The sequence below is a fragment of the Bradyrhizobium sp. A5 genome (assembly GCF_042076515.1).
Taxonomy (GTDB): domain Bacteria; phylum Pseudomonadota; class Alphaproteobacteria; order Rhizobiales; family Xanthobacteraceae; genus Bradyrhizobium; species Bradyrhizobium cosmicum.
This window is the reverse complement of record NZ_CP148990.1, coordinates 228127-285522: the sequence shown is the minus strand read 5'-3', so window position 1 is coordinate 285522 and position 57396 is coordinate 228127. Positions and strand designations below refer to the sequence as shown.

Below are 57396 nucleotides of genomic sequence, written 5' to 3'. Positions count from 1 at the left end.
CTTCCAAACGATTGACTGAGGCGGGCTCATAAAGGATTGTCCCGCCGAATTTTAGTTCTGGAGCCCTTCTTGATGACCGGCACGTCCCCGTCCGATTTCGCCAAACGTCTGGACAAGACCGCTGATGATACCGAGGCCCTGCTCGCGCGGCTCTTGTCGGACGACATCCTGCACGATGAGATCGCCCGGCCCAAGCGACTGATGGACGCAATGCGCTATTCCAGCCTGAATGGCGGCAAGCGTCTGCGGCCTTTCCTCGTGGTCGAGAGCGCAGCCGTGTTCGGTGTTCCCCGCGAGGCCGCACTGCTCGTTGGCGCCGCGCTGGAATGCATCCACTGCTACTCGCTGATCCATGACGACCTGCCGGCGATGGACAATTCGGACCTGCGCCGCGGCCGCCCCACCCTGCACAAGAAGACCGATGACGCGACCGCGATCCTCGCGGGCGACGGCCTGCTGACGCTCGCCTTCGACATCGTCACCCGCGATGAGATCCACCGCGACGCCAATGTGCGGCTCCTGCTGACGCGCGCGCTGGCGCGCTGTGCCGGCATTGGCGGCATGGTCGGCGGCCAGATCCTCGATCTCGCCGGCGAAGGCCGCTTTGGCGGCAACGAGCCGATCGATGTTGCCCGCATTCAGCAAATGAAGACCGGGGCGCTGCTGCGTTACGGCTGCATCGCCGGAGCGGTCCTCGGCCAGGCCTCGCAAAAGGAATACCAGGCGCTCGACGATTACGGTCGCGCCCTCGGCGAAGCCTTCCAGATCGCCGACGACCTGCTCGACGTCGAGGGCGACGCGGCCGCGCTCGGCAAGCCTGCCGGCGCCGATGCCGCACTCGGCAAGACCACATTCGTCACCCAGCTCGGCATCGAAGGCGCCAAGCAGCGCGTGCGCGACCTGCTCGCGCGTGCCGACAGCGCGGTGTCGATCTTCGGCGACCGTGCCGCCGTGTTGCAAGCCGCCGCGCGGTTTGTCGCCGAGCGGAAGAACTAATCGCGCGATGGCGGGCGACAAGAAAGAAGATCCCGCCCTCGCCCGCTTCCGCCAGATGTCGCGGCCGATGCGGCTGATTTATGCGCGGCCACGGACCTTCATCTCGCTCGGCGTCGGCATCCTCGTCTGTCTGCTTTTGCCGGGCTCGATCCGGCTGACGACGCGGCTCGTGATCGGCTGGGACGCGCTGATCGCGGTCTATCTGGTGCTGGTCTATGTGATGATGCTGTGCAATGACCACGAGCACATCCGCCGCGCCGCTGCGATGCAGGACGACGGCCGCTTCGTGATCCTGCTGGTGACGGCGATCGGCGCCTTTGCGAGCATCGCAGCGATCGTCGCCGAGCTCGGCGTCCACCGCGGCGCCGCGGCGCTGACGATCGCGATCACCACGATCGCGCTGTCCTGGGCTGCCGTGCACACGACTTTCGCGCTGCATTACGCTCATGACTATTATCTGCACCCGCCAGGCGGGTTGCAGTTCCCGAGCGGCGACAAGGAAGATCACGCCGACTATTGGGACTTCGTCTATTTTTCGTTCGTGATCGGCATGACCGCACAGGTCTCCGACGTCGGCATCACCGACAAGACCATCCGCCGCACAGCCACCGCGCACGGCATCGTCTCGTTCATCTACAACACGGCCTTGCTGGCGCTGACGGTGAACATCGCGGCAAGCGCGATCTCGAACTGACGTCGCCCAGGTCGTCCGTGGCGCCGTCAGCGAATGGTGCGAGACCTAGTTGCACACCTCGGTATTTGCGTCGTTGCCGGGGCCGCCGCCGCCGCGATATTCGAGATGGCAGCCGCGGCTGACCGGACGGCAACCGCCGCCATTGCAGTAGACCTGCCCGCCACCCGCGGCGCGGCCTGCGCCGGCTGCGACACCAGCCGCAGCGCCGATTCCGCCGATGCCGCCATAACCGCCCGCAGCGCCCACCTTCGGACCCTGCCGCGCGGGACGGTCTTCGCTGTCGTCACGCCGCGAGGTCGCGGGCTTGGAAGCCGACGGCTTGGCGGCGCGCTTCTTCTCGCATTCATTGTCGTCGTTCAGCGCAAAACCGTCGCCACAGACGATCTTCGTGCACTTGTCGCCGTCGGCCTTGAAGCCGTGCTCGCACACCAGCGGACAGACCCGCGACGGCTTTGACTTGACCGTGTCGAGCGCGTCCGTGCTCGCCACCTTCACGTCGAGCTTGGTGCCGGCATAGCGGTTGAACTGCGACAGCGACCGCCGCGCGGACGTGTTCCAGTTGCCGTCGGCCTGGCCGGAGAAGCAGCCGACGCGGCCGAGCTCGGTCTGCACCGACCGGTTGAGGTCGGCCGGCGCCGTCGCAGGCGTCAACGAGGCGACGTTGGTGCCGGCGGGGCTGGCCGTGGTGGCCGGGGCAGCGTTCGGCGCCGCGGCGGCCAGATTGACGCGCTGCTGCTCGGCGGCAGCGGCCTGCTGCTGTGCCTGCTCCTTGACCTTCTGCGCGGCAAGCTGCGCCTGCTCGGCGGCCTTCGCATCGGCCGCGGCCCTGGCCTGTGCATCCTTCTGCGCGCCAAGCGCGGCGAGACGGTCCCGCTCCGCCTCGGCCTGCTTCGCCTTCTCGGTGGCGGCCGCATGGGCCTGCTCGGCGCCGATCTTTTCAAGCTGAAGCTTGGCGAGGCTCGAATAGAAGCCATCGGGATGCTGGGCGAGGAACGCATCCCACGCCGGCCTGTTTCCGACCTGGAGCGCGAGCTCGTAATCGCGGCGGATATCGGCCTGCGGGTTCGCCACCGGCGCCGCCGGGGCTGCCACCACCTTGACGGGCACCAGCGGCACGTCTTCGCCGCCGAGCGAGCCGTACACGAACGGCTCCTGCTTGTTGCCGGTCGACTTGAGTACCTCGTCGCGCACGAAGCCGAAGGCGCGGCGGACATCGAGGCCCGGCGTCGTCAGATGCTTCGACAGCGCGACGGTAAACGGACTGTTGGCGCCGTCGCCGTCCTGCGCCGTGAAGCCGGCCTTGGCCGAATAGGCAATCAGCGTGTTCGGGCTGGTCGGCTCGACCTGGGCGAGGCCACGGCCAATGCCGCGCGAGGCGACCGTGCGCTTCATGGTCTTGCCGAACGGATTGTCGCGGCAGGCATCCAGGATCACCAGGCGAAGCTGCTTGGCCGGATCGACCGCGACCAGGACGCGGTCAAGGGAGAGCGCTTCGTCGTAGACGTCGGTGTCGCGCTCGAGCTTGGCATCAACCGGGATCAGATAGTTCGAGCCTTCGACCTCGATGCCGTGGCCGGCATAATAGACCACGGCGATGTCGGCATCGCGGGTTGCATCGGCGAATTCCCGCAGCACACGCCGCGTGTCCAACGCCGACAGATCGTGCCGGGAATCGACGATGTCGAAGCCGGCCTCTTTCAGGGTCCTCGCCATCACCGAACCGTCGTTGACGGGATTGGTGAGCGACGGCGCGTGCTGATAGGCCGAATTGGCTATTACCAGCGCGACACGCTTTCCGGCGAACGCGGGCCCGGCGCCGAACAGCAGCGCGACCGCGAGGAGGAGCGGGCAAAGTCTGAGCAAATTGCGCATGACACGACTTCCACGAGTTCAGGGCAGTTCAAGCCCCTTTGGCACCGCTTTAGCAAGATCCGCCGCTGGCGCTTGTGATGGAGGTCACGAACGCGGCGCCGGCGACCGGGCGAAAGACCCCTTTTGTTTGTCGCGCCAACCCGGTCGGGGTTCGCCGGGACATGGGGCGTGGGCCGGGTTCCCGTCAGGCATCCCCGATGTGCCCCTGATATTGCGGCAGATCGTCCGTGATCTCATGCCAGGGCGCTTTCGAGCCCACGAAAATATGGGCGCTCGGCCGGATCGAGGGGGCATCGACCAGGGTTCCCATGGCGACATGGACCCATTTCCCGTCGCGCACCCGGGAATAAAGCAGCGAGCCGCAGCGGGCACAGTGCGCGTCATGGGTGGTGGCGTCGCCGTAGATGAGGCGCTGGTCCTCACCCCGGACGAGACGGAGCTGGTCCTGCACAATTCCGGCGAATGGCTTGAAGGCGGAGCCCGTGGTGCGGCGGCAATTCGAACAGTGGCAGTTCATCGCGTAGGAAAACGCATCCGCCACCTCATAGCGCACGGCGCCGCAATAGCATTCGCCGGTGAGGATGCGAGCGTTCGAATTTTCTGATCCGGTCATGGCGACGCCTTGGCGCAAATGGCTGACACACCCATAGCGCATTCTGATGTCTACGACTAAGTTCGCCCCAAGCCATCAGCCAAAGGGATGACCCATGAGCCAGAACCGTTCCAGCGTCGAAGCCGTCGTGCAATCCTATTTCGACGGACTTTACGAAGGCGACGCCGAGAAGCTCGGCGCTATCTTCCATCCCTCGGCCGATCTGCGCTGGGTCGAAAAGGGCGAGCTGCAGGTGCTCACCGTGCCCGACTGGCTCGACCGCGTGCGCACGCGCGCCTCCGCCAAGGCCGAGGGCAAGCCGCGCGAGGATTTCATCGTCACCATCGATCGTTCCGACGACAAGACCGCCTTCATCAAGGTGCGCTGCCAGCTGCCGCCGCGTTTCTTCACCGACTATCTGGTGGCGATGAAGCTCGCGGACGGCTGGCAAATCGTGTCGAAGTCGTATCGGTATGACCTGAAGGAGTGAGCGGGCCTCTTCGCTCCGCCCGCGGTTTCGGACGCTCTGTCCATATCCTCCGTCATTGCGAGCGCAGCGCGCTACGTTCGCAATGACGGTGCCTGAAAGCTCCCCATGCCTCTCGACCGCCGCTCCCTGCTCGCCTCACTGTGCTGGATGGCCGCCTCTCCAGCATTCGCCGCGGATGCACTTCCAGAACTCGAATCCTACGAGCGCGAAACCGGCGGCCGGATCGGGGTCTACGCCGAGAACCTCGGGACCGGCGCCAAGCTCACCTGGCGGGCCGATGAACGCTTCGTCATGTGCTCGACCTTCAAGGCCTCGCTTGCGGCTTGCGTGCTGGCGCGGGTCGATCGCGGCGAGGAGCAGCTTGCAGCCATGATCCCTTATGGCAAGGCCGACCTGCTGGACTACGCGCCAGTCGCCAAGCAAAACCTCGCGACCGGCAGGATGTCGGTCGCCGAGATGTGCAAGGCGATCGTCGAACTCAGCGACAACACCTGCGCCAATTTGCTGCTGGCGCGGATCGGCGGGCCGGCCGCGCTCACGACGTTCTGGCGATCGCTCGGCGACACCACGTCGCGGCTCGACCACAATGAGCCCGAGCTCAACCGCTCGCCGCCCGGCAATCCCCATGACACCACAACGCCGGCAGCGATGGCTGGCAATCTGCGGCGGCTGGTGACGGGCGAGGCATTGTCGCCGTCATCGCGCGCGCAGCTCACCGAATGGATGGTGGGCTGCAAGACCGGCGCGAACCGGCTGCGCGGCGGACTGCCGGCAGGCTGGGCAATCGGCGACAGACCGGCAACAACGGCAAGGATGCATCGGGCGATATCGCGGTGGTCTGGCCCGACACCAGGCCGGATACGCCGATCCTGATCGCGGCCTATACCCAGGGCGGCGCCCCCAACGCCGCGCAGATCGAGGCAGTGTTCGCACGGATCGGACGCATGGTGGCCGAGCGGCTGGCGTGAGCCGGCCGCATTGACCTTGCGGGCGCTTCCGGGTCAAGACAGACCATCATGGAAGTGAAGTTTCAGATCTTTCTTATCCTGCTCGCCGTGCTGGCCGGCACGGCGCTCGCCGCACGCCGCTTCAACGTCGCGCCCGCCATCCTCCTGATGCTCGTGGGCGTCGGCCTCGCCTTCGTGCCGGGCATGCCGCCGGTTGAGCTGCCGCCGGCATTGGTGCTGCTGTTGGTGCTGCCGCCGCTGATCTACTCGGCAAGCGTCGCCATGAGCTGGCGCGAGTTCAGGAACAACCTTCGCCCGATCGTGCTGCTCGCGGTCGGCGCGGTGATCTTCACCGCGGCGATGGTGGCGGCCGCCACGCATTATCTGATCGGCCTGCCCTGGACCATCGGCTTCCTGCTCGGGGCCATCGTCGCACCGCCCGACGTGGTGGCGCCGCTCGCGATCGCGCGCCGGCTGAACATGCCGCGCCGGCTCCTGGTCATCCTCGAAGGCGAAGGGCTCGCCAACGACGCCACGGCGCTGATCCTCTACCGCTTTGCGCTCGCCGCCATCATGGTCGGACATTTCTCGCTGCCGCTCGCGGCCGGCGAGTTCGTGCTGATCGTCGCCGGCGAGATCGCCTTTGGCATCGGCGTCGGCTGGCTCTCCTTGCGTTTCCGCAAATGGGCGAGGGATCAGCAGGTCGAGCTGACGCTGTCGCTGATCACACCCTACGTCTCCTACTGGCTGCCCGAGCATGTCGGCGGCTCCGGCGTGATCGCCACGGTCGCCTGCGGTCTCTATGTGAGCTGGAACGGGCCGCTCCTGATCTCGTCCGCGACGCGCCTGCAAGGCATCTTCTTCTGGGACCTCGTGATCTACCTGATCGAAGGCCTGCTGTTCCTGCTCACCGGCTTCCAGATGCGCGCGCTCTACGAGAAATCGAAGGCGTTCCCGCTCGACGACATCATGATCGCGACCGCCTTGGTCATGACCATCATCGTCCTCGCGCGCTTCGCATGGCTCTATCCCGCGACCTATCTGCCGCGGATACTCAGCAAGTCGCTGCGCGCGCGAGATCCGTCACCGCCATGGCAATGGCCGTTCGTGCTCGCGTTCACCGGCGTGCGCGGCGCCGTGTCGCTGGCAGCAGCCCTGGCGCTGCCGTTCACCCTGCCGGACGGCGAGGCCTTTCCATATCGCGACCTGATCCTGTTCGTCGCCTTCGGCGTCATTTTCATCACGTTGATCGGCGTCGGCCTGACACTGCCGCCGGTGGTGCGCTGGCTCGGCATCGCCGAAGCCGGCCGCAACGAACATGTCGCCGAGCACGAAGCCGAGATCGCGGCGCGACGCCAGGCCCTCGACGCCGCGCTGAAGTCGCTCGACGCGCTCACCGCGAAAAAGGACATCTCCGACGAAGTGATGCGGCTCCTGCGCGCGCGCCACGAGATTCGCTTCAGCCAGCTTCCCGACTCGCTCGATCCCGCCCACCACGACGTCTCCGCCGCAGGCACCGCGCTGACCCGCGAGCTGATCGCCGCCGAACGCAAATTCATCCATGACCTCCTGCGCGACGGCCAGATCACCGACGAAACAAGGCGCCGGATCGAGAGGGATCTTGATCTGGAGGAGGCGAGCCTGGCGAACCGGGAGTATCGGGGAGCGCCGCTGTAGCCTCCCAGCCGCACAAATTACTGCCTCCCGCAAAACTCCCCCATCGCCGCGGCCACCGCCTCCGCAATCGCCTCATGCCGCTCCGATGAGTTCAACGCCATTTCCTCGTCGCGGTTGATGATGGAGCCGGCTTCGAGCAGCACTGCGGCGCTCCGCGTTTGCGACAGCACGACGAGGCCATCATAGCGGTAGACGCCGACATCCTTGTCGAGCAACTGGCGCCGGTAGGGGCCCATCACCGGCAAGGTGTACTGGCTGGCATAGCGCAGGCCCTGTTCTTTCAACTGCCGTCCGATGATCCGGGCCAGCTTCAGGCTGGTGGTGAAGTGTGGATTGCGCTCGGATACGAACAACGAATGGCCGGAGAAGCGATCGCTGAAATAACTCTTTGCGCCGTCGAATTCCCAGATATCGAGCAGCTTGTCCGGCACCGAGTCGTGATGGATCGACAGGAAGAGATCGGCCCGGCCGTCATTCGCGGCACTGACGCGCTTGAGCAAGCTCGCCTTGGCCTTGCCGTCCGTGACGAGCAGGCGGGTGGCTGCAAAGCCCTCGGACTTGAGCTTCGCCGCGACGAGCCTTGCAAGACGGAAGTTGAAGCCGAATTCCGGATCGTTGCGCGCGCTCAACGCGCCGTAGGATTCCGGAGTGTGCCCGACATCAAGGACGATCCGGAATTTCGGCGGCTCGCACCTGGCCTGTGTTTCCGGCGGCTTCGATCTCGCTCTTGCAGCCTTCCGCGTCCCGGCCGCCTGGCTATCGTCGACGGAGGAAAGCAAAAGCGGGACCAGCGAGACAGCGACAGCGGCGATGGTGCGCCACGGCTTCCTCACACCGGCCGCTCCCCCTTCACCGTCACGCGCGTCCCCGAGCGCGTGTGGGGCCAGTAGTCCCACATCGCGCGGTGCTGGGTGCAGCGGTTGTCCCAGAAGGCGATGGCGTTCTCGGTCCAGCGGAAGCGGCACTGGAACAGCGGGTTCTCGGCGTGCTGGTAGAGGTAGGCGAGCATCGCGTCGCTTTCGTCGCGCGGGATGCCGTTGATGTGGCGGGTGAACCCACGATTGACGTAGAGCGCCTTCCTGCCCGTGACCGGATGCGTGCGCACCACGGGATGCTCGGCGTTCGGATAGGAGGGACGGTCGGCGACGCCGTAATTGGCGTAGAGCCCGCGATAGATCGGCTCGCCGTCATGCAGCGCGGTCAGCCCGTCGAGATAGGCCTTCATGCGATCCGACAGCGCCTCATAGGCCGCATACATGTTGGCGAACAGCGTATCGCCGCCGCGCGGCGGGCACTGCTTGATGTAGAGGATGGAGCCCATCGGCGGCTCGAGATCGCAGGACACATCCGAATGCCAGCCCTCGCCATTGGCACGCGGCGAGTTCTTGTCGGCGTAGATCTTCATCAGCGCCGGGTCTTCGTCCTCATGCGGCGCGGCGGGATGAAAATGCAGCTCACCGAACTTGCGGCCGAAGGCGAGATGCTGCTGCGGCGTGATGTGCTGATCGCGGAAGAAGATCACGAGGTTTTCGGCGAGCGCGCGGTGGATTTCGTCCATCTGCCGGTTCGAGCGCGAATCGTCGGAGACGAGCTTGCCGAGGTCGACGCCGGTGATTTCCGCGCCGATGATAGGGGTGAGCTTCTCGACCGCGATTGTCTCGTAAGCCGCGCCGTCTTCCGCCGTGTGACGGTAGCGCGGGCCCTGCTTGCCGGCGAGTGAGCTCATGGCATGTCTCCCGATCGTTTTGATTGGGAGACATCGTAGCGCGCGGTGGTGGATGTGCAATCTGCACCGCAAAGACCGTCCGTCGTCCCGGGGCGCGCAAGGCGCGAGCCCGGGATCCAGAACCACAGGATCGGGTTTGACGAAGATTCGGAGCGACAGCTCACCATAGCCACAACAGCCTGTGGTTATAGACCCCCGCCTTCGCGGGGGCGACGAGCAGAGCGCGGGCTACAGCTGAGTAAAGCTACTCCGCCGCCGTCACCGGCACCTTGGCGCCCTGGCCGTAGCGCTGGTCGATGTAGTCGATCACCAGCGCCTTGAAGTCGGCGGAGATCGTGGGCCCGCGCAGCGTGCGGAACTTCTTGCCGTCGACGAAGACGGGCGCGGCCGGGGCTTCGCCGGTGCCGGGCAAGGAGATGCCGATATTGGCATGCTTGGACTCGCCGGGGCCGTTGACGATGCAGCCCATGACGGCAACGTTGAGCTCTTCGACGCCGGGATATTTCGTCTTCCAGCCCGGCATCTCGTCGCGGATGAATGCCTGGATCGAGCTGGCCAGTTCCTGGAACGTGGTGGACGTGGTGCGGCCGCAGCCGGGGCAGGCCGCAACCAGCGGCACGAAGGTGCGGAAGCCCATCGTCTGCAGCAGTTCCTGGCCGACCTGCACCTCACGGGTGCGATCGCCGCCGGGCTCCGGCGTCAGCGAGATGCGGATGGTGTCGCCGATGCCCTGCTGCAACAGGATGCCGAGCGCGGCCGAGGAGGCCACGATGCCCTTGGTGCCCATGCCGGCTTCGGTGAGACCGAGATGGATGGCATAGTCCGACCGCGACGCGAGATCCTGATACACCGCGATGAGATCCTGTACCGCCGAGACCTTGGCCGAGAGGATGATGCGATTCTTCGGCATGCCGAGCTCTTCGGCGCGCGCGGCCGAGAGCAGTGCTGACTGCACCATGGCCTCACGCGTCACCGCGCGGACGTCGCGCGGATTGGCGGATGCGGCGTTCTCGTCCATCAGCTTGGTCAGCAGCTCCTGGTCGAGGGAGCCCCAATTGGCGCCGATGCGCACCGGCTTGTTATTCTTGTTCGCGATCTCGATGATGTCGCCGAACTGGGTGTCGCGCTTGTCCTTGAAGCCGACATTGCCGGGATTGATGCGGTACTTGGCGAGCGCCTCGGCGCAGGCCGGATAGGCCGCAAGCAGCTTGTGGCCGATATAGTGGAAGTCGCCGATCAGCGGCGTGGTGATGCCGCGCTTGAGCAGGCCGTCACGGATGTGCGGGACCGCGGCAGCAGCCTCCTCGCGGTCCACGGTGATGCGGACCATTTCGGAGCCGGCGCGCGCGAGCGCTGCGACCTGGGCGATGGTGCCGTCGATATCGGCGGTGTCGGTGTTGGTCATCGACTGCACGACGATCGGCGCACCGCCGCCGACGGCGACGTCGCCGACCTTGACCTGGGTGGTCCGGTGCCGGGGCGCCGGGCCCGCGATATCGGAATCGATGGGGTTTTCGAGCTTGTTCATGGGGTCCAAATATCAGGTTTTGGTGACGTTCAGCAATGCATCGCGAGGCGCCGCAGCCGTTTGGCTCGGACGGTTAACCAGAAAAAGCCCAGCAATTACAAGGACAGCTGCTGCCCCGAAGGCCAGGCTCAGGTGATCGTGCATGATGAAATAGCTACCCACCACGCCAAACAAAGGGGTGATAAAGGTAAAAGCCGACAATTTGCTGGCCGAATAGGCCTTCACCAGCGCGAACCAAAGCGTGAACGTGGTTCCAACCACCCAGATCGCCTGGAACGCCATCAGGCCGATCGACAGCGGCGACGGGGTATGGGTCATGGTCTCGCCGAACAGATACGCCGCGGCGCCTAAGATCGGGATCGAGGTCGCAACCTGGTAGCCCAGCGCCTTCTCCGGCGCCGCGAAGCGAAGGCTCGTGCCCTTGGCGACCAGCGTCGTTGCCGCCCACAACCCGGCTCCGGCGACGATCATGAGGTCGCCGAGCAGGACGTGTGAATCAACATTGGCCTGCGGCACGCCGATCGCCAGCGCGACGCCGGCAAAGCTGATCGCCAGTCCCAGCCATTGCGTGCTGCCAAGGCGCTCGCCCAGCACCTGGTAGGAGCCGAGCGCAACGAAAAACGGCGCAGTATAGAGAAACACCACTGCGCGCGAGGCGGAGGTCAGGCGCAACCCCTGAAAGATCAGCACGAACTCGATGCCGAACATCAGCCCCGCAACGAGGCCCGGCTTCCACGTGCCGTCGCGTTCGAAGAATTTGATGCCGCGCAGGCTGCCGATGATGAACAACACAGGCAGCGCGCCCATCGAGCGGAACATCGCCTGGAGCATCGGCGGGATGTCAGGCAGCACCAGCTTCACCGCGATCTGGTTGAAGGCCCAGGTCAGGCACAGCATGAGCATCAGGGCGATGGCGCCGGCACTGAGGGGGCGACCGGCGGACGGCATGGCTTGAGGTGAGGACATTTCTACCCGAGATCCGGCTTCACGCCGTTGTTGCTTCAGGACGTTTTCTGACAATGGGTGCAGATGCCCGTGATCTCGACCACGGACAATTTTGGCGCAAAGCCGGAGCTTCGCGCCGCGGCGTTGAGGTCTTTCGCGAACGAGGCTGATGGAATTTCACCGACCAGGCCGCAGCGCTCGCAGATCAGGAAAGCGACCGCAGAGGTCGAATCATGGTCGTGGGCGGCGCAGGCGAGATAGGCGTTGCGGCTCTCGATGCGGTGCACGAGGCCGTTGGCGATCAAAAAATCGAGAGCGCGGTAGACCGTGATCGGCGCCGGCCGCGCCATCGACTTGGCGAGTTCGTCGATCACCTCATAGGCGCCGAGCGGGCGATGGCTCGACAGCAGCGCCCCCAGCACATGGCGGCGGATCGGCGTGAATTTCTGCGCGCGCTGCTCGCAAACCGCCTCGGCATGCGACAGCGCGTCCGCAGTGCAGCGGCCGTGATCGTGGTCGGGCGCGGGAAAGGCCGGCTTTGCGAGGGTCATGGGATCGGCGTTCTAGCATTTCAGCCGGGGAACCCAAAGCGCGACCGGCGAGCGGCTGCCAGCCATGCTTTCGCTGCGGGACAGCGTCGCGTTAACCCGCCGTGAAATAATCATAAGCTTGCTTATCATATGCGAGCTTATTGGAGACAAGGCTTATGACCCGTGGGTCCGTCGACCAGAACTTCCTGTTCACGCTCGGTGAGCTCTACCGGCTGCTCCGCGTCTACGCCGACAAGGAGGCCTCGCGCTTCGGCATTACCCGCGCCCAATGGGCGGTGCTCGCCAAGGTCGAGCGCAGCGAGGGCATGAAGCAGTCGGAACTCGCCGAGCTCATGGAGATGCAGCCGATCACGCTGACGCGGCTGATCGACAAGCTCTGCGAAAGCGACTGGATCGAGCGCCGCAGCGACGCTTCGGACCGCCGTGTCAAGCGGCTTTATTTGAAGAAGGCCGGCCGCACCTTGCTCGGCAGGATGAGCGGCCTGAAGTCGGAGCTGACGGCAAACGCGCTCGACGGCATCAGTCCGGCGGACGCCCACCGCCTCCTCACCCAACTCGAAACCATCAAGGAAAACGTGCGTCACGCGATCCAGGCATCCGGAGCGGAACAGGCACGGAAGGAGCAGCGCTATGGCTGATCAGGTCCTCAAGTTCCAGCCCGAGCAGAAGAGCGACAGCGGCAAGCCCACCAAGAAGGCCGGCACCAACCCGCGCCGCCGCCTGCTGGCCGGTCTGCGCCGCTACCGCCGGTTCCTGCTGATGGTCGTGCTGCCTGTCATCGTCGCCATCGGCGGCATCACCTTCTATCTCAATGGCGGCCGCTATGTCGGCACTGACGACGCCTATGTCGGCGCGCAGAAGGTGCTGGTGACGCCCGACATCTCCGGCAAGATCGAGAAGGTCGTCGTGAGGGAGGGCCAGATCGTCAAGCAGGGCGACGAGCTGTTCGAGATCGATCCCGTGCCGTTCCGCCTCGCGGTCGACGAGGCCAAAGCGCAGGTCATGCAGGCGCAATCGACCTATGACAATCTTCGCGCCAACATCAAGATCTATGGCGACATGCTCAACCTCGCGCAGCAAGGCGTCGACCTGAAGCAGCGCGACGTCGAGCGCAAGCAGGCGCTGGTGAAGAACAGCTACGGCTCGCAGCTCGACCTCGACAACGCCGCGAACGCGCTGGTGACGTCGGGCTCGATCGCGCAATACGTGAAGCAGCAGATCTCGACGGCCAAGACGCAGCTGCTCGGCGACACTGACCTGCCCCTGGAGAAATTCCCACCTTACGCTCAGGCCAAATCCAAGCTCGACAACGCCGAGCGCAATCTCGACCACGCCGTAGTGCGCGCGCCGATGGGCGGCGTGGCAACGCAGGTCGAGCAGATCCAGCTCGGCCGCTACGTCACCGCTGGCACGCCGGTGTTCTCCATCATCGACGTCGCCCATCCCTGGGTCGATGCCAATCCAAAGGAGAGCGATCTCACCTACGTCACCGAAGGCCAGCCTGTCACGCTCGAGGTCGATGCGTTCCCGAACCATGTCTTCAAGGGCAAGATCGGTTCGCTCTCGCCCGGCACCGGTGCGCAATTCGCGATCCTGCCGCCGCAGAACGCCACCGGCAATTTCGTCAAGGTGGTGCAGCGCGTTCCGATCCGCATCTACTTCGACGAGACCGACAAATATGTGCGGAAGCTGAAGGCCGGCATGAGCGTCTACGCCACCATCGACACCGGCCACCAGCGCTCGCTCGCCGGCTTGTTCGGCTTGTCGGCGACGGCGAGTCAGGACAAGGACTGATCCGATGGCGGAGTCCAATCCCGCCCTCATGGTCCCCGGCCTGCGCCGGAACATGGTGACGATCTGCGCCATGACCGCGACCATCATGCAGGCGCTGGACACCACCATCGCCAACGTCGCGCTGCCCTACATGCAGGGCACGCTGTCGGCCTCGCAGGACCAGATCAACTGGGTGCTGACGTCCTACATCGTCGCCGCCGCGATCATGACGGCGCCGGTGGGCTGGATCTCGAACCGCTTCGGCCGCAAGCGCATCTTCATCATCTGCGCGGCAGGCTTCACCTTCGCCTCCGTGCTGTGCGGTCTGGCGCAGGACATCAACCAGATGGTGCTGTTCCGCCTGCTGCAGGGCGTATTCGGCGCCGCGCTGGTGCCGTTGTCGCAGTCGGTCATGCTGGACTACTACACGCTCCAGGAGCGCGCGAAGGCGATGTCGATCTGGGGCATGGGCGTGATGATGGGTCCGATCATGGGGCCGTCGCTGGGCGCGTGGCTGACCGAGAGCTATTCCTGGCACTGGGTATTCTTCGTCAACATTCCATTCGGTGCGATCACCGTGCTCGGACTCAGCGTCTTCATGGACGAGACCAAGCAGGACACCGACCTCAAATTCGACTGGTTCGGATTCGCGGCGCTGGCGGTCGGGATCGGCGCACTCCAGCTCGCACTCGACCGCGGCGAACAGCTCGACTGGTTCGAGTCGGTCGAGATCGTGACCGAACTCGTCATCTCAGGCGTCGCCTTCTATTACTTCTTCGCCCATTCCTTCACGACCACGCGTCCCTTCATCCAGTTCGCCCTGTTCAAGGACCGCAACTTCCTCACCGGCTGCATCTTCATGACAGTGATGGGGCTCGTGTTGTATTCGACCATGGCGCTGGCCTCGCCCTATCTGCAAAACGTCATCGGCTATCCCATCATGACCGCCGGCGGCCTGCTCGCGAGTCGCGGCTTCGGCACCTTCTTCGCGATGATGATGGTCGGGCGCATCATGCGCTGGATCGAGGCGCGCACGCTGATCATCTGCGGCCTGGGGCTGACCGCAGCCTCGCTGTTCCAGATGACCGGCTGGACCGATCAAACCCAGGTGCCGGAAATCGTGGTCGTCAGCGTGATCCAGGGCTTCGGCTTCGGTCTCGTCTTCGTGCCGCTCTCGACGGTGGCATTCCTGACGTTGCCGAACCACTTGCGCACCGATGGCACCTCGATGCTGACCCTGCTGCGCAACGTCGCGAGCTCGGTCGGCATCTCCATCGTGATCGCGCAGCTGACGCAGGGAACGCGCAAGACCTACGCGATCCTGTCCGAGCACATCAGCCCGTTCAACCACGCGCTGCAGATGCCCGACGTGCGCGGCATGATCAACCTCTCCACCGACGCCGGCCGCGCCATGGCCGACCGGATGGTCAGCGTGCAGGCGCAGATCATCGCGTTTGCGCACGACTACATGCTGGTGATGGTCTTCATCCTCTGCACCATCCCGCTCGCCCTGATGATCGGCTCGACCAAGGCCACCCTGCGCAAGCAGTCGGCCGGGCCGGAACATGCGGTGATGGAGTAGCTATCGGTCTCGTGAGGTCGCGTCGTACTCGCTCGTCGTCCCGGACAAGCGAAGCGCAGATCCGGGACCCATAACCCCAGGGAGTCGTTAGGCGAAGGCTCGTAGTTGCCAGCTCGCGCTACAACGCCCCCCTGTGGCTATGGGTCCCCGCCTTCGCGGGGACGACAGCGGAGTGGCTGAGCCGCCGTCGCGCTTCACCGCCAGCTACAGCAGCTCCTCGCATCCCAGATCCTCGACCGCCATCATCACCCGCTCCAGATTGTTCCACCAGATCAGCGGCGGGAGGTTGATGCTCCATTGCCAGACCGGCTTGGTGATGTGCCAGAGCACCGATCGGCGATAGTCCTGATCGAGCGCACCGCGCGTGTAGTCCGTGACGCCGCTTTCAATCAACGTGTCGTGGTAGAGATTGAGCAGCAGACGTTCGAGCACCTGCCGTCGTTCGGGATACCATTGCATCGCCATCATGTAGGCGAGATCGCCGGTGGGCACATTGATGCCCCATTGGTCGAAATCGAAGATGCGCACGGTATCGGCGACCCCGGCGCGCGGCAGCAGGAAATTCCAGCTATGGGCGTCGCCATGGGTGATGCTGAGATGACGGCGTGAATGATAGCGCTGGGACAGCCGGGCCGATTGATCAATGAGACGACGGTAAAGAATGCGCCGCTCCTCGCTGAGGCGGTCGCCGAGCATATCGGCGAAGCGGTCGTAATGACCGGCGAAGGTCTCCATGTGCAGCGCGATGTCCTCGGCACTCGCCCAGGTACCGACGGTATCGCCAAGGCCCGGATGATCCCACCAAGCCGCATGCCAACGTGCAAGCGTCGTCACGATCGCGGTCGCTTGATCGCGCGACGGCGGCAGCGGCCATGGAGTTGCGATCTCGTGACTGTCGGAGAGATCCTCGATCAGCAGATGCCAGGCGAAGCTGTCTTCGTCGAAATGCCCGTCGAAGCAGCGCGGCACCAGCCCCGGCGGCGTCCTGGGCGCAAGCTGGGTGTAGAAGGCCACCTCGTGCCGGCCGGCATTTGCAAGCTTCTCGGCGAAAGCGGAATTCGCCGTCTTCAGGATCAGCGCTTGCGGGGCGCCGGCGGATTCGCCGACATATCGCAGCCCAAGGCGGATGATATGTGACACGACGGTGTCGCGCTGATGCAGCACCTTCACTTCGCGAACGGCGCCGGCGTCCAGCACGCCGCCCCTGCGCAGCGCCGCCGTCAACCGGGCGGGCTCGACGACTTCAGGCAGTTGTGGAGGTGTCATGTAAAGTCACGATGCCCCTGTCCCGCGCCATACTGCACGATCCCCCCCCCCCCGGGCACCAGCCGCCGGCCTGATGCCCGGCTTCAAGCCGCGGCGGTCGAGTCGCGCACGGTCCGGACCACGACCGACCGCAACGATTCCAGATTGGCCGCCATGCCCGCAATTGCCTGTCTCACCTCCGCGGCGCGCTCGTTCACCGAGGCCGCATCACGGCTGACATTGCCGATCTTGGCCGAGACCTCCTTCGCGGCAGAGGCCGATTCGGAGATCGACCGCGCGATCTCACGCGTCGCTGCGTCCTGCTGTTCCATCGCGGCCGCAACCGACGTCGCCACGCCGTCGATCTCGACGATGTGGCCGCCCATGGTCTCGACGGCATCGACCGCGGCCTGCGTCGAGGCCTGAATCTCCGCAATCAGCCGCCCGATCTCCTCGGTGGATTTGGCGGTCTGATCGGACAGTGATTTCACCTCGGCAGCGACCACCGCAAAGCCGCGCCCGGCCTCGCCGGCACGCGCCGCCTCGATCGTGGCGTTGAGCGCCAGCAGGTTGGTCTGGCCGGCGATGCCGCCGATCAGGTCGGAGACCTCGGCGATCTTCTTCACCGATCCGGCCAGCGCCTGGATGGTCGAACGTGCCTGTTCGCGGCCGGCGACTGCGGATTTGGTGACCGTGCTGGTCCGCGCGACTTGGCCGGCAATCTCTCGGATCGAGGCGCTCAGCTCTTCGGCGGCGGCCGAAACGGTCTGCGAGCTGCCGAGCGCCTGGGTGGAAGCCGCGGCAACCGCCTGGGACTCCGAGGACAGCGACCGGGCGATCTCGGACAGGCTGGAGGCGGCGCGTTCCACCCCTTGCGTCGCTGCACTCGCGGTGTCGACGGAGCGGCCGGTCTCGCGCTCGACGGTGTCGGCCATCTGGTGCAGGGCGCCGCGCTTGGCCGTCGCGGCCTCCTGGTCCTTCCGCAATTGCTCCTCGCGCAGACGAGAATTCTCGACCGCGGCCTCCTTGAACACCAGCAGCGCGCCGGCCATCGAGCCGACCTCGTCCTGGCGATGCGCGAAGGGAATGTCGGCGGAGAGGTCACCGGTCGCTAACTTCTGCATGGCGCCGGTCATGCGCACGATCGGGCGTACCACGCCAAGCGCGACGCCGAGCAGGCCGGCGGCGATGAAGGCCAGGACGGCCGCAGAAACACCGAGCAGGATGTAGAGGATGGAGGTGTCGCGTTCCGCGGCCAGCTTCTCCATGTCGGCACTCTGCTTGTTGGCGCTTTCGACGATGCTGTCGATGACGGCGCGATGTGCGGTGTAGGCGTCCTTGACCTGCGCATAGGCGCGTTCGGCCGCGGCCATGTCCTTGCTCTTCAAGGCCGGAAGGAGCTGGTCGGAGAGAAGCTTCCAGAACTTCTGCACTTCGGCGTCCGATTTCGACACCAGCGCGGTTTTCAGGTCGGCGGCCAGGCTTGACGTGACCCAGAATGCCTTGCGCTCGTCGTAATCCTTGCGGAGCTGGACCAGGCGCTCGCCGTGGGCCGCCAGCTGGTCCGGCTCGCGCATGGCGAGGGTCGCTTCGAGATAGGCCTCGATGACATATTCGGGCGGCGGCAGGATGTCCGCGATGAGGTCGTTGCCGAGCTTGATGTCGGCATAGAGCGGCCCGCCGACCTTGAGCTCACGCACCGCGTACAGGCTGGTCAGGACCACAGCCGTGAAGCCGATGGCGAGAGCGACGCCGAACGCGATGATCGCGGAAGACAGCGAAAGGCGAATTTTCATGAAACGATCCAGGTCGCGCGCCGAAACCACGGTGATTCTAGATCAATGTGGTAAATACGGAATTGCCGGGCAGAACGGTCGCCGCGTGATGAACTCCAGAAAACTACGGTAATCGGCGTCAGGCTGCCTGTTTTTGAGTCAGCGACGCTGACCCATGAAAGCAAAAGGCCGATCGTGTCGCACGACGAATATGACGCAGGCCGATCGCCCATGCGCTCGGTGAGAAGCGTGTGCCGGCGACCTGATGTCGCCGGCATTGCCTCGCCTCAGACGTCGAAGAACACCGTCTCGTCGCCGCCCTGCAAGCGTAGGTCGAGCCGATAGACCGGCTTGCCGGCTTCACGCGTCGCGATCAGCGTGGCGCGGCGGTCGGCGGGCACCACCGCCAGCACGGGATCGGCGGCGTTGCCGGCTTCGTCGCTGAAATAGATACGGGTGTAGAGATGCCGCAGCATGCCGCGGCCGAACACCGCAAGAACGATGTGCGGCGCCTGCGGCTTGCCGTCGGGATCGGGCACGGTGCCCGGCTTGACGGTCTCGAAGGAATAATGACCGTCCTTGTCGGTGCCGCAGCGGGCGAAGCCGCGGAAGCTGGCGTTCGGCAGCGCGCGCTTATCCTGCGGGTCGGCAAAGCGCCCTTGCGCGTCCGCCTGCCAGATCTCCAGCATGACGTCAGGCACGGCGACGCCGTCGCCGTCGAACACGCGACCCTCGATGCGGACACGATCGCCCGTGACGTCAGGCGTGAGGGTCGAGTTGGTGAACGCGTCGTTCCAGGCGTACTCGCCATTCGGCGTCAGGCCATATTTGAAGAACGGACCGACGGTCTGCGACGGTGTGATCCCGTCGGGCTTCAGAGAATCCTGCACCTTAGTGGTTCTCCATGGGGGTGGCGTTCTTGCCGCGCAGCACGATGTCGAAGCGGTAGCACAGCGCCCATTCAGGCTTGGTGTTCTCCAGGTCGAACGACGAGACCATGCGCGCCCGCGCCTTTTCGTCCGGCACCGAGTTGAAGATCGGATCGAACGGGAACAGCGGGTCGTTCGGGAAATACATCTGCGTCACGAGGCGCGTGACGAAGGAATAGCCGAACACCGAGAGATGGATGTGCGCGGGACGCCAGGCATTGTGATGATTGCCCCAGGGATAGGCGCCCGGCTTGATCGTAACAAAACGGTAGTAGCCGGCAGCATCGCTCACGGTGCGACCCGCGCCCGTAAAGTTCGGATCGAGCGGCGCCGGGTGCTGGTCGCGGACATGGACGTACCGTCCGCAGGAATTGGCCTGCCAGATCTCGACCAGCGAGTTCGGCACGCCGCGACCGTCCTCGTCGCGCACATGGCCGTGAACGATGATCCGCTCGCCGATCGGCTCGCCGGTGTGCTGGGTGGTGAGATCATTGTCGCCGTCGCGCACGGTCTCGTGACCGTAGACCGGGCCGGTCAGCTCCGACAGCGTGTGGCGCATCGGGATCAGCGGCTTGTTCGGCGCGCGCTTGATCGAGCTCTTGTATTCGGGCGACAGCGGCAGCGGATGCGCCTTGTTGCTGTCCGTGGGATAGATGAATGTCATTGGCGAACTCCTCCCCGGCCATTTCGGTCCGGCCGGTCAACGCTTCCGCCAATCATTATAGAATATAACTAATCCAGGGAAGCGGGTTTGCTCTCCCTCTCCCCGCAAGCGCGGAGAGGGAGAGCAGCCCCTCATCAATTCAGCTTCTCGATCGCAACCGCAACGCCCTGGCCGACGCCGACGCACATGGTGGCGAGCGCGAGCTTGCCGCCGCGCTTTTCCATGCCGTGCACGGCGGTGAGCGCGAGGCGGGCGCCGCTCATGCCGAGGGGATGGCCGAGCGCGATGGCGCCGCCATGCGGATTGACGAAATCGGCATCGTCGGCAACGCCGAGCTGGCGCATGCAGGCGATGCCCTGCGAGGCGAAGGCCTCGTTCAGCTCGATCAGGTCGAAATCACTGATCTTCTTGCCGAGCCGCTCCATCAGCTTGCGGGTCGCGGGCACCGGGCCGATGCCCATGATGCGCGGCGGCACGCCGGCCGAGGCGAGGCCGAGAATGCGGGCGCGCGGCGTGAGGCCATGCTTCTTCACGGCGGTTTCCGAGGCGAGGATCATCGCGGCGGCTCCGTCATTGACGCCCGAGGCGTTGCCGGCGGTCACCGTGCCGGGATTGCGCACGATCGGCTTCAACTTGGCGAGAGCCTCCAGCGTTGTCTCGGGGCGCGGATGCTCGTCCTTGTCGACCGTAACAGGGCCTGCCTTGCCGCCGGGAATGGTGATCGGGATGATTTCCTCGGCGAAGTATCCAGCGGCGATCGCGGCTCCTGCGCGCTGCTGCGAGCGGATGGCGAAGGCGTCCTGATCGGCGCGCGAGACCTGGAATTCCTCGGCGACGTTCTCCCCGGTCTCCGGCATCGCATCCACGCCGTACTGCGCCTTCAGCAGCGGATTGATGAAGCGCCAGCCGATGGTCGTGTCGAAGATTTCGGCGGAGCGCGAAAAAGCTTCCTGCGCCTTGCCCATCACGAAGGGGGCGCGGGTCATGGATTCGACGCCGCCCGCGATCGCAAGCTCGATCTCGCCGGAACGGATGGCACGGCCGGCCGCGCCGACCGCATCGAGGCCGGAGGCGCAGAGCCGGTTCAGGGTTTGGCCGGGAACCGAGTCTGGCAGGCCCGCAAGCAGCAGCGCCATGCGCGCGACGTTGCGGTTGTCCTCGCCGGCCTGGTTGGCGCAGCCGAAGAAGACTTCGTCCACCTGCGCCCAATCGAGATTGGGGTGTTTTGCCATCAGCGCCTTGATCGGGGCTGCGGCGAGGTCGTCGGCACGCACCTTGGCGAGCGAGCCGCCGAAGCGGCCGATCGGGGTCCGCACGGCATCGCAGATAAAGACGTCACGCATCGTTGTTCTCCCTCAATGCCGCGGTTCGGCCAGAATTCTTCAATGACGGCGGAGTTTTAGGAGGGCGCCCGCGGCAGGTCAATTGACTGATGCGCGGGCAGCATATTTGGCTGAGGGCTATGAAACTCGGCCGTCATTCCGGGGCGCCCGCAGGGCGAGCCCGGAATCCATAACCACGAGCCGGGGTTATGGATTCCGGGCCTGCGCCTGACGGCGCATCCCGGAATGACAGCGGAAACAGTGGCAGTCGCTTGCGCCACACAGACAACGTGGAAAACCCGCCCTCCCAAGCCAAACCGATAGGATGCTCAGGCGAAATTTTGTAGGTTGCGCCGCCCATGACAATGCAACAGCCGATCCCTGCACCGCCCCCCGACGAAGCGCCAGCACCGCCAGCGGAAGCCGCCGCGCGCGTCACGCCGATGATGGAACAGTACCTCGAGATCAAGGCGGCGCATCAGGGCCTGCTGCTGTTCTACCGGATGGGCGATTTCTACGAGCTGTTCTTCGAGGACGCCGAGATCGCCTCCAGGACGCTCGGCATCGTGCTGACCAAGCGCGGCAAGCACCAGGGCGCGGATATCCCGATGTGCGGCGTGCCGGTCGAGCGCTCCGAGGATTATCTGCATCGGCTGATCACTGCCGGCCATCGGGTCGCGGTGTGCGAGCAGACCGAGGATCCCGCCGCCGCCAAGGCGCGCGGCAACAAGAGCGTGGTGCGCCGCGGCGTGGTGCGGCTGGTCACGCCGGGCACGCTGACCGAGGACACGCTGCTCGACGCGCGCGCCAACAATTATCTGCTGGCGATCGCCCGCGCCCGTTCGTCCGCCGGCGGCGACCGCTTCGGGCTTGCCTGGATCGACATCTCGACCGCCGAATTCACGGTGATGGAATGTTCGGGCGGCGAGCTTGCGGCAACGCTGGCGCGCATCAATCCGAACGAGGCGATCGTCACCGACGCGCTCTACAGCGACACCGAATTGGGCCAGACCTTGCGCGAGCTGCCGGCGGTGACGCCGCTGACCCGCGACGTCTTCGACGGCGCCACCGCCGAGAAGCGGCTGTGCGACTATTTCGCGGTCGCCACCATGGACGGGCTGGCGCAGCTGACGCGGTTGGAAGCAACCGCCGCGGCCGCCGCCGTCACCTATGTCGACCGCACCCAGGTCGGCAAGCATCCGCCGCTGTCCCCGCCGGCGCGCGAGGCTTCCGGCGCGACCATGGCGATCGATCCGGCGACACGCGCCAATCTCGAACTGACGCGGACGCTCGCCGGCGAACGCCGCGGCTCGCTGCTCGACGCCATCGACTGCACCGTCACCTCGGCCGGCTCGCGCCTGCTGGCGCAGCGGCTGGCGGCGCCGCTGACCGACGCGCCGGCGATCGCGCGGCGGCTCGATGCTGTCAGCGCCTTCGTTGCGGACTCCGCTGCGCGCGAGGACATTCGCAGCATCCTGCGCGGCGCCCCCGACATGTCGCGGGCGCTGGCTCGCCTCTCGGTCGGCCGCGGCGGCCCGCGCGACCTCGCCGGCTTGCGCGATGGCATCACGGCCGCCGACCAGGTGCTGGCGCGGCTCGGCGAGATCGACCAGCCGCCGCAGGAAATCGCCGCGGTGATGGCGGCCCTGCAGCGTCCGTCGCGGGAGCTTGCATCCGAATTTGCCAGCGCGCTCGACGAGCAACTGCCGCTGATCAAGCGCGACGGCGGCTTCGTCCGTCAGGGCTACGAGCCCGCCCTCGACGAAACGCGAAGCCTGCGCGACGCCTCACGTCTCGTGGTCGCCTCGATGCAGGCGCGCTACGCCGACAACACCGGCGTCAAGGGCCTGAAGATCCGGCACAACAACGTGCTCGGCTATTTCGTCGAGGTGACCGCGCAGCACGGCGACAAGCTGATGTCGGCGCCGCTGAACGCGACCTTCATCCATCGCCAGACGCTGGCGGGCCAGGTGCGCTTCACCACGTCGGAGCTCGGCGAGATCGAGGCGAAGATCGCCAATGCGGGCGACCGCGCGCTCGGACTCGAACTCGAGATTTTCGAGCGGCTCTCTGCCAAGGCGCTGGATATCAGCGACGATCTGCGCGCCGCCGCCCATGCCTTTGCGCTGCTCGACGTCGCGACCTCGCTGGCCAGGCTCGCGGTCGACGACAATTACGTGCGGCCGGAGGTCGACGAATCCCTCGGCTTCGCGATCGAGGCCGGCCGCCATCCCGTGGTGGAGCAAGCCCTGAAGCGCAATGGCGAGCCGTTCATCGCCAATGCCTGCGATCTGTCGCCTGGACCTGCGCAAAAGTCCGGCCAGCTCTGGCTGCTCACCGGTCCCAACATGGCCGGCAAGTCGACCTTCCTGCGCCAGAACGCGCTGATTGCGCTGCTGGCGCAGATCGGCAGTTTCGTGCCGGCGACGCGCGCACGGATCGGCATCATCGACCGCCTGTTCTCGCGCGTCGGCGCCGCCGACGATCTCGCCCGCGGCCGCTCCACCTTCATGGTGGAGATGGTCGAGACCGCCGCGATCCTCAACCAGGCCGGCGAGCGCGCGCTCGTGATCCTCGACGAGATCGGCCGCGGCACCGCGACCTTCGACGGGCTCTCGATCGCCTGGGCCGCGATCGAACATCTGCACGAGAGCAACCGCTGCCGCACGCTGTTCGCGACGCATTATCACGAGCTGACCGCGCTCTCGGCCAAGCTGCCGCGGATGTTCAACGCGACCGTGCGGGTGAAGGAATGGCAGGGCAATGTCGTGTTCCTGCACGAGGTGCTGCCGGGCTCGGCCGACCGCTCCTACGGCATCCAGGTGGCCAAGCTCGCAGGCCTGCCGCCGGCCGTGATCACGCGCGCGAAATCGGTGTTGGCAAAGCTGGAGGCCCAGGACCGCGGCCAGACCGCCCGCGCCCTCGCCGACGATCTGCCGCTGTTCGCGGTGCCCTCGCGCGCCGCCGCCGAAGCCGCGCCGCCGAGCGAGGCCGAACTGCTGATGGACGCCGTGAAGGCGCTGCATCCCGACGAGATGTCGCCGCGCGAGGCGTTGGATGCGCTGTATGTGTTGAAGGCGAAGCTGCCGAAGCAGTGACGCTGCCGTAGAGCATGAGAGACAATTCGATTTATGCCGTTTTCGAGCAAGCTAAGTCGTTGATTTGACTCACATCGAAATCGCAGAAAGTCGAAAGATTCACATCCTCGTAGGGTGGTTATATTAGCCGAAGGTGTAACCAATCCTACGAGTCACGCCGCCGCCATCAGCCGCTTTCGTCGCCCGTTCCACCATAGCGTCAGGTTCCATGCGATGCAGGTCGCGAGCGCGAGGCTGAGGCCGATCGCGGAGCCGAAGTTCTCGGCACCGACATGCACCACGGCAATCGCCATCCCGAAGCCGAGCAGGCCCCAGGCGGAGTTGGCGAGCACGGCGGCGGTCGGCGGTCCGCCGATGCGGGGATGCAGGATCATCATCATGCTGGAGAACACGACGGGATAGAGCGCGATGATGCCGCTGATGCGGGGACCGACCCAGCTCGACGTCGAGACGACGATGGCGACGAGGGTCGCGACCAGCACGGCGCGCATCGGAATGTCGTACCAGCGGCGCGTCACCAGCGGCATCTTCACATGGCGATAGCCCGCGAGCAGCGGAATGCAGATGCCGAACGCGATCAGGTTGACGGCGAGCCCGGCCGTCAGGCTCCAGTCGAACATGCGGATGACCGAGGCAATGGCGATCCAGACCGCAAATGCGCTTCCGCAGCTCACCACGAGGCTGTGCCGCTGCGCCAGCACCACATAGGTGAGAGCCATGAAAATGGTCGCCGCGTTGACCGGAAGGCTCGACAGCGCACCCTGCGCGATGAAGGCGGCGTCATGGTCGATCGCGAGGAAGACGTAGGACGGACCTGCCGAGACCGGCAGCGTCGCCACCAGCGCGCCGATCACCGGTCCCGAACGCTCGGTGATGACAGACGCCGACACGACGAACGCCGCCGCGATCGCCATGCGCAGAAGAAGGAAGAGAATGAAGTGGAGGTCGAGGGACATTTTTTCTTCTTACCCTCCCCTGGAGGGAGGGTCGGCTCATATGGAGCGTAGCGAAATATGAGACGGGGTGGGGTGACAGTCTCTCGACGGATGCGGTGGCCGGGTGGAGAGATCACCCCACCCCGCTCGCGCTGCGCGCGATCGACCCTCCCCCTCCAGGGAGGGTAAGCAAGGTCACATCCGCTGCATCGACACCGAAACCTTCGGGCCGTTCTTGATGGTCTGATAGACCACGCAATAGCGCTCGGTGAGCTTCAGCAGCAGATCGAGCTTGTCCTGGGGCGCATCGGTATCGACCTCGAAGCGCAGGCGGATCTCGGCGAAACCGACCGGGGTCTCCTTGTCGACGCCGAGCGTGCCGCGGAAATCGAGATCCCCTTCGGCATAGACGTTGCCGGTCTTGAGCGGCACCTCGATCGCGGTCGCAACCGACTTCAGCGTGACGCCGGCGCAGGCGACCAGCGCCTCGAGGAGCATGTCGCCGGAGCAGAGCTCGAGGCCGGAGCCGCCGGTCCCAGGATGTAGCCCCGCCATCGCAATGGCGCGGCCGGTTTCGACCTTGCAGGCGATGCCTTCGCTATCCGTTGAGCCCTTGGCCTTCAAGGTGATCATCGCGGTCTTGGGATCGGCCTTGTAGCGTTCCTTGATCGGGGCCTGCATCTGGCGCAGTGCAGCAGCGTCCATTGTATTCTCTCCCGGAAAAATCGTCTCTACGAAGTACCGGCTTGAGCCGGGATTGTCGACGACGCCGAGCGACCGCGCGGCGGTCACCCCGCGTTATCCGGTGATTTTTTATTGTTTTGCAATAAGTTATGCTTAGATGCGAGCAGCACGATTCCGATCTCTCTGGGGCTCCCGCCGGCTGCAGATCGACTCGGGCAAGCATGGAACGACCATTGACCGAGAATGGCGGGTGACAGCGCCTGTCACCTCTTATATCCGGTGAGACATGGACAGCATTGCGACTGAGCAAAAGCCAGGGGTTGATGATCGCTTCGACACCGCGCGGATCACCGCTGCGGTCGACGCGCTTGCCGAAAAGCACCAGGGACGTGAGGACGCGTTTCGCACGGCCATGGCGCAATTGCTCAAGGCCGAGCTGATCGCGGCGCGGGACGTCGCACAAGCGATCCTGCTCAAGGACCGCCACGGAAGGCACTGTGCCGAGCGGCTGTGCCACGTGCAGGACGAGATCATCCGCATCCTCTATTCGGCGGCAACGCGTCATCTTTATCGCTCGCCGATCCCGAGCGGGGCCGAGCGCATGGCGGTGGTCGCGACCGGCGGCTATGGCCGCGGCCTGATGGCTCCCGAGTCCGACATCGATCTGCTGTTCATCCTGCCCTACAAGCAGACCGCCTGGGGCGAGCAGGTCGCCGAAGCCATCCTCTATTGCCTCTGGGACATGGGGCTGAAGGTCGGCCATGCCACGCGCTCGGTCGACGAATCGATCCGCCAGGCACGCGGCGACATGACGATCCGCACCGCGATCCTGGAGACGCGCTTCCTCACCGGCGACCAGCCGCTCTATGACGAGCTGGTCGAACGCTTCGACAAGGAAGTAGTGCAGGGCACGGCGTCCGAATTCGTCACCGCAAAGCTCGCCGAACGCGAGGAGCGGCACCGCCGCGGCGGCCAGTCGCGCTATCTGGTCGAGCCCAACGTCAAGGACGGCAAGGGGGCGCTCCGCGACCTGCACACGCTGTTCTGGATCGCGAAGTACGTCTATCGCGTGCGCGACACCAACGAGCTGGTCGAGCGCGGCGTGTTCGACGCGCAGGAATATCGCACCTTCCGCCGCTGCGCCGATTTCCTCTGGTCGGTGCGCTGCAATCTGCATTTCTACTCCGGACGCGCCGAGGAGCGCCTCTCCTTCGATCTGCAGCGCGAAATCGCGGTCCGGCTCGGCTACACCTCGCATCCCGGCATGCAGGACGTCGAGCGCTTCATGAAGCACTACTTCCTGGTCGCCAAGGAAGTCGGCAACCTCACCGCCATTCTCTGCGCCAAGCTCGAGGACCAGCAGGCCAAGCCCGCGCCGGTGCTGAGCCGGATGATGGCGCGGCTGCGCCCGACCCCGGTGAAGCGGCGCGTGCCCGACAGCGACGACTTCATCGTCGACAACAACCGCATCAACGTCGCCGCGCCCGACGTGTTCAAGCACGACCCGGTCAATCTGATCCGCATCTTCCGCCTGGCGCAGAAGAACAACCTTGCCTTCCATCCGGACGCTATGCGCGACGTGACGCGCTCGCTCGGCCTGATCAACGCGCAGATGCGCGAAAATCCCGAAGCCAACCGGCTGTTCATGGAGATCCTGACCTCCGACAACGCGGAGATCGTGCTGCGGCGGATGAACGAGACCGGCGTGCTCGGCCATTTCATCCGCGCCTTCGGCAAGATCGTCTCGATGATGCAGTTCAACATGTATCATCACTACACGGTCGACGAGCATCTGATCCGCTGCGTCGGCTTCCTGCAGGACATCGAGCGCGGCGGCCTCGATGAGTTCGCGCTCGCCAGCGACCTGATGCGCAAGATCCGGCCCGAGCACCGCGCGGTGATCTACATCGTGACGCTGCTGCACGACATCGCCAAGGGTCGGCCCGAGGATCACTCGATCGCAGGCGCCAAGGTGGCACGCCGGCTGTGTCCGCGGCTGGGGTTCAGCGCGGCCGACACCGAGCTCGTGGCCTGGCTGATCGAGGAACACCTCACCATGTCCACGGTCGCGCAGTCGCGCGACCTCTCCGACCGCAAGACGATCGAGAATTTCGCCGCCGTGGTGCAGTCGGTCGAGCAGATGAAGCTGCTCACGATCCTCACCACCGCCGACATTCGCGGCGTCGGCCCGGGCGTGTGGAACGGCTGGAAGGCGCAGCTTTTACGCTCGCTCTACTACGAGACCGAGCCGGTGCTGACGGGCGGCTTCTCGGAAGTCGATCGCGGCAAGCGGCTCACGGCCGCCTATGCCGAATTCCGCATGGCCTTCGCCGAATGGCCGGCGGACGAGCTCGATGCCTATATTGGCCGGCACTATCCGGCCTACTGGCTCAAGGTCGAGCTGCCGCGCAAGATCCGCCACGCCCGCTTCGTGCGCTCGAGCGAGCAGGCCGGCCACAAGCTCGCGATCAATGTCGGCTTCGACGAGGTGCGCGGCGTCACCGAGCTGACGATCTTCGCCGCCGACCATCCCTGGCTGCTGTCGATCATCGCGGGCGCCTGCGCGTCGGCCGGCGCCAACATCGTCGATGCCCAGATCTACACCACGACCGACGGCCGCGCGCTCGACACGATCTCGATCTCGCGGGAATACGACCGCGACGAGGACGAGGGACGCCGCGCCACGCGCATCGGCGAGATGATCGAGGACGTGCTGGAAGGCAAGCTGCGCCTGCCTGAAGTGGTGGCACGGCGCACCGTGCGCAACAAGGCGCGGCCTTTCGTGGTCGAGCCGGAGGTGACCATCAACAACCAGTGGTCCGACCGCTACACCGTGATCGAGGTGTCCGGCCTCGACCGCCCCGGCCTGCTCTACGAGCTGACCACCGCGATCTCGAAACTCAACCTCAACATCGCCTCGGCCCACGTCGCGACCTTCGGCGAACGCGCCCGCGACGTGTTCTACGTCACCGACCTCTTGGGCGCACAGATCAACGCGCCGACGCGGCAGTCCGCGATCAAGAGCGCGCTGACCCATGTCATGGCCGGCGACAAGGCGGTTGCTGCACCGGCGGCGTGATTCCCTTCCTTCATTCCGGGCACGCGCTACGCGGCGCCCCGGAATGACGGCGGGGAGAAACTTGAACCTCCACACCTTCATGCCGCAGCAGCCAGCGCTTGCGTTCAAGTCCGCCGCCGTACTTCACCAGCGAACCATCCGCACCAATCAGGCGATGGCACGGCAGCACCACGCTGATCGGGTTGGAGCCGTTGGCATGGCCGACGGCGCGAATGGCCTTTGGCATGTCGATCCTCGCAGCCAGCGCGCCATAGCTCATGGTGGTTCCGGCCGGGATTTTCGCCAACGCGGTCCAGACCTTCTGCTGGAACGGCGTGCCGGCGATGCGCCACGCTATTGCTGAGAGCTGGCCGAGATCGCCTTCGAAGTAGCCGGACAGCGCAGTCTTCATCGCCGTCGGCGCAGGCCGATCACTGAGATCCACGGAGCCGTAGTGCAGGCGCAACAGCTCGCGCATGCGGTGCTCGTAGTCGTCCCAATCGAGCGCGCGCAAGGCGCCCTCGGCATCGGTGACGAGCAGCGCGATCCCGATCGGCGTCGCCAGGCGATCGAGGCCGAAGCTAACAGGCGTCTTGGTTGACCGAGCGGGCATGGCGACACCATTGAACCGAAACACGGCATCGCACTTGCCATGCCGGCCGTGTTAACGTCCACCCGAAAGCTGACGCTTTTTGGGGGAGCTCAACTTGGTTCTGATCGCCAATATCCTGGTGGCGCTGGTCGCCGCACTGCACGCCTACTTCCTGATCCTCGAGATGTTTCTCTGGGACAAGCCGCTTGGCTTGAAGACATTCCGCAATACGCCGGAGAAAGCCGAGATCACGAAAGTGCTGGCCGCCAATCAGGGCCTCTATAACGGCTTCCTTGCCGCCGGCCTGATCTGGGGCCTGGTGCATGGCAACCCGGCCTTCGCGTTCCAGATCAAGGCATTCTTCCTGCTCTGCGTGATCGTCGCTGGCGCTTACGGTGCCGCGACCGTCAGCACGCGCATCCTGATCGTACAGGCCCTGCCGGCGGCGATCGCGCTGGTTGTCCTGTTCCTCGCTTAAGGTTCTTTGCCTGAGACGCTAGAGCGCAGCGCCGCGATCCTTGCGCGGCACCTCACCTTCCTCCACAATCTTCGGCAGCGATGGCGACCGTTGGCAATCAACGGGAAAAGACCGTCGACCGGAAAATTCCGTCAGGAGGAACAACCCAACATGAGCAATCGCAGAGCCTTCGTAGCCGCCACGGCGGCGCTCGCCTTCGTGTTCTCCGCCAGCCAAGCCTTCGTAAGTCCAGCCCTCGCCCAGAAGAAATACGACACCGGAGCCAGCGACACCGAGATCAAGATCGGCCAGACCGTGCCGTTCTCCGGGGCCTATTCGGTCTATGCCAATATCGGCAAGACCCAGGCGGCTTACTTCAAGATGATCAACGATCAGGGCGGCATCAACGGCCGCAAGATCAATCTGATCCAGTATGACGACGCCTATTCGCCGCCGAAGACCGTCGAGCAGGTGCGCAAGCTCGTCGAGGGCGACGAGGTGCTGTTCACCTTCCAGATCATCGGCACGGCCGCGAACGCCGCCGTGCAGAAATATCTTAACGGCAAGAAGATCCCGCAGCTGCTGGCCTCGACCGGCGCGGCGCGATTCAACGATCCGCAGAACTATCCCTGGACCATCGCCTACAATCCCAACTACGTGTCCGAGGGACGCATCTATGCCAAGTACATTCTCAAGGAGCATCCGAACGCCAAGATCGGCGTGCTCTACCAGAACGACGACATGGGCCGCGACTATCTCGCGGGCCTGAAGAGCGGTCTCGGCGACAAGGCCGCCAGCATGATCGTCGGCGAAGTCTCCTACGAGGTCACCGATCCGACGGTGGACTCGCAGGTGGTCAAGCTGAAGTCGCTGGGGGCCGATCTTTTCTACGATGCTTCGACGCCGAAATTCGCGGCGCAGGCCATCAAGAAGGTCGCCGAGCTCGGCTGGAACCCGGTGCACATCCTCGACATCAATGCGAGCCCGATCTCGGCGACGCTGAAGCCGGCCGGCCTCGACATCTCCAAAGGCATCATCTCGACCCAGTACGGCAAGGAGCCGAGCGATCCGCAATGGAAGGACGATCCGGGCGTGAAAGCGTTCTTCGCCTTCATGGACAAGTATTTCCCCGAAGGCGACAAGCTCAACACGGTCAATACCTACGCCTATTCGGTCGCCGAGCTGCTGACGCAGGTTCTGAAACAGTGCGGCGACGACCTGTCGCGTGAGAACGTGATGAAACAGGTCGCCAACATCAAGGACTTCACCCCGAGCTTCGCGCTGCCTGGCATCAAGATCAACACCGGGCCGAACGACTACCGCGTCAACAAGCAGATGCAGATGATGAAGTTCAACGGCGAACGCTGGGAGCTGTTTGGACCGATCATCGAGGACAATGGCCCGGCGGGTTAGCAACTTCGTAGGGTGGGTTATGTAACCCACCCTACGAACGGCCAGCACCTTCCCACCTTGCGTTGCAGCAACGCCTCATCCACAATCGCCCTCAGCGATGGCATCGGACGCACCGTGCGCCCGGCAGACCATCGGCGATAACAAACTGAGGAAATTGCGAATGAGGAACGGAATTCTGCATGCGGCCACGGCTGCGGCGCTGACCCTGGCGCTGTCGGTCTCTGCGGCCAATGCCCAGAAAAAATACGATCCGGGCGCCAGCGACACGGAGATCAAGGTCGGACAGACCATGCCGTTCTCCGGACCGGCGTCGGCCTATTCGTCGATCGGCAAGACCCAGGCCGCCTATTTCAAGATGATCAACGACCAGGGCGGCGTCAACGGCCGCAAGATCAACCTGATCCAGTATGACGACGCCTATTCGCCGCCGAAAGCCGTGGAGCAGATCCGCAAGCTGGTCGAGAGCGACGAGGTGCTGCTGACCTTCCAGATCATCGGCACGCCCGTGAACGCAGCGGTGCAGAAATATCTCAATTCCAAGAAGGTGCCGCAGCTGTTCGCTGCCACCGGCGCATCGAGGTTCACCGATCCGAAGAACTTCCCGTGGACGATGGGCTTCAATCCGAACTACTTCGTCGAAGGCCGCATCTACGGCCAGTACATCCTGAAGGAGCATCCGAACGCCAAGATCGGCGTGCTCTATCAGAATGACGACCTCGGCAAGGACTATCTGAACGGCATCAAGGCCGGCCTCGGCGACAAGGCCGCCAAGATGATCGTGACCGAAGCGTCCTACGAGGTCTCTGATCCGACCGTCGACTCGCAGGTCCTCAAGATCAAGGACGCCGGCGCCGATTTGTTCTTCAGCGCGACGACACCGAAGCAGGCCGCGCAGGCGATCAAGAAGATCGCGGAGATGGGCTGGCATCCAGTGCAGATCGTCGACATCAACGCCACCTCGGTCGGCGCGGTACTGAAGCCCGCTGGCCTCGATGCCGCCAAGGGCCTGATCAGCGTCAACTACGGCAAGGAACCGCTCGATCCGACCTGGAAGGACGACGCCGGCCTGAAGAGGTATTTCGACTTCATGGCCAAGTACTATCCGGACGGCGACAAGGACTCGAACTTCAACACCTACGGCTACAGCACGGCGCAGCTCCTGGTCCATGTGCTGAAGCAGTGCGGCGACGACCTGACGCGCGAGAACGTCATGAAACAGGCGGCGTCGCTGAAGGACGTCGTCAGCGACACCGCGCTGCCCGGCATCAAGGCGAACACCTCGCCGACCGACTACCGCGTCAACAAGCAGCTTCAGATGATGAAGTTCAACGGCGAGCGCTGGGAGCTGTTCGGCCCGATCCTGGAGGATGCCGGTCCGGCGGGTTAGTTGTTGCTTGATCTTGAAATGCGATCGGCGGCCCATCGGCCGCCGATTTTTTTGGAGCTTCGCCCAATCCTGACGGAAGAGAGATCAACGATTGTCGGCGTCTACTCCGGCACCTCCCCGAAGTTCTTCCCCACCGGCAGCACCGCGTGCCGCATCAGGCGCGAATCCTCCACGGCAGCTTGCCGATGCTTCACCGCTTCGCGGTAGGCGGGATCGCGGATCATCTCAACGAAGGCGCCGACGCTCGGATACTCGGCGATGAAGCAATGGTCCCAGCGCTCATCCTGCGGGCCGATCAGCATCAGCTCGAACTTGCCTTGCCAGACGATGCGGCCGCCGAGGCGTTCGAACACCGGGCCGCTCTCGCGGCCATAAGCAGCATAGGCTTCCGCGCCGCTGGCCTTGCGGCCGTCGGGATAGGCGGCGTCCTTGCGCAGCCGCACCAGGTTGAGCATGTGGATCGGGCCCGGGCGGTTGTTGTCCCGGAATTGCGCGAAGACGTCCTTGGTCGGATCGATGTGGCCCATGCGGTTCCCTCTTGTTTTATATCCGCGATCCTAGCCCTGCGGCCCAGGAAGCGGAACTGCGGCGGGCGAATGCCGCACCTCCTAATCGCGCGTTAACGTCGGGGTAACCGGGCCTTAAACAGCGACCGCTAGCGTGCGGCGGGGGCGGGCTGACCGGGCGTTTGCGTATGGGGTTGGGAAAGAAAAAGGCTGGGCGGAAGGAGCCGTTGTTCGGCTTGCCTGCTGCGCTCGCCGATCTGCGCCTGACCGCGGCGGACCGCATCCCCAACGCCGAGGACAAGCCGAAGAAGCCAACGAAATCATCCGCCAAGCGCAAGGCTGAAGAGCCGGACGACGAGCCGCCGCGCGAGCGCAAGGCGTCGGCCGGCCGCAGCGGCGCCAAGCGCCGCTCGAAATCGCGCTTCGGTGCCGGCCTCGGGCGCATGGTCTATTGGGGCGCGGTGCTGAGTCTGTGGGGTGCGATCGCCGTGATCGGCGTCGTGGTTTATGTCGGCGCCCATCTGCCGCCGATCCAGTCGCTCGAAATTCCAAAGCGCCCGCCGACGATCCAGATCGTCGGCATGGACGGCAGCATGCTGGCGCAACGCGGCGAGATGGCCGGCGCCAACGTCTCGCTGAAGGACCTGCCGCCGTATCTGCCGAAGGCGTTCATCGCCATCGAGGACCGCCGCTTCTATTCGCATTTCGGCATCGACCCGGTCGGCATCCTGCGCGCTCTGGTCACCAACGTGCTCCATCGCGGCGTGTCGCAGGGCGGCTCGACCTTGACACAGCAGCTCGCGAAAAACCTGTTCCTGACCCAGGAGCGCACCATGCAGCGCAAGCTGCAGGAAGCCGAGCTCGCGATCTGGCTGGAGCGCAAGCACTCCAAGAACGAGATTCTGGAGCTCTATCTCAATCGCGTCTATTTCGGATCGGGCGCCTACGGCGTCGAGGCCGCGGCGCAGAAATATTTCGGCAAGCCGGCGAAGAACGTCACCGTCGCCGAAGCCGCGATGCTGGCCGGCCTCGTCAAATCGCCCTCGCGCCTTGCGCCGAACCGCAATCCGGAAGGTGCGGAAGCGCGCGCGAAGATCGTGCTCGCGGCAATGGCGGATGCGAAGTTTATCACCGACGCGCAGGCGCAGGCCTCGATCGGCCATCCCTCCTACAATGTGAAGCCGGCCGGTGCCGGCACGGTCAACTATGTCGCGGACTGGATCGGTGAGGTGCTGGACGATCTCGTCGGCCAGATCGACGAGAGCATCAAGGTCGAGACCACCATCGATCCGAAGCTGCAGGGCGTGGCGGAAGCCGCCATCATTGACGAGCTCGCGGCCAAGAGCGTGAAGTTCAACGTCAGCCAGGGTGCGCTGGTGGCGATGACGCCTGATGGCGCGGTCCGCGCCATGGTCGGCGGACGGAACTATTCCGACAGCCAATACAACCGCGCGGTGACCGCCAGGCGCCAGCCGGGCTCCTCGTTCAAACCGTTCGTGTACCTGACTGCGCTCGAGCAGGGGCTGACGCCGGATACCTTGCGCCAGGACGCGCCGATCGAGGTCAAGGGCTGGAAGCCTGAGAACTACACCCATGAATATTTCGGCGCGGTGACGCTGACGCAGGCGCTGGCGATGTCGCTCAACACGGTCGCGATCCGCCTCGGACTCGAGGTCGGGCCGAAGAACGTGGTGCGCACCGCGCACCGGCTCGGCATCTCCTCGAAGCTCGAGCCCAACGCCTCGATCGCGCTCGGCACCTCGGAAGTCTCGATGGTCGAGCTGGTCGGCGCCTATGCCCCGTTCGCCAATGGCGGCTTCCTGGCTGCGCCGCATGTGGTCACGCGGATCAGGACGCTCAGCGGCAAGCTGCTCTACATGCGCCAGCCCGACGAGCATAACCCGGTGATCGACCCGCGCTATGTCGGCATGATGAACGCGATGATGCGGGAGACCTTGATCAGCGGCACCGCCAAGAAGGCGGAGATCCCCGGCTGGCCCGCTGCCGGCAAGACCGGCACCAGCCAGGATTATCGCGACGCCTGGTTCATCGGCTACACCGCCAACCTCGTCACCGGCGTCTGGCTCGGCAATGACGACAACTCGCCGACCAAAAAGGCGACCGGCGGCGGCCTGCCGGTGGAAGTCTGGACGCGCTTCATGAAGACAGCGCACGAGGGTGTGCCGGTCGCGAACCTGCCGGGCTCGCAGGGTGGCTGGGGCCTGTCGAACCTCGCGCAGGCCGCCTCCCAAGTATCGCCGCCGACAGCGGCAGCACCAGCGCCGGCGAGCACGAGCGGTTACCGCCCGCCGCCGACGCGCGCGAATGCGCGACCGGAAGCAGCCGCGGGGTTGGACGGCTGGCTGATGGACCGGCTGTTTGGCGGGAATCGGTAGGCATTGCTGAGCGCCTCACAACAAAACTGCGAAAACAACCCCATGCACAGTAGACGACAGCTGCGCGCGTGATGCTGAGTGAAGCGTGCGAACGCTTTGATGCGGTGGGGCTAATTGCGCGCGCGGCGCGACCGTCGCGAAATGTGGCGTGAATTGAGCGATACGCTCCAACATCGTCCCACTCTCGATGTCGTCCCGGCGAACGCCGGGACCCATACCGCGCGATCGATCGATAGCGAAGGGTGGGAGTACCGAATGACTGGTCTTCGCCAAACTTCTCCCTGTGGTTATGGGTCCCTGCTTTCGCAGGGATGACAGAGAGTGTTGGGCTAGCAGCGCGCCCTAATCCTCGATCCCATACCGGTGCAGATCGTTGCCGTACGTATCGAGCCACTTCTTGGCGCGCTCCATCGACGGGCACACCTTTCCGCAAACGCGCCAGAACTTCGCGGAATGGTTCATCTCGACGAGATGGGCGACCTCGTGGGCGGCAAGATAGTCGAGCACGAAGGGCGGCGCGAGGATCAGGCGCCAGGAGAACGACAGCGAGCCCGCCGAGGTGCAGGAACCCCAGCGGCTGGACTGGTCGCGGATCGAGAGCCGCTTGACCTTGACGCCGAGTTCGGCGGCATAGGCGTCAGCCGAGCGCTGAAGATCGTGGCGCGCCTCGCGCTTGAGGAAGTCATGGACGCGACGGTCGGCATGTTCGACGCCGCCGGCGACGCACAGAATGCGTTCACCGCTGTCGCGCACCTCGGTCCACACCGTGCCGCGGGTGCCGGCGCGATGAACGATCCGATGAGGAACGCCGCGAAGCGGTATCACTGTGCCAGGCTGGAACGGCGCGGCCTTCGGCAAGCGGCCGAGACGTGCTGCAATCCATGCGCCGTGACGCTGCGCGAAGTCCTTGGCTTCAGCCAGAGTGCCGCGCGGCGGGATGGTCAGGATCGCCTCGCGATCGCTCGGATGAATTCGAAGCGTGTAACGGCGCGCGCGACGATGCCGGCGCAGCCGAATCGCGAACATTTGCGACCCGTGGGTGATCACGAGGGCCTTCGGTTCGTGGGGCCGTCGATAAAGGAGTGCGCGTGTGGCCATGTCTGTCAGTCCGGGGAGCAGGAGTTCGCCCGGATTCTGCCATAACCGCCGCCAGGGAAAGCGCTCGGCGCAAAAACAAATCATTTGCCCAATATACAGGGGTTCTGGCGTCCGGGAGACCCTACAGACTGGGGTTGGAACCCCGATTTTTCGCCCCCGCTGGACGCATGCGGCGCCCCCAAGGGGTGAGGCCTGACTCACTCCTATAAAGCTACCTAAATACCTCGAATCTGGTGGGCCCCGCGCTCTGCCGGAGGCTCCGGCAGAACCCGAATTTTCGACGGGAAAGCCGAAAAACGGAGTTATTCGGCCGCGAGAGCCTGCAACGAGCTCGGATTCGCTGCGGAGACCATGAAGTCGTGAATCCGCGGCACGATTTCCGACTTGAAACGCGAGCCGTTGAACACGCCGTAATGTCCGACGCCCTTCTGGACGTAATGAACGCGGCGATGATCGGGGATCGAGCTGCACAATGTGTGCGTCGCCTCGGTCTGACCAATACCGGAGATGTCGTCGTTCTCGCCTTCGACCGTCATCAACGCGACGCGCGTGACCTTGGAGGGATCGACGCGGGTTCCACGATGGTTCATCTCGCCCTTCGGCAGCGAGTGCTTCACGAACACGGTGTCGACCGTCTGCAGGTAATACTCCGCGGAGAGGTCCATCACGGCGAGATATTCATCGTAGAATTCGCGATGCTTGTCGACGAGATCGCCGTCGCCCTTCACCAGATTGGCGAAGAGCTGCTTGTGGGCATCCATGTGCCGGTCGAGATTCATGCTGATGAAGCCGTTCAGCTGCAGGAATCCCGGATAGACGTCGCGCATCATGCCCGGATGCGGGAACGGCACCTTGGTGATGACGTGGTTGCGGAACCAGTCGATGCCGCGCTCCTGGGCGAGGTTGTTCACTGCGGTCGGATTGCGGCGGGTGTCGATCGGGCCGCCCATCAGCGTCATCGAGGTCGGCACGAAGGGATCGCGCCGCGCTTCCATGATCGAGACGGCGGCGACGACGGGCACGGAGGGCTGGCACACCGCCAGCACATGCGTGTTGCCGCCGAGAACGTGCAGCATCTCGATGACGTAATCGATGTAGTCGTCGAGATCGAAGCGGCCTTCGCTGAGCGGCACCATGCGGGCATCGGCCCAATCGGTGATATAGACCTCATGCGCAGGCAGGAAGGCCTCGACAGTGCCACGTAGCAGCGTCGCATAGTGGCCGGACATCGGGGCCACGATCAGCACGCGCGGCTGCGGGCTGCGCAGCGGACGGGTGAACTTGCGATCGAAATAGAGCAAGCGGCAGAACGGCTTTTCCCAGACCGAGCGGACCTCCACGGGAACGCGGATGCCGTTGACCTCGGTGTCATCGAGACCCCATTCCGGCTTGCCGTAGCGGCGCGTGGTGCGCTCGAACAATTCGCAGGCCGCGGCGACCGATTTGCCGACCTCGGTGCGCGTCCAGGGGTTCAACGGATTCTGAAACAGGAATTTGGTCGCGTCAGTGACTGCACGCGCCGGATTGAGAGAGGCGTGCGCCATCTCGTACATCCAGTACATCGGCGTCGTCAGGACCGGACTGCCTTCAGCCGCCAAGGGCGGCGCGCCGCCGAACTCACCAATAGGCATGATCAAATCCCTCTTCGCATCGCAGCATACTGCCGAATGCGTAATATTGCGTCAATGCTTGGTTCCGTACATCTACGTAGTGAAGACGGTTAAACCAGCCTGAATCCACGATAAAGTGACGTTATTCGCCGCCTGACAGCAGCGAACCATTCTTCCGGGCGCTGCGCAAAAGGGCAAGGAATGCCCAAAAAGAAGCTACCAGCAGACCTGCGTTGATGGCTAGCGCCTCCAGCATCAGATCGATCCGGAAGGTCTGCTCGATCAGCAGCGCGCGCATCCCCTCGAACACGTAGGTCGGCGGCAGCGCCCAGGCGACGTATTGCAGCCAGACCGGCAGCACGCTGACCGGATAGTAGATGCAGGCGAGCGGCATGATCGCGAACATCAAGGTCCAGACGATGCTCTCGGCACCAAGGCCGTTGCGCAACACCAGCCCCGAGACGAAGATTCCGACCGACCAGCTCGTGAAGATCAGATTGCAGAAGAACGCGATCAGCGGCAGGCCGAGGCCGTAGACGTTGAAGTGAAACAGGAACAGCGCGAGCAGCGTCATCGGGATGACGCCGATCGCGAGCCTGATCAGGCTCATCACCATCAGCGACAGCAGAAACTCGATCGGCTTGAGCGGGCTCATCATGAGGTTGCCGAGATTGCGCGCCCACATCTCTTCCAGAAACGAGATCGAGAAGCCGAGCTGCCCACGGAACAGGATGTCCCAGAGGATGACGGCGCCGATCAGCGTGCCGCCGGCACGCGCAAAGAAATTGGAATTCTCGGCAATGTAGTACTGGATGAAGCCCCATGTGATGACCTGCAGCGCCGGCCAGTACAGCAGCTCGAGCAGCCGCGGCCAGGACGACATCAGCAGATACCAGTAGCGCAGGATCATCGCGCCGATGCGCTGGGCGGAGATGCCACGGTGGAGGGAGATGTCGGTCATGGCCGCACCGCGAAGCCCGGATGGGATCTCGTCGTTCCGGGGCGCGCGCAGCGCGAGCTATGATGCGCAATTGCGCATCTGAGAACCCATAACCACAGGCTGCGATTGCGGTACGAGACTAGTAATTCCAAGTCTTCGCCACATTCGATCCTGTGGTTATGGATCCCGGGCTCGAGACGATGTCGCGCCCCGGGATGACAGGCTTCATTGAGGCTACGACTGAAAGATAGAAGCCCCCTCATCGCGCCGCCTCCTTCGCGCCGTTGCCCCGGCCGCGAGCGACGTCCAGAAACACCTCCTCCAGCGTGGTGCGGTTGTAGCGGGCCATGATGGCTTCCGGCGTGTCGTCGTCCTCGATGCGGCCGCGCTTCATGATGATGACGCGGTCGCAGAGCCGCTCGACCTCGAGCATGTTGTGCGAGGCGAGGAGGATGGTGGCGTTGTTCTCCTTGCGATAGCGCTCCATATGCGCCCGCACCCAATCGGCGGTGTCAGGGTCGAGCGAGGCGGTCGGCTCGTCCAGCAGCAACAGCTCCGGGTGGTTGATCAGCGCCTTGGCCAGCGCGACACGGGTCTTCTGCCCGGCGGAGAGCTTGCCGTTGGCGCGGTCGATGAAATCGGTGAGGTCGAGCTCGTCGGCGAGCTCGGCGATGCGGTCGGAAAGATTCTTCACCGCATAGAGCTTGCCGAACACGGTGAGGTTCTGGCGTACCGTGAGCCGCATCGGCATGTCGACATAGGGGCTCTCGAAATTCATCCGCCCCAGCACGGACGCGCTTTCCTCGGGCATCGCTCGCCCGAGCACCCGGACGCGGCCGGAGGTCGGCAGCACCAGGCCCATGATCATCGCGATCGTCGTGGTCTTGCCGGCACCGTTGCCACCGAGCAGCCCGGTGATGCCGCCGCGCGGAAGCGAAAAGGAGATATCGTCGACGGCGCGGGTCTGCTTGTAGACCTTGACGAGGTGATCGACCTCAATTGCCGCAGAGGAGCTGCGCTCCGCGACAGTCGGCGGACTTGAAGCTTTGTCGTTCCCGGTCATGCTGGGGCGTTCTTCTGCTATTGCAGCGGAGAGCGCAAGGCTTGTAATCCGGGTGGTTCCGCGAGCCCCGCGTTTGTCACCGAGAAGGCACCGCCACATTGGCCGACATGACCGAAATTGCCGCCTCCGACTTTCGCCCCGCGCAGCGGCATATCCGCCTGGACACGATCCTGCGGCTGCGCTGGCTCGCGGTGCTCGGCCAGCTCGCCGCGATCTTCATCGTGGCGCAGGGGCTGGAGTTCAACGTCGAGATCGTCCCCTGCGTCAGCATCATCGCCCTGTCGGCGGCGCTCAACCTGGCACTCCAAACCGTATCCAATCCGCTGCAACGGCTGGAGCCGATGCAGGCGGCCGGACTGCTGGCGCTGAACATCATCGAGCTGGCCGGTCTGTTGTTCTTCACCGGCGGTCTGCAGAACCCGTTCTCGTTCCTGTTCCTCGCGCCCGTGCTGATCTCGGCCACCGCGCTGCCGGCCCGCTTCACCTTCGGGCTTGGCGTGCTCGCCGTTGCCTGCGCTTCGGTGCTGTTCTTCTACCATTTCCCCCTGCCCTGGGATTCCGACGATCCGCTGGTGCTGCCGCCGATCTATCTGTTCGGCGTCTGGCTCTCGATCGTGCTCGCGATCGGCGTCACCAGCCTCTACTCGTTCCAGGTCACCGAGGAGGCGCGCAAGCTCGCCGACGCGCTGGCCGCGACCGAGCTGGTGCTGACGCGCGAGCAGCATCTGACCCAGCTCGACGGCCTCGCCGCCGCCGCCGCGCACGAGCTCGGCACGCCGCTTGCGACCATCTTCCTGATCTCGCGCGAGCTCGAAAAGACCGTGAAGGATCCGAGCTTCGCCGCCGACCTGAAAACCCTGCGCGAACAGACCCAGCGCTGCCGCGAGATCCTCAGCAAGATCACGCAGCTCTCCTCCACCGGCGCGCCGTTCGACCGCATGAAGCTGTCGGAACTGATCGAGGAGGTGGTGGCGCCGCACCGCGATTTCGGCGTCGACATCAAGGTGCGGATCGCGGTCGCCGTGGCCGCCGAGCCGGTCGGCTCGCGCAACCCGGCGATCCTGTACGGCGTCGGCAACATCGTTGAGAACGCGGTGGATTTCGCCCGCACCACGGTCGAGGTGAATGCATGGTGGAACAAGGACAATATCGAGCTCGTGATTTCCGACGATGGTCCCGGCATTCCGCCCGACATCCTGAACCGGATCGGCGAACCCTATCTGTCGCGGCGGCGCACCCTGGATGACGGCGGCGGCGAACAGCGCGGCCTCGGCCTCGGCGTGTTCATCGCGCGGACCTTGCTGGAACGTACCGGCGCCAAGGTCTCGTTCACCAACCGGACCTTTCCGGAACACGGCGCCGTGGTCCAGATCACGTGGCCGCGAGAGCGTTTTGAGGCTATCGAGACGCTTGAAGAAACAATAGGATAGACCGCGACCTTGCGTCGCACGGCAGGGCCGATCGACTATTGGCGGCCTTGGCACCGCTTGCTTGCGACGCCATATGTAGATGTGCAGGACAAAGGACAACACCTTGAACGCCATCGCCGAACTGAACGAACAGACCGACCGCTCGCTTCTCATCGTGGAAGACGACAAGCCGTTTCTGGAGCGGCTGTCGCGCGCCATGGAAACCCGTGGTTTTGCGGTGACGTCGTGCGACACGGTTTCGGACGGTCTTGCGCAAATCGGCAAGGCTGCGCCGGCATTCGCCGTGGTCGATCTTCGCCTCGGCGACGGTAACGGCCTCGACGTCGTCTCCGCGCTGAAGAAGAAGCGCCCCGAAGCCCGCGCGATCGTGCTGACCGGCTACGGCAACATCGCCACCGCGGTCACCGCGGTGAAGATGGGTGCGATCGACTATCTTTCGAAGCCCGCGGATGCCGACGACGTCGTCGCCGCATTGCTCTCGACCAGCGCGGAAAAGTCCGAACTGCCGACGAACCCGATGTCGGCCGATCGCGTCCGCTGGGAACACATCCAGCGCATCTACGAAATGTGCAATCGCAACGTCTCGGAGACGGCGCGCCGGCTCAACATGCACCGCCGTACGCTGCAGCGGATCCTGGCGAAGCGCGCACCACGATAACGGTCGCGTAGGGTGGGCAAAGGCGCAAAGCGCCGTGCCCACCAACACTGCTTCAGTCCTGGTTGAATTGAGTGGTGGGCACGCTTCGCTTTGCCCACCCTACGAATTCCGGATTCGCTCCGGCCTATTCCCAAAACTCCGCATGCCCCTGCGGATCGACCAGCCGGTTGATCCGCAAGGCCGCCGCCATTCCAAACCGCACCGTCATCTGCTTGCGTGTCGGCGCGGGCAGCTTGTGCTCGGGCGCCTCGCACTGCAGATGCGCGCCATAGGCGTCGGCGATGATCAGGCCGGTTCCTTCCGGAAAGATCTCGCATGGCAGGTCCTGCGTGAAGGCGAAGAACAGCCGGTCGCAATGGGCACGGTATTCGTGCCATTTCTGGTCGGCGCGCAGATCCTCGACCGACGACTTGATCTCGACGATCCAGATCTCGCCGCGCTCGTTCAGCGCCACGAGGTCGGCGCGCCGCCCCGACGGCAGCGGCAATTCGCTGATGCAGGTGAAGCCGAGCGAGCGCAACAGCCGCGCAGTGCCGCGCGCGATCGCGAGCGCCGTCTCGGATTGACGACGATCCGGCGGCGGAACGAGGGCGATGTTGCGGGCGGGGTTGTCCATGGCGGCAGTTTAGCCGATTCCACAGCGTGCGCCCATCGTTCAGTCCGGCACGAATCTTTTGCTTGGCGGTAGGACAAAAATCGGCATTGTGGCGCGATGACCGAGCAAAATGACACCCAAAAATCCTCGCAGGAATCCGCGCAGGCCAAGGCCGGCGCGATCATCGTCCCCGTGACGCTGTTCGAGCAGAATTGCACCATCATCTGGGACGAACCCGGCAAGAAGGCCGTGGTGATCGATCCCGGCGGCGACGTGCCGAAGATTCTGGAGGCGATCAAGCAGACCGGCGTCACCGTCGAGAAGATCTGGCTGACCCACGGCCATATCGACCATGTCGGCGGCGCGGCGCAATTGCGCGATGCTCTCAAGGTGCCGATCGAGGGTCCGCATGCCGCGGACAAGTTCCTGCTCGACAACGTCGTGGAGAGCGGCGCGCGCTTCGGCATGACGGGCGGGCGCAACTTTGCACCGGACCGCTGGCTGGAGGAAGGCGACACCGTCGAGATCGGTCGCTTGTCGTTCGACATCCTGCACTGCCCCGGCCACTCGCCCGGCAGCGTGGTGTTCTTCAACAAGGAACTGCGTTTCGCCCATGTCGGCGACGTGCTGTTCGCAGGCTCGGTCGGGCGCACCGATCTGCCCGGCGGCAGTCACGCCACGCTGATCGACTCGATCAAGACCAAGCTGCTGCCGCTCGGCGACGATGTCGGCTTCATCTGCGGCCATGGCGCCGGCTCGAGCATCGGCCAGGAGCGGATGACCAATCCGTTCATCACCGGCGAGATGTGAGCGCGACGCGCGCTACTTCATCAATCCCGCGGCCGTCAGCGCCCGGGTGATGATCTGGCCGAGATCCAGGCCGCGGGCCTGCTCGCGCTTCGGTTCGGCGGGCTCGTCTGCAACGGCGGAGCGGATCGAGCGTGCCAGATGCGGCGCGGGTGAGCGTGCCGGCTGGGCAATTGCAGCCTTTGCCTCCGCCTTCTTGCCGGCTGCGTCCGCAATCCAGCCGGTGAGGCCGAAGAATTTCGCGATGTGGTAGGAGGAGGAGATGCCGGCCTCGATCAGGAACGCTCCCTCGACGCCATAGCGCTGGTCGTTGTCGGCCAGCCCAAGCGGCGTGCCGTGCGCCATGTCGGTGATGGCGTAGGACTCGACCAGCGTCTCGCCGTCCTTGTTCCACCAGGCCTGGCGCGGATAGCCGTCGACGATGGTTTCCGCCATCGGCGCGGCCGGCAGATCGTGCACGTCAAGCCACTGCTTGACGATCTCATTGGCGTTGCCGGGATTGACGGTGCGATCGGCGCTGCCGTGCCAGACTGACATCTTCGGCCAAGGGCCGCGATGGTCCGACGCGCGACGCACGAAATCGCCGAGTTCGCGCTCGGGCCGCGCCGGCGAATGAAACATGCCGTCCAGCGCCTCGCGCAGATTCGAGGCGATGCCGTAGGGCAATCCCGCAATGACCGCGCCGGCCGCGAACACTTCCGGATAAGTCGCGAGCATCACCGACGTCATGCCGCCGCCGGCGGACAGGCCGGTGATGAAGATGCGCTTCGAATCGATGCCGTGGGCCCCGGCCATATGCGCGATCATCTCGCGGATCGAACGCGCCTCGCCACCGTCGCGAACGGTGTCTTCCGGATTGAACCAGTTGAAGCAGGTGTTGCCGTTGTTGGCGCGCTGCTGCTCGGGCATCACCAGCGCGAAGCCGTAATGCCGGGCGAGCGTCGACCAACCCGCGCCGAGATCGTAAGCCGCCGCAGTCTGGCCGCACCCATGCAGCACGACGACGAGCGCCCGCGGCTTCTGCCATTGCGCCGGCACGAACGCGAACATGCGCAAGTTTCCGGGATTGTCACCGAACTCGGTGACTTCCTCCAACGGACTGGACGCGTCCGCGCTGCGGCCAAGACCGGCAAAGCGCAGACCATCCAGCTTTGGCAGCTGTCGCAACAGGTCGAGATTTTTGGCGAGCGACACGGCAACTCCTGGCAGGCGACGGTCAACGTCCATCCCAACCAAATAGTTGCTGCAGCGCAAAATAAAAAGACCGTGTGCTGTCGGTCACCGTGGAACCGCGGGAAATCCCGCGGAAATTCGTACGTATTAACCGCAATGCCTCAACTTCGTGCAGATGCGCGGCGCATCCACGTTAGAAATGCGGCGCAGATCGTGATGAACGCTGCAAATAGAGCGAGCGAAACGAGGAGAGCTGCGCGCGCTGATTGCAGCGCTTCGACCGCGAAAAACACCGCGCCGATTGCGGCCACTCCGGCCGCATTTCCGATCTGCGCCGTGGTGCCGTACATGCCCGAGGCAGAGCCTGCAGCGACGGGTTTGACCGTCGAAAGCACCGCGCCGGAGAGCGGCGCCATCACCAGGCCCTGGCCGTAGCCAAAGATGCTCATGGTCAGCGCGAGCGCGACCGGCGTCGGCGCGCCGTCATAAACGACAAGAAGCGCGAGTGCCGCGAGGCCCGCAATCTGCAATGCGCAGCCTTCGATCAGCACCTTGGTGCCGCGATGGCGTGCGCGCGCGCCGCTGTGGCGTGAGGCCGCGACGAATGCGATTGCAAGTGGAATGCAGGCCATGCCGGCCGCGAGCGGCGGAATCTTAAGGCCGCGCTGCATGAACAGCGTCATGACCAGATAGAACGAGAGATTGGCGACGAAGAAAAAGAAGGCAGCGCCGAGCCCGCGCAGAAAGGCAGCGTCCGCCATCAGCGAGAGATCGATCAGCGGCATGCCGCCGCCGCACGCAACAGCATGTTCGAGCTTCAGGAATGAAAGGAGGACCACGCCGCCGACGGCCATCACCGCCCACGGCCACGTCGCCCAGCCGACATCGTGGCCGAACAGCAGCGGACCGATCAGGCACAGCAGCCCGGTGAACAGCACGATACTCCCTTTGATATCCAGCCTTGTCCCGGCCCGACGCGGTACCGACGGCATGATCTGCCAGGCGGCAGCGGCGATGACGAGGCCGCAGGGCACATTGACGAAGAATACCGAGCGCCAGCCGGTGCCGGCGAGATCGAGCGTGACCAGAAGTCCGCCGAGCAGGAATCCCGCGGCGCCCGCAAGCCCGAGTACGATGCCGTAGATGGCGAAGGCACGGCTGCGCGACTCGTCAGTGAAGAGCAGATGCAGTGTCGCCAAGACCTGCGGCACCATCAGCGCCGCGGTCGCCCCTTGCGCCAGCCGGGCGATGATCAGCTCCGCGCCGGATTGTGCGAGGCCGCACCACAAAGAGGTGAGCGTGAAGCCGAGCACGCCGGCCAGAAACACGTTCCTGGTGCCATGGATGTCGCCGAGCCGGCCGCCGGTGACGACCAGCGTGGCATAGGCGATCAGATAGATCGCGATGACGGATTCGATCTGCGCCGGTGTCGCGTGCAGGTCGACCGCGATGGTGGGAATGGCGACGTTCACAATGAAGGCGTCGACGCCGAACATGAACTGGGCGGCGATGACAATCGTCAGCACCCACCAGCGGCGGGTCGAATCGACGTGTTTTGTGACGGTTTGATGCATCGGCGCGCGACCCTTCAGGCACTTATTTGCAAGCGATGCTCGCAGATTGGCGCCATCCGCGCGATTACCTCGGAGGTAGGACCTGCCGCTCTGGCCCGATTGCTGCGTGGCCGTCTTCGCGGGTTCGCGGGCTCGGAAGTCTTCCGGATGTACGACTACGACATGGCATCTGTCCGACGGGCGCCACGTCACCACGGAAATGCTGCTGTTCGCCGCGGGCCGCGTCGGCGCCACCGACCGGCTCAACCTCGAGGCCGCCGGCATCGTCGTCGATCACCGCGGCCGCATTTCGGTCGATCCCGTCACCTTGCAGACCAGCGTGCCGCACATCTACGCGGCCGGCGACGTGATCGGCTTTCCAAGCCTTGCCTCGACGTCGATGGAGCAGGGTCGCGTAGCCGCGTGTCACGCGCTCGGCATGGAGCCGATGGCGCCGCCGGAGTTCTTTCCCTACGGCATTTATTCGGTACCAGAGATCTCGACCGCCGGCCTGACCGAAGAAGAGGTGCGCACCCGCGGCATCCCCTACGAGGTCGGGATCGCGCGCTTCCGCGAAACCTCGCGCGGCCACATCATGGGGCTGAACAGCGGCATGATGAAGATGATCTTTTCGACCAAGACCCGCCGCCTGCTCGGCGTGCACATCCTCGGCGAAGACGCCACCGAGCGGATCCATATCGGCCAGGCCGGGCTGAATCTCAAAGGCACCATCGATTATTTCATCCAGAATACGTTCAACTATCCGACGCTGGCGGAGGCGTACAAGATCGCCGGCCTCGACGCGTGGAACAGGATGACGCGGTAGCGTACTTCACCTCCCCGCCACTTTTCGTCATGCCCGGCCATGACGGCGTCGGAGCGTCTGCACGCAAGAATTGGAGGAGTGAGACGACACACGCATGCCTGCATTCCGCGGCGCGGGACATCGCGCGATTGCGTTCGATCTTTCCAGCACGTAGCCTCACCGCTCAACAAACAGAAAATGACAGCCGGAGAGAACGCCATGGCGCGCCTGAAATTCGGAGCCTTCCTTGCCCCGCATCACCCGATCGGGGAGCATCCGATGCTTCAGTTCCGGCGCGATCTCGACCTGGTCGAGCAGCTCGACGCGCTCGGCTATGACGAGTTCTGGTGCGGCGAGCATCATTCCTCCGGCTGGGAGATGATCGCCTCGCCCGAGATGTTCCTGGCGGCGGCGGGCGAGCGCACCAAGCGGATCAAGCTCGGCACCGGCGTGGTATCGCTGCCCTATCACCATCCCTACAACGTCGCGCAGCGCATGGTGCAGCTCGACCACATGACCGGCGGCCGCGCCATCTTCGGCTCCGGCCCCGGCGCGCTGGCCTCCGACGCGCATACGCTCGGCATCGACCCGATGACGCAGCGCGACCGCCAGGACGAAGCGATCGGCGTGATCCGGCGGCTGTTCAACGGCGAGCGCGTCACCGCCAAGAGCGACTGGTTCACCATGAACGACGCGGCGCTGCAGATCCTGCCGCTGCAGGAGGAGATGCCGTTCGTGGTGGCGTCGCAGATCTCGCCCTCCGGCATGACGCTCGCCGGCAAATACGGCATCGGCATCATCTCGCTGGGCTCGATGACAACGCAGGGCCTGATGTCGCTGCAGCAGCAATGGCAATTCGCCGAGGACGCCGCCAAAAAGCACGGCACCACGGTCGATCGCGCGAACTGGCGCGTGCTGCTGACCTTCCACGTCGCCGAGACCCGCGAGCAGGCCCGCAAGGAGGCCGGCGCCGGGCTGATGCGCTGGCACAACGAATATAATGTCGGCACGCTGAAGCGGCCGGGCCTGACCGCATTCGCTTCCCCCGACGAGGCCGTGGACAAGACCGCGTTCGTCGAGGGCGCGGCCTCCGTCATCGGCACGCCCGACGATCTCGTCAAGATGATCAAGAACGTGATGCAGGTCTCCGGCGGCATCGGCGCCGTGATCGGCTTCGTGCACGACTGGGCCAATCCGGAAGCCACGCGCCGGAGCTGGGACATGGTGGCCCGCTATGTCGTCCCGGAGATCAACGGCTATACCGACAGCCTGCGCAGGTCGCAGAAATTCGTGATCGAGAACCGCGCGATCTTCGAGCGTGCGGGACAGGCCGTGATGGCCAAGATCATGGAGAACGACAAGGCCGCCGAGGCGCTGAAGGTGACCGGCCCCGGCCGCGTCGCCATTCCCGCCGTCAACGCCCCGGATCTGCAGAAGGAAGCGGCGAAGCGATAGGCTGCGCCGGCGTACACGCGTAACCACGATCTCGAGCAGGCGATATCGGCCTGTGCTATGCTGACCTGGTCGGCTGGCGCAGGCCGGAATGTTGTCACGGCCGCGCGCTGTTCGGTCAGCCAACCGGAGCAATCCTCAATGTCGATGCAGAATGTGGCCGCCCCTGCGCTTCAGTTCACCGCACCCAAACGCAATGAGCTGACGCATATCCCCGGCGACGAGGGCTGGCCGGTGATCGGCAAGACCTTTCAGGTGCTCGCCGATCCCAAGGGACACATCGAGGCGAACGCCGCCAAATACGGCCCGGTCTACCGCACCCATGTTTTCGGCGAGACCAATGTCGTACTGCTCGGGCCCGAGGCCAACGAGCTCGTGATGTTCGACCAGCAGAAGCTGTTCTCCTCGACCCACGGCTGGAACAAGGTGCTCGGGCTGCTGTTCCCGCGCGGCTTGATGCTGCTCGATTTCGACGAGCACCGGCTGCATCGCAAGGCGCTGTCGGTCGCGTTCAAGTCCGGGCCGATGAAATCCTATCTGTCCGATCTCGACAGCGGCATCGCCGCGCGGGTGGCGCAATGGAAGGCGAACCCCGGCGAGATGCAGCTTTATCCGGCGATGAAGCAGCTCACGCTCGATCTGGCCGCGGCGTCCTTTCTCGGCGCCGACATCGGGCCGGAGGTCGACGAGATCAACCGCGCCTTCGTCGACATGGTCGCCGCCGCCGTCGCCCCGATCCGCCGCCCCCTGCCGGGCACGCAGATGGCGCGTGGCGTGGCGGGCCGCAAGCGCATCGTCGCCTATTTCCGCCAGCAGATTCCGCTACGGCGCGGCAATCATGGCGGCGACGATCTGTTCTCGCAGCTCTGCCGCGCCACCCATGAGGATGGTGCCCTGCTGTCCGGGCAGGACATCATCGACCACATGAGCTTCCTGATGATGGCGGCGCACGACACGCTGACCTCGTCGCTGACCTCCTTCGTCGGCGAGCTCGCCGCCAATCCGGACTGGCAGGACAGACTGCGGGCGGAGGTTCTTGCACTCGGGCTTGCGCCCGGTGCGCCGAGCAGTTTTGACGATCTCGAAAAAATGCCGCTGTCGGAGATGGCGTTCAAGGAGGCGCTGCGGATCAAGCCGCCGGTGCCCTCGATGCCGCGCCGCGCGATGCGCGACTTCACCTTCAGGGGATTCACGATCCCTGCCGGCACCGCGGTCGGCGTCAATCCGCTCTATACGCATCACATGAAGGAGATCTGGCCGGAGCCGGATAGCTTCGATCCCTTGCGCTTCACCGAGGAAGCCCAGCGCAATCGCCACCGTTTCGCCTGGGTGCCGTTCGGCGGCGGCGCGCATATGTGCCTCGGCCTGCACTTCGCCTACATGCAGGCCAAGTGCTTCGCGCGGCACTTCCTGCAGAACATCGAGGTGTCGCTGGAGCCGGGCTACAGACCGGACTGGCAGATGTGGCCGATCCCGAAGCCGCGGGATGGACTGAGGGTAAGGATGAAGGCGGTTTAGGTTTCGTAGGGTGGGCAAAGCGAAGCGTGCCCACCATGCCGTTTCACGCTTGAACACCGATGGTGGACACGGCGCGCGAAGAGCGCGCCTTTGCCCACCCTACGGCACATCTCTTTGCTTCTACGCCCCCTGATCAAACGCGCTGCGCAAGGCCGCCAAGCCCTGCTGCTGCTGGCTCCAGTTGCGGCCGCCGGTGATGGCGCCGTCGATGACGAGGTCGTGGCCGTTGATGAAGCCGGATTCGTCGCTCGCCAGGAACACCGCGGCCTGGGCGATGTCGTCGGGGATGCCGGCGCGCGGGATCGGCTGAGCGGTCTTGTAGACATCGCGCATCACCGCCGGCGTCTTCTCGGCAGCTTCCGTCGACAGGCCCAGCGCCTTGCCGAAAATGCCGGTCGCGATCGCACCGGGCGAGATCGAATTGACGCGCACGTTGGACTCGCCAAGCTCCATCGCCACGCATTTGGTGAGGTGGATCACCGCCGCCTTGGCCGCGCCGTAGACCACCGACGAAGAGAAGCCGGCGAGGCGGCCGGCAATGCTGCCGTTGTTGATGATGCTGCCCGAGCCCTGCTTCTTCATGAAGGGCGCGGCGTGTTTCATCCCGAGCATGACGCTGCGCACCAGCGTCGCCATCGCCGCGTCGAAGCGCTCGACCTCGAGGGCTTCGATGCCGCCGGTCTGCGCCGGACCGCCGGCATTGTTGAAGAGGCAGTCGATGCGGCCGAACCTGTCCACCGCGAGCGCGATCAGCGCCTGCATCTGCGCTTCGACCGTCACATCGGTCTGGCGGAAGAGGCAGTTGGCCCCGAGCTGCTTCGCCAGCGCCTCACCCTCCGGTATACGCCGCCCCGCGATCACAATTTTGGCACCTTCGGCAACGAAGACTTCCGCAGTGCGCAATCCGATCCCGCTCGTCGCGCCCGTGATCACCGCAACCTTGCCGTCAAGCCTGCCCATGGAAGCTCCCTGTTCTTGAACGATTTGATGCCAAATGGCCGACACCGATGGATGACGGCGCTGCGACAGTCGGGGTCGCGACGCTCACTATTCCTGCCAGCTATCGACAAGGCAAGCTTTGCTTGCGCATGCGAGATGCGTAACATCCTCGTCCACCTCTCGATTTTCGAGCGCATCTGGCAACCGGGCGGCGCATGCAGAAGCTGATCGAAGAATTCCGCAAGGGTTGGCAGGGCGAGGCGCCGCCATCGCTCGCGCTGGGCATCTCCTTCGCGGTCGCCTGCCTGCTGGTCGCGACGCTGGCGCGCTGGGGCCTCGCGCATGTGCGACCGGACGTCTACTTCACGCCGTACTTCCCGGCGGTGCTCTTCGCCGCCGCGTTCGGCGGCTTGCGGATCGGCATCATCACCGCGCTGGTCGGCGGCGTACTCGGCGTCGTCGTCAATTTCGGCGATGTTTTTGCGGATCGGGCCCGGTTCACCCTGCTGACGCTGTATTGGTGCGTCTGCGCCCTCACCATCTGGGGCGTCGAGCACTATCGCACGATGCTGACGGAGCAGCGGCGGATTTCCAGGCGCCTGATCGAGGAAGAGGACTATCGCAAGCTATTGGTCGACGAGCTTCAGCACCGGCTGAAGAACAAGCTGTCGACGGTGCATGCCGTGCTGCATCAGGTGCTGCATGACGAGCCGCAGGTCTGGGCCCGGATCGACCCCCGGCTGCGCTCTCTGGCCACGACCGACGATTTGATCTCGCGGATCGACAAAGCGGGCTGCGACATCCGCGACCTGTTGATTGCGGAGCTCGGGCCTTACGGCCATGTCCGCTTCACCCTCAATGGCGACCGGCTGTTCCTGCCGCCGAAGCTCGCGGTCACGCTGTCACTGATGTTTCACGAGCTCGCCACCAACGCAGGCAAGTATGGTGCGTTCTCCGCGCCGAGCGGATTGTTGCAGGTGTCATGGATCGTCAGCGGCGATCGTCTGACCGTTACCTGGGACGAGACCGAAGGCCCGAGCATCGGCAAGGTGTCGACGCCGGGCTTCGGCACCAAATTGCTGAAGTCCGCACTATCAGCCTTCGACGGCAAGACCGAGGTTTCGTATCTCAAGACCGGCCTTCATTGCATCATGCAGTGCCGCGTCCCGCAAGGCGGCTAATCTCGACACGAGAGAAACAGAACCGCCCGCAGTTTCGCAAGCGGCGTTGACCCTCTGTTAATGACGATCGGGGGCGCGCGGCGCATCGTCGCAAAACACCCCCGTATTTCTCCGGACCCCTTAACCAAGCCTAAGAGGGAACTGAGCAAGATCGCGTCCATTGCAAAGGCGCGCTGAAACAACAAGATTCATGACTTCTATGAACGACAACAGATATTCCGGCGCGAGCCAAGCCGAACTCGGATTCCTCAAGGAAATCGTTAGAGTGCTGCCGGCCGGCCTGACCGTGCAGGACGCGCAAGGCGAGCTTCTCCTGGTTAACGATGTCGCGGCCGCCCAGCTCGGCATGGACGGCCGCCATCCCTCACCCGATCTCGCGCCGCGCCGCGAAGCCTGCCAGCGGGCGCTGACCGCCGGCCAGGCTGTCGTCACCGAGGAAGCGCTGCACGACGGCGCCGCGCGCCAGGTGCTGCTGACCACGCATCGTCCCGTCCGCCTCGCCGGACGCGAGCTGCTGATCTCGACCTCCGCGGACATCACCGAGCAAAAGAATTTCGAGGACCAGCTATTCCGCTCGGCCTATTTCGACGAGCTGACCGGCCTGCCCTCGCGGCGCGTGATCGAGCATCGCGCCAACAGCCTGCTGGCGCACGAGGGCAAGGGCGAACGCTTCGCGCTCGCCTTTCTCGACGTCGACAATTTCAAGCACATCAACGACTATTACGGCCATGCCGTCGGCGACGCGCTGCTGGTCGAGCTGTCGAAGCGACTCGGACGCGACTTGCGCGATTCCGACATGCTGTCGCGCATCTCCGGCGACGAATTCCTGCTGCTGCTCTCCCCGATCCAGAGCCAGGAGGAGGTCGCCGAATTCATTCAATCGACGCTGGAGCGGCTGACCGCGCCATTCTTCATCGACAATTCGGAGGTCTTCGCCTCCACCTCGGTCGGCGTCAGCCTCTATCCCAATCACGGCCGAACCTTCGAGACGCTGCGCCAGAACGCCGACATCGCGATGTACCGCATCAAGAACGGTGGCAAGGGATCGGCGGCCTTCTTCGATTCCAGCATGGAGCGCGATGCCCTGGCGCGGATGAAGATCGAGCAGTCGCTGCGGCTCGCCATCCTGGAAAAACGCTTCTGCTGCGCGTTCCAGTCCAAGGTCGACATCAGGACGCAGGCGGTCAAGGGCATCGAGGCGCTGGTGCGGCTGCGCGACGACGAAGGCCTGATCCAGGCGCCAGGCTCGTTCATCAACCTGGCCGGCGAGCTCGGGCTGATCGACGAGCTGACCCATCTCGTGCTGGCCGAGATCGTCAAGTCGATCGACCTGATCAACGACACCTTTGGCGCGGAAGCCACCATCAGCATCAATATCGCCGCCAAGCAGGCGGGCAACCCGGAATTCATGCGCCACTTCGCGCAGGCGCTGGAAGACACCGGCTTTCCCCAGCGCTTCATGATCGAGGTGACGGAAGACGCCTTCGTCGCCAAGAGTCATTTCCAGTCGGAAATCCTGCCGATGTTCCGCAAGCTCGGCGTCGGCATCTCGATCGACGATTTCGGGACCGGCTATTCCTCGCTCTCGGCGCTCGCCGACATCACCGCCGACGAGATCAAGATCGACCGTTCCTTCATCACCGACATCCATAAGCGCCCGCGCAGCCAGGGCATTTTGCGCGCGATCGAATCCTTGAGCGAAGCGCTCGGCATGACCGTGATCGCCGAAGGGCTCGAATCCTACGAAGAATTGGCCTACCTCCAGGCCGCCACCAAGATCCGCTACGCGCAGGGCTATTATTTCGCCCGGCCGATCTTCCTGGAGGAGCTGAAGCTCGCAACGCCCGCCTCCAGCGAGGCCCGGGGCAGCGTCGCCAGCCGCCCGCTGCAGCAGAACCGCCAGGGCTATTCACGGGCGAACGGGTATCGCCGGTAGGGCGACAGTGTCGCAACAATTTCGCTGTCGTCCCGGGGGCGCGCAAAGCGCGAGCCCCGGACCCATAATCACAGGGCGTAGTGTAACGCGAGGCTCCCACTCCGAGTCTTCGTCAAACCTCTCCCTGTGGGTATGGATCCCGGATCTGCGCTTCGCTTGTCCGGGATGACAGCAAATGCTGAGCTGCCGCCGCCCAATTCCCCCTTTGAAATTACTATCCTTTTGCTAATACAGGCGGACTTCCCCTGAGGTACGCCATGCCCTCTCCCCCCTCCGTCAGCGATCCCGCCTATGTCCGCGCACGGGCGATGGTGACGCTGTTCGAGCGGCTGGAGCATTTATGCGAGGGTGCGATTGCGATCGATCGCGGCGGGCGGGTGATCTACGTCAATGAGAAATATCTGGCGTCGCTCGGCTTGAAGCAGACAGCGGAAGCGATCGGACGGCCGATCGAAGAAATCATCCCGAACAGCCTGATGCGGAATGTCGCCGAGAGCGGCGAGCCGATCCTGCTCGACATCATGGAGCTCGGCGGCGAGCAGCTCGTGGTCACCCGCATGCCGATCGAGGACGAGGAGCGCAATGTCATCGGCGCAATCGGCTTCGTGCTCTACGACCACATCGAAAGCCTGAAGCCGCTGCTCGCGCGCGTCACCCGGCTCGAGAGCGATCTGCGGCTGGCACGGCGGCAATTGTCGCACGCCCGTGCGGCGCGCTTCACCCTGGCCGATTTCGTCGGCACGACACCGGCGATCGCCCAAGCGAAGGAATTTGCCAAACGCGCGGCGCGGCAGAGCGTGACCGTGCTGCTCACCGGCGAGACCGGCACCGGCAAGGAGCTGCTGGCCCAGGCGATCCACAATGCGTCCTCGCGCGCGGAGAAACCGTTCGTCAGCGTCAACGTCGCGGCGATCCCGGAGACGCTGATCGAATCCGAATTCTTCGGCACCGCGCCGGGCGCCTATACCGGCGCCGACCGCAGGGGACGCGAGGGCAAATTCCGGATCGCCGACGGCGGCACGCTGTTCCTCGACGAGATCGGCGAGATGCCGCTGCACTTGCAGGCCAAGCTCCTGCGCGTCTTGCAGGAGCGCGAGATCGAACCGCTCGGCTCGGACAAGATCACCAAGGTCGACGTGCGCGTCATCGCCGCAACCAATGTGGACTTACGCAAGCGCGTCAGCGACGGCGCCTTCCGCCCCGATCTCTATTACCGTCTCAACGTGCTCTCGATCGATCTTCCCCCCCTGCGAAGATGCATCGACGATCTGCCTGACATCTGCGCGCGGCTGATCGAGGACATCAGCGCCTCCGGCGATTTCGTCAATGCCAGGATCACGCCAAGCGGGCTTTCGGCGCTCGCGCGCTACGATTGGCCCGGCAATGTCCGCGAGCTCCGCAACATCCTGGAGCGCGCGCTGATCCTGAGCGATACCGGACGCCTGACAGGCGACGATTTCGTTCACATCCTGCCGGTCAGCGCAGACATCGACGCAGCGCCGGTGCCGCGGATGACCGGCTCGATCCTCCCCTATGCCGAAGCCGAGGCCGAGTTCGAGAGGCAGACGCTCGAACATGCGCTGGCCGCCAGCAACGGCCAGATCACGGAAGCCGCGCGCATGTTGCGGATCTCGCGCGCGACCTTCTACAAGAAACTCGCCAAGTTCGGGCTGGCGACCGGAGCGTCGCCTGTCTGAGTTTCGAGACAATCCGTGTCTGGAGTCTCGGATTCCCGACAACATGATGCCGGCCTTGTCTTTGGCATCGTCAGCGCTTCTGCCGCATTTTCAGCCATTCCAACGCAAGCTCCGCATCTGGCGCAGGGCTTGCTGTAGGCGGCCAGAGGAAACGCATGGGCTGATGGACGACGCGGCGGCGTGCAGGCATCGCGAACGTCGCGACGCCCACACGTCAAGAGATTGTCACATGCACTCATGCAGGCTCTGCCGGAAGGTGGAATTGCAATGTATGCACACTTGTGCAAATCGCTGTGATCAAGGCAGCTCATTCAAGGAGGAACCCATCGTGCGTCGATCGCTCATTCTCACAGCAGCCATCCTCGGCTTGGCCGCGACCACCTCCGCCCGAGCCGACGACCTCAAGGTCGCGCTGATCTACGGCAAGACCGGCCCGCTCGAGGCTTACGCCAAGCAGACCGAAACCGGCCTGCAGATGGGCTTTGAATACGCCACCAAGGGCACGATGACGCTCGACGGCCGCAAGATCGTCGTCATCACCAAGGACGACCAGGGCAAGCCGGACCTCTCCAAGGCCGCGCTCGCTGAAGCCTATCAGGACGACAAGGCGGACATTGCGATCGGCACGACCTCGTCGGCCGCAGCGCTCGCGATTCTCCCCGTCGCCGAGGAGAACAAGAAGATCCTGATCGTCGAGCCCGCTGTCGCGGACCAGATTACCGGCGAGAAGTGGAATCGCTACATCTTCCGAACCGGGCGCAATTCGTCGCAGGATGCGATCTCGAACGCGGTCGCGATCGGCAAGCAGGGCGTCACCGTGGCGACACTGGCGCAGGACTACGCCTTCGGCCGCGACGGCGTCGCCGCCTTCAAGGAGGCGCTCGCCAAGACCGGCGCGACGCTCGCCGCAGAAGAATATGCTCCGACCTCGACCACCGACTTCACCGCGGTCGGCCAGCGCCTGTTCGACGCGCTGAAGGACAAGCCCGGCCGCAAGGTGATCTGGGTGATCTGGGCCGGCGCCGGCAATCCGCTGGCCAAGCTGCAGGACATGGACCCGAAGCGCTACGGCATCGAGCTCTCGACCGGCGGCAACATCCTGCCGGC

At 64.7% G+C, this 57396-nt stretch carries 46 protein-coding genes and 2 pseudogenes (1 of these 48 only partly in view); 24 read left to right on the top strand and 24 right to left on the bottom strand.

Features of this window, described 5'->3' with window-relative positions:
• The first annotated feature begins 72 nt into the window (after window positions 1–72).
• Window positions 73–996: a polyprenyl synthetase family protein gene (locus tag WHZ77_RS01335; protein ID WP_375312045.1), complete on the top strand. Its 924-nt coding sequence runs from the start codon at window positions 73–75 to the stop codon at window positions 994–996.
• Between the two features lie 7 nt (window positions 997–1003).
• Window positions 1004–1690: a DUF1345 domain-containing protein gene (locus WHZ77_RS01330; RefSeq protein ID WP_375312044.1), complete on the top strand. Its 687-nt coding sequence runs from the start codon at window positions 1004–1006 to the stop codon at window positions 1688–1690.
• 45 nt (window positions 1691–1735) lie between these two features.
• Here WHZ77_RS01330 and WHZ77_RS01325 read toward each other — a convergent pair whose 3' ends face one another.
• On the bottom strand, window positions 1736–3562 hold the full coding sequence (locus tag WHZ77_RS01325; protein WP_375312043.1) for a caspase domain-containing protein: 1827 nt from the start codon (window positions 3560–3562) through the stop codon (window positions 1736–1738).
• A gap of 184 nt (window positions 3563–3746) precedes the next feature.
• Entirely contained in the window at window positions 3747–4175 is a 429-nt protein-coding gene (locus WHZ77_RS01320; protein WP_375312042.1) for a GFA family protein, read from the bottom strand.
• Window positions 4176–4269: 94 nt separating this feature from the next.
• Between WHZ77_RS01320 and WHZ77_RS01315 the strand changes: the two genes are divergently transcribed.
• The 3 genes and pseudogenes from WHZ77_RS01315 (at window position 4270) to WHZ77_RS01305 (ending at window position 7268) form a co-directional block, all read left to right on the top strand.
• On the top strand, window positions 4270–4644 hold the full coding sequence (locus WHZ77_RS01315) for a nuclear transport factor 2 family protein (protein WP_375312041.1): 375 nt from the start codon (window positions 4270–4272) through the stop codon (window positions 4642–4644).
• 105 nt (window positions 4645–4749) lie between these two features.
• A pseudogene (gene bla, locus WHZ77_RS01310) lies at window positions 4750–5612 on the top strand (class A beta-lactamase).
• Window positions 5613–5660: 48 nt separating this feature from the next.
• A complete protein-coding gene (locus WHZ77_RS01305) occupies window positions 5661–7268 on the top strand; it encodes a Na+/H+ antiporter (protein ID WP_375312040.1) in 1608 nt (535 codons plus the stop codon).
• Between the two features lie 17 nt (window positions 7269–7285).
• On the opposite strand, the gene WHZ77_RS01300 is transcribed toward WHZ77_RS01305, so the two are convergent.
• The 5 genes from WHZ77_RS01300 to WHZ77_RS01280 form a co-directional block, all read right to left on the bottom strand.
• Complete coding sequence (locus WHZ77_RS01300) at window positions 7286–8101, bottom strand: N-acetylmuramoyl-L-alanine amidase (RefSeq protein WP_375312039.1); 816 nt, start codon at window positions 8099–8101, stop codon at window positions 7286–7288.
• A complete protein-coding gene (locus WHZ77_RS01295; RefSeq protein WP_375312038.1) occupies window positions 8098–8994 on the bottom strand; it encodes a TauD/TfdA dioxygenase family protein in 897 nt (298 codons plus the stop codon). The genes WHZ77_RS01300 and WHZ77_RS01295 overlap by 4 nt, the downstream gene beginning before the upstream one ends.
• A 244-nt stretch (window positions 8995–9238) precedes the next feature.
• Window positions 9239–10522: a flavodoxin-dependent (E)-4-hydroxy-3-methylbut-2-enyl-diphosphate synthase gene (gene ispG, locus WHZ77_RS01290; RefSeq protein ID WP_375312037.1), complete on the bottom strand. Its 1284-nt coding sequence runs from the start codon at window positions 10520–10522 to the stop codon at window positions 9239–9241.
• A 12-nt stretch (window positions 10523–10534) separates the two neighbouring features.
• Window positions 10535–11488: a DMT family transporter gene (locus WHZ77_RS01285; RefSeq protein ID WP_375314872.1), complete on the bottom strand. Its 954-nt coding sequence runs from the start codon at window positions 11486–11488 to the stop codon at window positions 10535–10537.
• A gap of 35 nt (window positions 11489–11523) precedes the next feature.
• Window positions 11524–12018 (bottom strand): Fur family transcriptional regulator, encoded by a 495-nt coding sequence (locus WHZ77_RS01280; protein WP_375312036.1) that lies wholly within the window; start codon window positions 12016–12018, stop codon window positions 11524–11526.
• A gap of 155 nt (window positions 12019–12173) precedes the next feature.
• Between WHZ77_RS01280 and WHZ77_RS01275 the strand changes: the two genes are divergently transcribed.
• From WHZ77_RS01275 to WHZ77_RS01265, 3 genes are read left to right on the top strand one after another with little or no spacing between them, the layout of a single operon-like run.
• A complete protein-coding gene (locus tag WHZ77_RS01275; protein ID WP_375312035.1) occupies window positions 12174–12656 on the top strand; it encodes a MarR family winged helix-turn-helix transcriptional regulator in 483 nt (160 codons plus the stop codon).
• On the top strand, window positions 12649–13812 hold the full coding sequence (locus WHZ77_RS01270; protein ID WP_375312034.1) for an HlyD family secretion protein: 1164 nt from the start codon (window positions 12649–12651) through the stop codon (window positions 13810–13812). The genes WHZ77_RS01275 and WHZ77_RS01270 overlap by 8 nt, the downstream gene beginning before the upstream one ends.
• Before the next feature lie 4 nt (window positions 13813–13816).
• On the top strand, window positions 13817–15373 hold the full coding sequence (locus WHZ77_RS01265; RefSeq protein ID WP_375312033.1) for an MDR family MFS transporter: 1557 nt from the start codon (window positions 13817–13819) through the stop codon (window positions 15371–15373).
• Window positions 15374–15577: 204 nt separating this feature from the next.
• Here WHZ77_RS01265 and WHZ77_RS01260 read toward each other — a convergent pair whose 3' ends face one another.
• The 5 genes from WHZ77_RS01260 to pcaF all read right to left on the bottom strand — a co-directional run bounded on the left by WHZ77_RS01260 (window position 15578) and on the right by pcaF (window position 21329).
• Window positions 15578–16639: a phosphotransferase gene (locus WHZ77_RS01260; RefSeq protein WP_375312032.1), complete on the bottom strand. Its 1062-nt coding sequence runs from the start codon at window positions 16637–16639 to the stop codon at window positions 15578–15580.
• 83 nt (window positions 16640–16722) lie between these two features.
• A complete protein-coding gene (locus WHZ77_RS01255; RefSeq protein ID WP_375312031.1) occupies window positions 16723–18414 on the bottom strand; it encodes a methyl-accepting chemotaxis protein in 1692 nt (563 codons plus the stop codon).
• A gap of 266 nt (window positions 18415–18680) precedes the next feature.
• Window positions 18681–19283 carry a protocatechuate 3,4-dioxygenase subunit alpha gene (pcaG, locus tag WHZ77_RS01250; RefSeq protein WP_015689315.1) on the bottom strand — a complete coding sequence of 201 codons (603 nt, stop codon included), beginning with the start codon at window positions 19281–19283 and terminating at the stop codon, window positions 18681–18683.
• 1 nt (window position 19284) lies between these two features.
• Window positions 19285–19986, bottom strand: coding sequence for a protocatechuate 3,4-dioxygenase subunit beta (gene pcaH, locus WHZ77_RS01245; RefSeq protein WP_015689316.1), 702 nt, complete (start codon window positions 19984–19986; stop codon window positions 19285–19287).
• Between the two features lie 134 nt (window positions 19987–20120).
• Window positions 20121–21329, bottom strand: a complete 1209-nt coding sequence (gene pcaF, locus WHZ77_RS01240) for a 3-oxoadipyl-CoA thiolase (RefSeq protein WP_375312030.1) — start codon at window positions 21327–21329, stop codon at window positions 20121–20123.
• Between the two features lie 338 nt (window positions 21330–21667).
• Here pcaF and mutS point away from each other — a divergent pair, with 338 nt between their 5' ends.
• Entirely contained in the window at window positions 21668–24406 is a 2739-nt protein-coding gene (gene mutS, locus WHZ77_RS01235; RefSeq protein WP_375312029.1) for a DNA mismatch repair protein MutS, read from the top strand.
• Between the two features lie 152 nt (window positions 24407–24558).
• Here mutS and WHZ77_RS01230 read toward each other — a convergent pair whose 3' ends face one another.
• Complete coding sequence (locus tag WHZ77_RS01230; RefSeq protein WP_375312028.1) at window positions 24559–25362, bottom strand: hypothetical protein; 804 nt, start codon at window positions 25360–25362, stop codon at window positions 24559–24561.
• A 174-nt stretch (window positions 25363–25536) separates the two neighbouring features.
• Window positions 25537–26046 (bottom strand): OsmC family protein, encoded by a 510-nt coding sequence (locus WHZ77_RS01225; protein WP_375312027.1) that lies wholly within the window; start codon window positions 26044–26046, stop codon window positions 25537–25539.
• A 265-nt stretch (window positions 26047–26311) separates the two neighbouring features.
• Between WHZ77_RS01225 and WHZ77_RS01220 the strand changes: the two genes are divergently transcribed.
• A complete protein-coding gene (locus WHZ77_RS01220; protein WP_375312026.1) occupies window positions 26312–29104 on the top strand; it encodes a [protein-PII] uridylyltransferase in 2793 nt (930 codons plus the stop codon).
• Window positions 29105–29114: 10 nt separating this feature from the next.
• Here the strand turns inward: WHZ77_RS01220 and WHZ77_RS01215 are convergent, their stop codons facing one another.
• The gene (locus WHZ77_RS01215) at window positions 29115–29696 is read right to left on the bottom strand and encodes a methylated-DNA--[protein]-cysteine S-methyltransferase (protein ID WP_375312025.1); all 582 of its coding nucleotides are present in this window, start codon (window positions 29694–29696) and stop codon (window positions 29115–29117) included.
• Window positions 29697–29796: 100 nt separating this feature from the next.
• Here WHZ77_RS01215 and WHZ77_RS01210 point away from each other — a divergent pair, with 100 nt between their 5' ends.
• The 3 genes from WHZ77_RS01210 to WHZ77_RS01200 all read left to right on the top strand — a co-directional run bounded on the left by WHZ77_RS01210 (window position 29797) and on the right by WHZ77_RS01200 (window position 32932).
• Complete coding sequence (locus tag WHZ77_RS01210) at window positions 29797–30153, top strand: DUF1304 domain-containing protein (protein ID WP_186355522.1); 357 nt, start codon at window positions 29797–29799, stop codon at window positions 30151–30153.
• A gap of 150 nt (window positions 30154–30303) precedes the next feature.
• Window positions 30304–31545 carry an ABC transporter substrate-binding protein gene (locus WHZ77_RS01205; RefSeq protein ID WP_375312024.1) on the top strand — a complete coding sequence of 414 codons (1242 nt, stop codon included), beginning with the start codon at window positions 30304–30306 and terminating at the stop codon, window positions 31543–31545.
• A gap of 160 nt (window positions 31546–31705) precedes the next feature.
• Window positions 31706–32932 carry an ABC transporter substrate-binding protein gene (locus WHZ77_RS01200; RefSeq protein ID WP_015689327.1) on the top strand — a complete coding sequence of 409 codons (1227 nt, stop codon included), beginning with the start codon at window positions 31706–31708 and terminating at the stop codon, window positions 32930–32932.
• A gap of 101 nt (window positions 32933–33033) precedes the next feature.
• Here WHZ77_RS01200 and WHZ77_RS01195 read toward each other — a convergent pair whose 3' ends face one another.
• Window positions 33034–33459 carry a DUF1330 domain-containing protein gene (locus WHZ77_RS01195; RefSeq protein ID WP_375312023.1) on the bottom strand — a complete coding sequence of 142 codons (426 nt, stop codon included), beginning with the start codon at window positions 33457–33459 and terminating at the stop codon, window positions 33034–33036.
• Window positions 33460–33626: 167 nt separating this feature from the next.
• Between WHZ77_RS01195 and WHZ77_RS01190 the strand changes: the two genes are divergently transcribed.
• Window positions 33627–35834: a transglycosylase domain-containing protein gene (locus WHZ77_RS01190; RefSeq protein WP_375312022.1), complete on the top strand. Its 2208-nt coding sequence runs from the start codon at window positions 33627–33629 to the stop codon at window positions 35832–35834.
• A gap of 342 nt (window positions 35835–36176) precedes the next feature.
• Here WHZ77_RS01190 and WHZ77_RS01185 read toward each other — a convergent pair whose 3' ends face one another.
• The 4 genes from WHZ77_RS01185 to WHZ77_RS01170 form a co-directional block, all read right to left on the bottom strand.
• Window positions 36177–37016: a M48 family metallopeptidase gene (locus WHZ77_RS01185; protein WP_375314871.1), complete on the bottom strand. Its 840-nt coding sequence runs from the start codon at window positions 37014–37016 to the stop codon at window positions 36177–36179.
• A 218-nt stretch (window positions 37017–37234) separates the two neighbouring features.
• Complete coding sequence (locus WHZ77_RS01180) at window positions 37235–38563, bottom strand: polyhydroxyalkanoate depolymerase (RefSeq protein ID WP_375312021.1); 1329 nt, start codon at window positions 38561–38563, stop codon at window positions 37235–37237.
• 121 nt (window positions 38564–38684) lie between these two features.
• Complete coding sequence (locus WHZ77_RS01175) at window positions 38685–39503, bottom strand: ABC transporter permease (RefSeq protein ID WP_375312020.1); 819 nt, start codon at window positions 39501–39503, stop codon at window positions 38685–38687.
• A gap of 238 nt (window positions 39504–39741) precedes the next feature.
• The gene (locus WHZ77_RS01170; protein WP_375312019.1) at window positions 39742–40545 is read right to left on the bottom strand and encodes an ABC transporter ATP-binding protein; all 804 of its coding nucleotides are present in this window, start codon (window positions 40543–40545) and stop codon (window positions 39742–39744) included.
• Window positions 40546–40652: 107 nt separating this feature from the next.
• Between WHZ77_RS01170 and WHZ77_RS01165 the strand changes: the two genes are divergently transcribed.
• Together WHZ77_RS01165 and WHZ77_RS01160 are read left to right on the top strand one after the other, a co-directional pair.
• Window positions 40653–41975, top strand: coding sequence for an ActS/PrrB/RegB family redox-sensitive histidine kinase (locus tag WHZ77_RS01165; RefSeq protein ID WP_375312018.1), 1323 nt, complete (start codon window positions 40653–40655; stop codon window positions 41973–41975).
• Between the two features lie 103 nt (window positions 41976–42078).
• The gene (locus WHZ77_RS01160; protein WP_074122131.1) at window positions 42079–42633 is read left to right on the top strand and encodes an ActR/PrrA/RegA family redox response regulator transcription factor; all 555 of its coding nucleotides are present in this window, start codon (window positions 42079–42081) and stop codon (window positions 42631–42633) included.
• Window positions 42634–42757: 124 nt separating this feature from the next.
• Here WHZ77_RS01160 and WHZ77_RS01155 read toward each other — a convergent pair whose 3' ends face one another.
• Window positions 42758–43249 carry an MmcB family DNA repair protein gene (locus tag WHZ77_RS01155; RefSeq protein ID WP_375312017.1) on the bottom strand — a complete coding sequence of 164 codons (492 nt, stop codon included), beginning with the start codon at window positions 43247–43249 and terminating at the stop codon, window positions 42758–42760.
• Window positions 43250–43345: 96 nt separating this feature from the next.
• Between WHZ77_RS01155 and WHZ77_RS01150 the strand changes: the two genes are divergently transcribed.
• Window positions 43346–44038: an MBL fold metallo-hydrolase gene (locus WHZ77_RS01150; protein ID WP_375312016.1), complete on the top strand. Its 693-nt coding sequence runs from the start codon at window positions 43346–43348 to the stop codon at window positions 44036–44038.
• Window positions 44039–44050: 12 nt separating this feature from the next.
• Here WHZ77_RS01150 and WHZ77_RS01145 read toward each other — a convergent pair whose 3' ends face one another.
• The gene (locus WHZ77_RS01145; RefSeq protein ID WP_375312015.1) at window positions 44051–45229 is read right to left on the bottom strand and encodes a PHB depolymerase family esterase; all 1179 of its coding nucleotides are present in this window, start codon (window positions 45227–45229) and stop codon (window positions 44051–44053) included.
• Window positions 45230–45369: 140 nt separating this feature from the next.
• Window positions 45370–46782, bottom strand: a complete 1413-nt coding sequence (locus WHZ77_RS01140; protein ID WP_375312014.1) for an MFS transporter — start codon at window positions 46780–46782, stop codon at window positions 45370–45372.
• Window positions 46783–46951: 169 nt separating this feature from the next.
• Here WHZ77_RS01140 and WHZ77_RS01135 point away from each other — a divergent pair.
• From WHZ77_RS01135 to WHZ77_RS01125, 3 genes and pseudogenes are all read left to right on the top strand, one after another.
• A pseudogene (locus tag WHZ77_RS01135) lies at window positions 46952–47587 on the top strand (FAD-dependent oxidoreductase); the annotation flags it as partial.
• Window positions 47588–47785: 198 nt separating this feature from the next.
• A complete protein-coding gene (locus tag WHZ77_RS01130; protein WP_375312013.1) occupies window positions 47786–49021 on the top strand; it encodes an LLM class flavin-dependent oxidoreductase in 1236 nt (411 codons plus the stop codon).
• A 138-nt stretch (window positions 49022–49159) separates the two neighbouring features.
• On the top strand, window positions 49160–50536 hold the full coding sequence (locus WHZ77_RS01125; protein WP_375312012.1) for a cytochrome P450: 1377 nt from the start codon (window positions 49160–49162) through the stop codon (window positions 50534–50536).
• Between the two features lie 120 nt (window positions 50537–50656).
• Here WHZ77_RS01125 and WHZ77_RS01120 read toward each other — a convergent pair whose 3' ends face one another.
• The gene (locus WHZ77_RS01120; protein ID WP_375312011.1) at window positions 50657–51496 is read right to left on the bottom strand and encodes an SDR family NAD(P)-dependent oxidoreductase; all 840 of its coding nucleotides are present in this window, start codon (window positions 51494–51496) and stop codon (window positions 50657–50659) included.
• 194 nt (window positions 51497–51690) lie between these two features.
• Here WHZ77_RS01120 and WHZ77_RS01115 point away from each other — a divergent pair, with 194 nt between their 5' ends.
• The 4 genes from WHZ77_RS01115 to WHZ77_RS01100 all read left to right on the top strand — a co-directional run.
• On the top strand, window positions 51691–52656 hold the full coding sequence (locus WHZ77_RS01115; protein WP_375312010.1) for a sensor histidine kinase: 966 nt from the start codon (window positions 51691–51693) through the stop codon (window positions 52654–52656).
• 199 nt (window positions 52657–52855) lie between these two features.
• Entirely contained in the window at window positions 52856–54592 is a 1737-nt protein-coding gene (locus WHZ77_RS01110; protein ID WP_375312009.1) for a putative bifunctional diguanylate cyclase/phosphodiesterase, read from the top strand.
• 257 nt (window positions 54593–54849) lie between these two features.
• Complete coding sequence (locus WHZ77_RS01105) at window positions 54850–56289, top strand: sigma-54 interaction domain-containing protein (protein WP_375312008.1); 1440 nt, start codon at window positions 54850–54852, stop codon at window positions 56287–56289.
• A 328-nt stretch (window positions 56290–56617) separates the two neighbouring features.
• A protein-coding gene (locus WHZ77_RS01100; RefSeq protein WP_015689347.1) for a substrate-binding domain-containing protein crosses the window boundary here: on the top strand, window positions 56618–57396 show its 5' portion. 406 nt of this gene lie beyond the right edge of the window; only the first 779 of its 1185 coding nucleotides appear in the window; the start codon lies at window positions 56618–56620; its stop codon lies off the right edge, out of view.

What these genes read in the sequence shown, in the direction of transcription:
- WHZ77_RS01285 (WP_375314872.1), bottom strand. Translation starts at nt 11,488, where the DNA reads ATGTCCTCACCTCAAGCCATGCCGTCCGCCGGTCGCCCCCTCAGTGCC.
- WHZ77_RS01120 (WP_375312011.1), bottom strand. Translation starts at nt 51,496, where the DNA reads ATGGGCAGGCTTGACGGCAAGGTTGCGGTGATCACGGGCGCGACGAGC.
- WHZ77_RS01275 (WP_375312035.1), top strand. Translation starts at nt 12,174, where the DNA reads ATGACCCGTGGGTCCGTCGACCAGAACTTCCTGTTCACGCTCGGTGAG.
- WHZ77_RS01115 (WP_375312010.1), top strand. Translation starts at nt 51,691, where the DNA reads ATGCAGAAGCTGATCGAAGAATTCCGCAAGGGTTGGCAGGGCGAGGCG.
- WHZ77_RS01110 (WP_375312009.1), top strand. Translation starts at nt 52,856, where the DNA reads ATGAACGACAACAGATATTCCGGCGCGAGCCAAGCCGAACTCGGATTC.
- WHZ77_RS01170 (WP_375312019.1), bottom strand. Translation starts at nt 40,545, where the DNA reads ATGACCGGGAACGACAAAGCTTCAAGTCCGCCGACTGTCGCGGAGCGC.
- WHZ77_RS01270 (WP_375312034.1), top strand. Translation starts at nt 12,649, where the DNA reads ATGGCTGATCAGGTCCTCAAGTTCCAGCCCGAGCAGAAGAGCGACAGC.
- WHZ77_RS01315 (WP_375312041.1), top strand. Translation starts at nt 4,270, where the DNA reads ATGAGCCAGAACCGTTCCAGCGTCGAAGCCGTCGTGCAATCCTATTTC.
- WHZ77_RS01280 (WP_375312036.1), bottom strand. Translation starts at nt 12,018, where the DNA reads ATGACCCTCGCAAAGCCGGCCTTTCCCGCGCCCGACCACGATCACGGC.
- WHZ77_RS01185 (WP_375314871.1), bottom strand. Translation starts at nt 37,016, where the DNA reads ATGATTTGTTTTTGCGCCGAGCGCTTTCCCTGGCGGCGGTTATGGCAG.
- WHZ77_RS01325 (WP_375312043.1), bottom strand. Translation starts at nt 3,562, where the DNA reads ATGCGCAATTTGCTCAGACTTTGCCCGCTCCTCCTCGCGGTCGCGCTG.
- WHZ77_RS01215 (WP_375312025.1), bottom strand. Translation starts at nt 29,696, where the DNA reads ATGCCCGCTCGGTCAACCAAGACGCCTGTTAGCTTCGGCCTCGATCGC.
- WHZ77_RS01140 (WP_375312014.1), bottom strand. Translation starts at nt 46,782, where the DNA reads ATGCATCAAACCGTCACAAAACACGTCGATTCGACCCGCCGCTGGTGG.
- WHZ77_RS01105 (WP_375312008.1), top strand. Translation starts at nt 54,850, where the DNA reads ATGCCCTCTCCCCCCTCCGTCAGCGATCCCGCCTATGTCCGCGCACGG.
- WHZ77_RS01150 (WP_375312016.1), top strand. Translation starts at nt 43,346, where the DNA reads ATGACCGAGCAAAATGACACCCAAAAATCCTCGCAGGAATCCGCGCAG.
- WHZ77_RS01255 (WP_375312031.1), bottom strand. Translation starts at nt 18,414, where the DNA reads ATGAAAATTCGCCTTTCGCTGTCTTCCGCGATCATCGCGTTCGGCGTC.
- WHZ77_RS01180 (WP_375312021.1), bottom strand. Translation starts at nt 38,563, where the DNA reads ATGCCTATTGGTGAGTTCGGCGGCGCGCCGCCCTTGGCGGCTGAAGGC.
- WHZ77_RS01165 (WP_375312018.1), top strand. Translation starts at nt 40,653, where the DNA reads ATGACCGAAATTGCCGCCTCCGACTTTCGCCCCGCGCAGCGGCATATC.
- WHZ77_RS01335 (WP_375312045.1), top strand. Translation starts at nt 73, where the DNA reads ATGACCGGCACGTCCCCGTCCGATTTCGCCAAACGTCTGGACAAGACC.
- WHZ77_RS01330 (WP_375312044.1), top strand. Translation starts at nt 1,004, where the DNA reads ATGGCGGGCGACAAGAAAGAAGATCCCGCCCTCGCCCGCTTCCGCCAG.
- WHZ77_RS01230 (WP_375312028.1), bottom strand. Translation starts at nt 25,362, where the DNA reads ATGTCCCTCGACCTCCACTTCATTCTCTTCCTTCTTCTGCGCATGGCG.
- pcaH (WP_015689316.1), bottom strand. Translation starts at nt 19,986, where the DNA reads ATGACATTCATCTATCCCACGGACAGCAACAAGGCGCATCCGCTGCCG.
- WHZ77_RS01125 (WP_375312012.1), top strand. Translation starts at nt 49,160, where the DNA reads ATGTCGATGCAGAATGTGGCCGCCCCTGCGCTTCAGTTCACCGCACCC.
- WHZ77_RS01200 (WP_015689327.1), top strand. Translation starts at nt 31,706, where the DNA reads ATGAGGAACGGAATTCTGCATGCGGCCACGGCTGCGGCGCTGACCCTG.
- WHZ77_RS01195 (WP_375312023.1), bottom strand. Translation starts at nt 33,459, where the DNA reads ATGGGCCACATCGATCCGACCAAGGACGTCTTCGCGCAATTCCGGGAC.
- WHZ77_RS01295 (WP_375312038.1), bottom strand. Translation starts at nt 8,994, where the DNA reads ATGAGCTCACTCGCCGGCAAGCAGGGCCCGCGCTACCGTCACACGGCG.
- mutS (WP_375312029.1), top strand. Translation starts at nt 21,668, where the DNA reads ATGACAATGCAACAGCCGATCCCTGCACCGCCCCCCGACGAAGCGCCA.
- WHZ77_RS01225 (WP_375312027.1), bottom strand. Translation starts at nt 26,046, where the DNA reads ATGGACGCTGCTGCACTGCGCCAGATGCAGGCCCCGATCAAGGAACGC.
- pcaF (WP_375312030.1), bottom strand. Translation starts at nt 21,329, where the DNA reads ATGCGTGACGTCTTTATCTGCGATGCCGTGCGGACCCCGATCGGCCGC.
- WHZ77_RS01190 (WP_375312022.1), top strand. Translation starts at nt 33,627, where the DNA reads ATGGGGTTGGGAAAGAAAAAGGCTGGGCGGAAGGAGCCGTTGTTCGGC.
- WHZ77_RS01155 (WP_375312017.1), bottom strand. Translation starts at nt 43,249, where the DNA reads ATGGACAACCCCGCCCGCAACATCGCCCTCGTTCCGCCGCCGGATCGT.
- WHZ77_RS01205 (WP_375312024.1), top strand. Translation starts at nt 30,304, where the DNA reads ATGAGCAATCGCAGAGCCTTCGTAGCCGCCACGGCGGCGCTCGCCTTC.
- WHZ77_RS01130 (WP_375312013.1), top strand. Translation starts at nt 47,786, where the DNA reads ATGGCGCGCCTGAAATTCGGAGCCTTCCTTGCCCCGCATCACCCGATC.
- WHZ77_RS01260 (WP_375312032.1), bottom strand. Translation starts at nt 16,639, where the DNA reads ATGACACCTCCACAACTGCCTGAAGTCGTCGAGCCCGCCCGGTTGACG.
- WHZ77_RS01265 (WP_375312033.1), top strand. Translation starts at nt 13,817, where the DNA reads ATGGCGGAGTCCAATCCCGCCCTCATGGTCCCCGGCCTGCGCCGGAAC.
- WHZ77_RS01305 (WP_375312040.1), top strand. Translation starts at nt 5,661, where the DNA reads ATGGAAGTGAAGTTTCAGATCTTTCTTATCCTGCTCGCCGTGCTGGCC.
- WHZ77_RS01175 (WP_375312020.1), bottom strand. Translation starts at nt 39,503, where the DNA reads ATGACCGACATCTCCCTCCACCGTGGCATCTCCGCCCAGCGCATCGGC.
- WHZ77_RS01220 (WP_375312026.1), top strand. Translation starts at nt 26,312, where the DNA reads ATGGACAGCATTGCGACTGAGCAAAAGCCAGGGGTTGATGATCGCTTC.
- ispG (WP_375312037.1), bottom strand. Translation starts at nt 10,522, where the DNA reads ATGAACAAGCTCGAAAACCCCATCGATTCCGATATCGCGGGCCCGGCG.
- WHZ77_RS01320 (WP_375312042.1), bottom strand. Translation starts at nt 4,175, where the DNA reads ATGACCGGATCAGAAAATTCGAACGCTCGCATCCTCACCGGCGAATGC.